Raw genomic sequence first — 56,955 nt, forward strand, 5'->3', positions numbered from 1 at the left:
CGATCAGCACGGAGCTGCTCCCGCTCGCCGAGGCGGGCAACGGCGTGTACTACACGGCGGAGGCGGAGCACCAGCAGTACCTGGAGCGGAACCCGGGCGGCTACTGCAACCACGGGTTCAACGGGGTCGCCTGCTCGCTGTGAGCCCGCACCCTGCGAGGGTGGTGCTCAGATCTCGCGGTGGGTCGCCTCGGGGTCCCTCGGACCTTCGGTCGCCGCAGTGCGCTCGGGGATCCACGGATCCTCGTCCTCGTCGACCGGTATGTCTCCGTTGACCAGCCGGGATTCGAGGGACTTGGAGTAGAGCGGGATCGGGTCGGAGGCGACCTCGATCGTCCCGTCGATGTCCTGCCACGGGCCGCCGGCTACCGAGAACTGACCGCTGAAGGTGGTCATGAGGGTCACGTCGTACCAGCCCTCGCCGCTGTAGGTCCCGCTGATGGTCTCCGCGGGGTACGGGTCCCCTGGGTTCGTGGTCGAGATGGTGTTGCCGTCCCCGAGGTCCCATTCGTACAGGACGGGCACCGCCCTGACCTCGACCGGAGTGCCGAGCAGCTCCATCGGCAGGGTCTGTGTCTGCTGCTCGGCGTAGAGCACGTTGACCATTTTCACCGGGAGCCAGCCCCGCTCCGGACCTGCGCTCGCCACCAGCGGCTTCACCGGCATCGAGGCGAAGTCCTCACGGGTCACGGTGATGACGACGGGCTCGGCCGCATCGACGAGGACTCCCCCGCGCTGCTGGCACTCGAACCCGAGCAGCTCTTCGGACGCCGTACCGGATCTCGTGTCGACGCGCACCGTCTCCGAGGCGAGATAGCCCTCCCCATCCGCCGAGACCGCATCGGCCGCCACGCAGATCCGGTTCGCACCCCCGCAGTGGAGCAATCCGCCCAGGTCGCTGCTGCTGTCATGAAGATCGCCGCAGGTGAACTGGCTGTCGACGCCGAGCTCGCGGGAGGTCACGTAGACCGGGGGCGGTTCATCGTGGATGTGCTTCTCTGATGAACTCGGCGAGCCCTGCGGGTCGTCAACGACATCCTCTGCAGAGGAGTTCCCACCGTTGAGCGCACCATTCTTGGCATCGAAGGTTGGCGCAGCCCACGTCGGCGCCGCTGCGCACGAAAGCACGAACACCGCTCCCCAAGCAGCGATGATCCGTAGTCCGCGAGGCATCAGCCCTCAACGCCCTCCGAGTAATCGGCGCTGAAGTCGACGACCTTCCAAGCGCCGGACTCCCATACCAGTCCACCTGTGGACTCATAGGTGATCTCGTCCCATTCCGATGGTTCTGCGCCCTTGTCCGAAGGCTCTGTGTGGGCCGGGATGATGAAGGTGTACGTGACGATGTAGTCGAAGTCTCCATCGTCCGGCTTGGAGACGAGATCGACCTCCGTGGTCACCAGAGGGGACCAGTGCTCATTCCGCTCATCTAGATCCTGCATCTGCTTGATCAGCTCATCGCAGTTCTCGCAACGCTCCGCGCCCAGCACCTCAAGCTGCGCATAGTCGCCGCCCTGGAAACCTGCGATCGCTACATCCCAGAAATACGAGAATGCCTGCTCCGCCCCCTCCGGCGTCTCCTCATCCATCCCCGGATAGTCCGCCGGATCCGGTGCCGGCACGGACGACGCCGCATCGGTCGTCCCCTCGGACTCGCCGCCCCCATCGCTGGCCTCGCCCTCGCCCTCGCCACCGCCACCGCCATCGCTCGGCTCATCCCCGCTGCCATCGCTCGACCCGGCACCGATCGTCGGAGGTGGCGTCGTCACCGGTCCTTCCGACTCCTCCCCACAGGCGGCGAGAGCGAAGGTCAGGACCAGAGCGGCCGCGACGGAGAGAGTGCGCTGAGACATGCAGAGGCCCTTCGGGTGTGCAACGGATCACCGCGACTTTACCGAGCCACCGCGCCGCTCACCACCGGACTCGAGAAGTTGTGGACAACTGCCGCCGACACCGCTCCGTGCCGCGCGGACCAAGATCTACTCCGGCAGCCCGTCCCCGTGGTCCCCGCCCATCAGGTTGCGGCGACCGCCGATCTCCGGGCCTCCGGCGGGCCGGGCCGGTGCGGGGGCGACGCCCATGAGCTGCGCCGCGAAGCCTCCAGCCTCACGCGGCATCGGCGCTCCGCCGGTCGGGGTGCCGCTCGGTCCGCAGGCCGCCGCCGCGGCCGACGTCGGCACGCGGGCCTCCCCGCCAGCGCGGGCGAAGCGTGTCATCTGCTCCGTGGTCGGATAGGCCGAGGTGACCACGATGTCCAGGCCCAGCAGCGTGATGGGCAGGGCGCTCTCCCCCGCGGAGTCGAGCAGCGCACGCACCGGCTCGCACTCCTCGAAGGCCCAGGCGTCCTCGTCCTGCAGGTAGACGGTGATGGGCTGGCCCGCCATGGCGAGCTCGGCGGCCGCGTCGAGGAAGGCCTCCTGCTGGTCGTGGTCCGGCGGCGGGGAGGGCAGGAAGATGTCCAGGGCCGCCAGCGGGGCGGTCTCGTCGGCGTCGCTCATGGCACCACGGTAGTCCTGTCGCTCAGCTCAGCACGGCTCAGCTCAGCACGGCCCGCGCGGTGCGCAGCCATGCCTCACCCTCATCGCGCCACCCGAGGCGGTGGAGGTGGACGCCGGTGGTGACTCGTTCGAGGTGCGCCCAGGCCGCGACCCGTTCCTCCTCCAGCCCGAGCTGGTCGGCGGTGCTCGCCACCAGCTGGGCATGTCGGCGCCGCCCGGCACCGGGGCCGTCGCTGCGCTCGAGCACGTCGATCATCTGCTGGTGGTCGCGCAGGGCGACGCCCGCGTCGTACTCCCGCTCGCCGAGGAAGCCGTCGGGGTCGATGAGCACGTGCTCCTCACCGCGTCGCAGCGCATTGCCGGCGTGAGGATCCCCGTGCACGAGCACCAGCTCGGCCGCCGGCTCCTCGATCAGCGCGAGCGCGAGCTCCCGTGCCCGCTCGAGCACATCGCGATGACGGGTGCCGAGTCCGGGACGCTCTCCCCCCGACTCCGCGGGTTCGGACTCCACTGCGAGCGCACCGTCGACGAGGACGAGGAGCCCTCGGGCCTTCGCTCCGGGTTCCAGGATCTCGGCACATTCCGTCGGGAGAGCCCACGCCGCCGGGAGCAGCGCCGCGAGATGGGCGGCCTGTTCGACCGGGTCCGGCACGGTCCGGAACAACGTGGGCCCGAGCTTCTCGAGCAGCACCGCGTCCTGCTCCTCGTCGTGCTCGAGGACGCGCACGAATCCTCGTCCGTCGGCCGCCTGCAGCACCCTGACCTGCTGGGAGAGGTCGGCGCCGTGACCGCCGAGCTTGAGGACGGCCGGGCCCGACGCCCTCCCCACCACCTCCAGCACCGGGAGCCCCGCCCCCTCGGCGAAGGCGCGGACCACGGTGAGATCCCAGCGCTCGAGAACGGTGCGCAGCCGGTCAGGGAAGGCCCGGACCAGCTCGCGCGCCCCGGAGTGATCGGCCCAGGGCCGCGCCCGGACCAGAGCCTCCACCTCCTCGGGCCGCATCGCCTCAGGCGCCCGCGGACGTTCCGGCTCCGGCCGAGAGCACGCCGTCCGCGTCGGCATGGCCGGCCGCGTCCAGCACCCGTCCGAGCGGCCGGTAGTGCTCGACGACCGCGGCGCGATATGCCTGCGCGTCTCCGGCCTCGAGCGCGAGCAGCATCGCCCGGTGCGCCTCGACGGTGTCGAGGATGTCCTCCGCCGGCGGCAGACTGAACAGCGGCACGGCGGTGGTGTGGATCTCCCAGAACGCCTGGGCGAGCTGGCGGAGCAGGCCGTTGTCCAGCCGGGAGAACAGGGCGGTGTGGAAGGCCGCGTCGGCCTCGGGGAAGGGGCGGCCGGCGGAGGCGAGCTCGCGCATCTCCTCGACGTGCCCCTCGAGCTCGGGATTCTCGGTGTCGCGGTAGAGGTCCGCGAGCTGCTCCGCGACGGACAGGTCCAGTGCGATCCGCAGCTCGACCACCTCGCGCAGAGCGCGCAGGTCGTTGCCGTCATCGAGCCGGGCGCGGAACAGCAGGCCGTCCACCAGCGGGGACAGCGACAGCTGGCCCACGAAGGTGCCGTGGCCGTGCCGCACCTCCACGATGTCGAGCGAGGCCAGGGTGCGCATCGCCTCCCGCACGGAGGAGCGGGAGATCTCGAGCCGCTCGCACAGCGCGGTCTCGGTGGGCATCGGGTCCCCGGGGCGCAGCCCCTCGGCCAGGATCAGGTCCTGGATCCGCTCGACGGCGTCGTTCCCCCTGCGGTGGGTGCGCACCATGTCCATCCCCTCTCCCCTGCCGCAGGCTGCGGCAGGTCCATTGTCCCGTGCTCCGCGCATCGCGGTGGCGATCGCGGGGACCGTGATGTACTCTCCCAGTCATCAGACATCATACGTCTGATCTTCGCATCGTGGCGGCACCCCGTCACCATGGCGAGGACGGACCTCCTCCAGCTCGGCGGCACGGCCGTCGGGCCCCCAACGAAGGGATGGATCAACGGTGATCACCAACTCCACCGGCCCCCTCGGCCGTCGCGGCTTCCTCCGCGGCACCGCCGCCATCGCGGGCGCGGCCGGCATCGTCGCCGGCATCGGCGCCTGCGCCCCGAAGGGCTCCGGCAGCGGCGGGTCCGACGGCGGCGGCGCGCCCGCGGGCGAGGCGGACCCCGACGGTCACATCGACGCCGCCATCAGCTACGAGCTGGGCACCAACGGCTACGACCCGATGACCACCTCGGCCGCGCTCACGGTCGCGGTCAACTGGCACACGCTCGAGGGGCTCACCGAGCTGCACCCCGTGACCCGCGAGGTCTATGCGGCCCTCGCCACCGAGGTCCCCACCGCGGACTCGACCACGGTCGAGATCGCCCTGCGCGAGGGCGCCGTCTTCCACGACGGCAGCCCGGTCACCGCCGAGGACGTCGTCTTCTCCTTCGAGCGCGTCCAGGACCCGGCCAACGCCTCGCTGTACGCGCAGTTCATCCCCTTCCTCGACACCGTCGAGAAGAAGGACGACTCCACTCTCACCTTCACCCTGAAGCACCCCACCGGCGTGTTCGCCGAGCGGCTGTCCACGGTGAAGATCGTGCCGAAGGCCGCGGTGGAGGCCGATCCGAAGGCCTTCGACGCGAACCCCGTCGGCTCCGGCCCCTGGAAGATGACGGACAACTCCGCCTCCTCGAAGATCGTCGAGTTCGAGCGCCACGAGGAGTACTCGGGCCCGATGCCGGCGAAGGCGAAGACCATGAGCTGGCAGGTGATCCCCGATCCCTCGACCCGCACCAACGCCCTGCAGTCGCAGACCGTGCAGGCGATCGACTCGGTCCCCTACCTCTCCATCGACCAGCTGAAGGCCGCCTCCGACGTCGAGTCCGTGGGCGGGTTCGGACTGCTCTTCGCGATGTTCAACAACAGCGCGGACAACCCCTTCCACGACCTGAAGAACCGCCAGGCATTCCTCTACGCGATCGACATGGACAAGGTCATCGAGACCGGCCTGTCCGGCCAGGCGGAGGCGGCGAGCTGCTTCGTGCAGAAGGAGCACCCGAACTACAAGGAGGCCTCGACGGTCTACTCGCTGGACCTCGAGAAGGCGAAGTCCCTGTTCGCCGAGACGGGCCTGACCTCCTTCCGCCTGCTGTGCACCGACCACGACTGGGTCGCCCAGTGCACCCCGATCATCCAGGAGTCCCTCAGCGCCGCGGGCGTCGAGGTGAGCTTCGAGCAGAAGCAGTCCGCCGACGTCTACACGACGCTCGACGGCGGGGCCGACGTCTTCGACGTGGTGATCGCCCCCGGCGACCCGTCGGTCTTCGGCAACGACCCGGACCTGCTCATGCGCTGGTGGTACGGCGGCGACGTCTGGACCGAGAACCGGATGCACTGGAAGGGCCAGCCCTCCTACGAGGAGGTGCAGACGCTCCTCGCCGAGGGCCTGGAGTCCACCGACACCGCCGCGCAGGAGTCCACCTGGGGCGAGCTGTTCGACCTGCTCTCCAACGAGGTGCCCCTGTACCCGCTGTTCCACCGCAAGGCGCCCACCGCCTGGGACTCCTCCAGCCTGGTCGACTTCCAGCCGATCTCGCTGACGGGTCTCAGCTTCGTCGACGTCGCCTCGACGAAGGCCCCCTGATCCGGAGCGTCGGGGCCGGCCCGCCCCGCCGGCCCCGACGCCCCCTCCCCCGCATTCCCCGTCCCACCGCCAACTCACGGAGGACCTCGTGTCCCAACTCGTCCGACTGATCGGGCGGCGGCTGCTCGCGCTGCCCCTGATGATCCTCGGCGTCACGCTGCTGGTGTTCGTCATCATGTCGTTCTCGAAGGCAGACCCCGCACGCCTCGCCCTCGGCGAATCCGCCTCCGCGGAGGCGCTCGCGAACTATCGCGAGGCCAATCACCTGAACGACTCGCTCCTGCAGCGGTACCTCGGCTTCCTCGGCGGCCTGGTGCGCGGAGACCTCGGCACCAGCAGCGGCGGCGTCCCGGTCACCGAGATGGTCTCCAAGGCCTTCCCGATCACCCTGCAGCTCACCTTCCTGGGCCTCGCCATCGCCATCGTGCTCGCCGCGGTGCTCGGCGTGCTCGCCGCCCTGTACCGCGACCGCTGGGTCGACCAGGTGATCCGCGTGCTCACCATCGCGGCGCTCGCCACGCCGTCCTTCTGGCTCGCGATCCTCATGATCCAGTGGCTCGGCGAGATCCCCGGCGGCTGGGGGATCTTCCCCGCGCTGGTCTCCCGCTGGGTCGGCTTCTTCGACGACCCCGCCACCTACCTGCGCAACGTCGCCCTGCCGGCCCTGGCGCTCGCGATCCCCGTCGCCGGATCGCTCACCCGCGTGGTGCGCACCGCGATGGTCGAGGAGCTGGACCGCGACTACGTGCGCACCGCCGTCGGCGCCGGGATCCCCTACCCCGTGGTGGTCAGCCGCAACGTGCTGCGCAACGCCCTGATCACCCCGATCACCGTGCTCGGTCTCCGCGTCGGCTACCTGATGGGCGGCGCGGTGATCATCGAGATCATCTTCAACATCCAGGCCATGGGCCAGCTCATCCTCGACGGCGTGACCCGCAACGACGTCTTCCTCGTGCAGGGCGTGACCCTCGTGGTCGCGATCGCCTTCATCGTCGTCAACATCGCCGTGGACGTCCTCTACGTCGTCGTCAACCCCCGGATCAGGAGCATCTGACATGCGACCGAAGCTCGGATCCCGCCTGCAGTCCGTCAGCGGCAGGCCGCTGGCGCCCTTCACCGCCCTCCCCTGGACCAGCCGCCTGGCAGTCCTGTTCCTGGCCCTGCTCGCCGTGTTGGCCGTCTTCGCGCCGCTGGTCAGCCCGCACGGCCCCCTCACCACCGGCACCCCGGTGCAGCCGCCCAGCGGCGAGCACTGGATGGGCACCGATGCGATCGGCCGCGACATCTTCTCCCGCGTCGCGCACGGCGCCCGCTCCTCGCTGCTGATCGGTCTGGCCGCCACCATCGGCGCCCTGCTGGCCGCCGCGGTGATCGGCTCGATCGCCGCGACCGGCGCGAAGATCGTCTCCGAGATCGTGATGCGCGTGCTGGACGTGGTGATGTCCTTCCCCGGCATCGCGCTGGCCGCGGTGTTCGTCGCCGTCTGGGGCACCTCGCTGCCCGTGCTCATCTTCGCAATCGGATTCCTCTACGTGCCGCAGCTGGCCCGCGTGGTGCGCGCCAATGTGCTCTCCCAGTTCGGCGAGGACTACGTCGCCGCCTCGCAGGTCATGGGGGCCTCCACTCCGTGGATCCTGATCAAGCACGTGGCGCGCAACTGCATCGCCCCGATCATGGTCTTCGCGACCGTGCTGGTGGCCGATGCGATCGTGCTCGAGGCCTCTCTGTCCTTCATCAACGCGGGAGTGCAGCCGCCGAGCCCCTCCTGGGGCAACATCCTGGCCGACGGCAAGCAGCTGCTGCTGTCCGGCTACTGGTGGCCCACCTTCTTCCCGGGCCTGATGATCCTGCTGACCACCCTCGCACTGAACATCCTCTCCGAGGGGCTCACGGACGCGATGGCCAGCCCGCGGGTGCGGGTCGACGTGGACGTCGAGGCCGACGAGCAGGCCCTCGCGGCCTCCGAGGGCGAAGCCACCGCCGACGAGAACTCCCCCGCCCCGAGCACCGAGGTGCTCGGCGCGACCGACGAGGAGACCTCGCGCCGCCTGCTGCACGACTCGCTGGCCGCCCTGCGCGCCGCCGAGCTCGCCCACCCCGCGCGAGAGGCGACCACCGACTCGGTCCCGCCGCTGCTGGACGTGCAGGACCTCCGGGTCTCCTTCCCCGAGGCGCACGGCGCGGTGGACATCCTCGACGGCATCTCCTTCCAGGTCCGTCCCGGCGAGACCATGGGCCTGGTCGGCGAGTCCGGCTCGGGCAAGTCCGTGGCGAGCCTCGCGGTCATGGGCCTGCTGCCCCGCACCGCACGGATCAGCGGGAGGGTGCTGCTGAACGGCAAGGATCTGCTGTCCCTGCCCGCGAAGCAGATGAACGCCCTGCGCGGCCACGAGATCGCGATGATCTACCAGGATGCGCTCAGCTCGCTGAACCCCTCGATGCTGATCCGCTCCCAGATGGCGCAGCTGACCCGTCGCGGCGGCACCCGCAGCGCCGAGGACCTGCTGGAGCTGGTGGGACTGGAGCCGAAGCGCACCCTGAGCTCGTACCCGCACGAGCTCTCCGGCGGCCAGCGCCAGCGGGTGCTGATCGCCATGGCCCTGACCCGTGATCCGAAGCTCGTGATCGCCGACGAGCCCACCACCGCGCTCGACGTCACCGTGCAGAAGCAGGTCGTGGACCTGTTGAACCGGCTGCGGGAGGAGCTCGGCTTCGCCATGGTGTTCGTCAGCCATGACCTGGCGCTCGTCTCCCAGCTGGCCGACCGCATCACCGTGATGTACGCCGGGCAGGTCATGGAGCAGGCCACCACCCACGAGCTGCTCATCGACCCCCGCCACGAGTACACCCGCGGGCTGCTCGGCTCGGTGCTGTCGATCGAAGCGGGCGCCGAGCGCCTGCATCAGGTCCCCGGCACCGTCCCCTCCCCGCGCGACTTCGCCCGCGGTGACCGGTTCGCCCCGCGCTCGTTGGATCCGTCGGCCGATCCGACGGCCCGTCCCCGGCTGCTCGAGGTCGGTGCCCCCGGGCACCGCGTCGCGAGCACCTCCGACGTCCCCGCCGCGCTCGAAGGAGATCCGCGATGACCCCCACCACCGAACCGCTGTTCTCCTCGGACCCCTCCGAGGGCCCCACGCCCACGATCGAGCTGCGCGACGTGCACGTCGTCCACCGACTGCGCAGCGGCGGACTGCTGCGCCCCGACACGATCCGCGCCGTGGACGGCGTGAGCCTCTCGGTGCGCCGCGGGGAGGTGCTCGGCGTGGTCGGCGAATCCGGCTCCGGGAAGTCGACCCTGGCGCGGGTCATGACGGGCCTCCAGCCGGTCACCCGCGGCCAGGTGCTCTTCGAGGGAGAGTTCCTGGATCGTGGTCGGAGAGGGCGCCGCGAGCTGGGCCGGAAGGTCTCCGTCGTCTTCCAGGACCCCTCCACCGCGCTGAACCCGCGCCTGCCCGTGCGGGAGACGCTGATGGACCCGCTGCGGGTGCACGGCATCGGCACGGAGGCCGAGCGCCTGGCCCGGGTGAAGGACCTGCTGCACCTGGTGGGCCTTCCGCAGTCGGCGATAGCCGTGCTCCCCCGCCAGCTCTCCGGCGGGCAGCGTCAGCGCGTGGCGATAGCCCGCGCCCTGGCGCTCGAGCCGCAGATCATCGTGGCCGATGAGCCCACCAGCGCCCTGGACGTGTCCGTCCGCGCCCAGGTGCTGAACCTGCTCACCGACCTCAAGCGCGAGCTCGGGCTGGGGCTGGTGTTCATCTCCCATGACATGAGCACGGTCCGCTTCATCTCCGACACCATCGCCGTGATGAACCACGGGAAGGTCATCGAGCACGGCACCGTCGATCAGATCTTCACCGACCCCCAGGACGAGTACACCCGGTCCCTGCTGGCCGCCGCCCCGGCGCTGCTGTGACGTCACCCCACGAGCGCCCACACCCTTCCAGAACTTCGAGGAGCAAAGACATGACCACCCCCGCCACCGCCCTGACCGGCGTCGTCCCGCCGCTGCTGACCCCCCTGACCGCCGACGGCGAGATCGATCTGCCCTCGCTCGAGCGCCTGGTCGGCCATCTCCTGGAGGGCGGGGTCGACGGGATCTTCGCCCTGGGCTCCTCCGGCGAGGTCGCCTTCTGGGACGACGCCCGCCGCGCCGCCGTGCTCGAGGCCGTCACCGGCACCGTCGCCGGGCAGGTCCCGGTGATCGCCGGGGTCATCGACATGCAGACCGACCGGGTGATCCAGCACGTGCGGGCCGCAGAGCGCTTCGACCTGGCCGGCTACGTGGTCACCGCGCCGTTCTACGCGATCACCGGCCCCGAGGAGATCGACACCCACTTCCGGGAGGTCGCCGCGGTGACCGAGCGCCCGATCTGGGCGTACGACATCCCCGTGTGCGTCCACACGAAGCTCCCGGCCCCGCTCCTGCTGCGGCTCGGAGCGGACGGCGTGATCACCGGCGTGAAGGACTCCAGCGGCGATGACGTGGGCTTCCGCCGACTCGCCGCCGGCAACCGCGCCGCCGGCTCGCCGATGACACTGCTGACCGGCCACGAGGTGGTCGTGGACGGCGCCTACCTCGCCGGGGCCGACGGCTCCGTGCCGGGGCTCGGCAACGTGGATCCTGCCGGCTATGTGCGCATGCACCGGGCCGCACAGGCCGGGGACTGGGAGCAGGTGCGCACCGAGCAGGACCGCCTCGCCCAGCTGTTCGAGATCGTCTTCCAGCCCACCGGCAAGGTGGGGCCGGCCGCTGGCGTCGGCGCCTTCAAGACCGCGCTGCGCGAGCTCGGTATCTTCTCCACCAACACCATGGCCCGCCCGATGTCCCCGATCGAGGGGGACGCCGTGGGCCGTATCCGCGAGATCCTCGGGCAGACGGGGCTTCTCGCCGCCTCGCAGGGGGCCGGCGCGCATGCCTGATCCGGTCCTCGCCCTCGACCTCGGGGGCACGAAGATCCGTGCCGCCCTGGTCCACGGGATCGGCGCCGGTGAGAGCAGTGCCGATGACAGCACGGAGGAGCCTCCGCGGCTCGAGCGGATCGCCGAGACGGCGACGCCCGCCACGGCCGGGCCCGCCGCGATCCTCGGGGCCGCCCTGGAGCTCGCCGAGCAGGTCCGCTCGGGTACCGCAGTGCGCGCGGTGGGGCTCTCCTCGGCCGGGGTGATCGACAGCGCCCGGGGCCGGGTCACCCACGCCACGGACTCGCTGACCGGCTGGGCGGGCACCGACCTCCTCACCCCCTTCCGGGAGCGCTTCGGCGTGGGGGTCAGCGCCCTGAACGACGTCCACGCCCACGGCCTGGGCGAGGCCCGCTTCGGTGCGGGCCGCCATCACGGCTCCCTGCTGCTGGTCGCGGTCGGCACCGGGATCGGGGGCTGTCACGTGCTGGGCGGCTCCGTGGTCGCCGGAGGTCGCGGAGCCGCCGGCCACATCGGCCACGTCCCGGTGCCCGAGGCCGCCGGGATCCCCTGCCCCTGCGGGAGGACCGGTCATCTCGAGGGCCTCGCGTCCGGCCCCGGGATCGTGCGGCTCGCGCACCGTCTGGGCGCCGGGACCGCGCTGCGGGACGGCCGGGCGCTCGCGGCGGCCGCGCAGGCCGGCGAGAGCGGGGCGCGCGAGGCCTACCGGATCGCGGGTGCGGTGACCGGACGGGTCCTCGGTGCGCTGCTGAACGTGCTGGATCCCGAGATCGTGACCGTGACCGGAGGGGTCGCCGAGGCGCCCGGGCCCTGGCGCGAGGCCCTGGCAGACGGGATCCGGCAGGAGGCGATGGACGTCGTCGCGGACACTCCGGTGCTGTCGGCGACCGCGGGGTCCCACGCCGCCCTGCTCGGGGCCGCCGCCCGCTGTCTCGACGACCTCGCCGCGCCCGTCGCCGCTCGGCCGTGAACGCTCCGTCCCTTCCCACCCCCTGCACCGCTGAGAGGACCCCCATGCATCCCCTGGTCTCCGCCCTCGAGGGCTCTCTGATCGTCTCCTGCCAGGCCTACCCCGGGGAGGCCATGCGCGATCCGCGGACGATGGCGCAGGTCGCCGCCGCCGTCGTGGAGGGCGGCGCGGCGGCGGTGCGCGCGCAGGGCCTCGAGGACATCCGTCAGGTCGCAGCCGCGGTCGAGGTCCCGGTGATCGGCATCTGGAAGGACGGGACCGAGGGAGTGTTCATCACCCCCACCCTCGAGCACTGCCTCGCGGTGATCGAGGCCGGGGCGGACATCCTCGCACTGGACGGCACCGCCCGTCCCCGCCCCGACGGGCGCAGCTTCGCCGAGACCGTCGCCGCCGTCCGGGAGCATTTCGACGGTCCCCTGATGGCGGACTGCGACAGCGTCGAGTCCGCGCTGCTCGCGGGCGAGCTCGGCGTCGAGATCATCGGCACCACGCTCGCCGGCTACACCGACGCCCGCCCGCGGACCGTCGGCCCGGACCTGGAGCTGCTCGAGGCGCTCGCCGGTCGCCTGCCCGCCACCAGCGCACTGGTGGCCGAGGGCCGCATCCACAGCCCCGCCCAGGCCGCGGCGGCCCGGGCGACCGGGGCGCATGCGGTGGTCGTCGGCACCGCGATCACCCATCCCACCTCCCTCACCCGCTGGTTCCGCGAGGCGGTCACCGACCGCTGACCTCAGCGTCCCCTGAGCAGGCCCCACCGGTTCACCGTCGAACGGAGTGTCCATGTCCCGCAGTCCTCGCCCCACCGACCCCGAGCGCGCCGTCTCCGAGCGCATCCCCCGCGGCGCCGTGCTCGCGGGGCTCGGCGCCGCCGGCGTGGGCCTCGCCGCCGCCCTCTCCCCCACCGGGGCGGCCCAGGCGGCACCGCCCGCCCGCGGACTGCCGGTGCTGCGCCCGCAGGACGACATGGCCGCCGTGCTCGCCGAGACCCCGCAGGTGCAGCTCGTCCCCGGGGAGCAGTACGTGCTGGCGGCACCCGTCGCCCTGCCCAGCGGCACCCTCATCGAGGGCAACGGGGCGGTGATCGTGCCCTCCTCCACGACGCACGGAGCGTTCGTGCTCGACCGCGCCGTCGACGTCACCCTGCGCGGCGTGCGCCTGCACGGAGTGCCGGGTCTCGGCGGCGGCGCCGCCGGGTCACCGCCGCCGATCGACGTGCCGCTCGAGACGGCGCATACCGCGATCCGCGCCCACCGGGCGCGGAACCTGCGGGTCCTGGACTGCGACCTGGTCGGATGGCGCGGCGCGGGCCTGGCCGCCACCGGCGACCGGGCCGACGACTACTTCTCCTGCGGTCTCCAGATCATCGGGTGCCGCGTCGAGGCCTGCCACATCGGACTCTCCGCCGCCGACCGGTGCGAGTACTCGCTGCTGGCTTCGAGCGTGTTCACGAGCTGTCGGCTCGCGGTGTGGAACTCCTCCGGCAACTGGAACCTCTCCGGCAACGTCATCGTCGGATGCTACGGCGCCTACTATTCGATCGCGGCGACCAGCCCCTTCGGCGAGCTGGCCGGGGACAACTGGTCCCACGGGTCCATCACCGGCTGCACCCTGAACCACTCCAACGGCGGGAGCATGCGCTCCTGGACCCGGCATCTGGAGCTCCCGATCGGCGGAGCGCTCCGCGATCCGGGCCCCGGCGTGGTGCTCGAGGACGTGCTGCCGCCGACCTTCAGCGCCAACACTCTCTGGTACACCGATGTCACGGCCCGCAGGCTGCCCGCGAGCGTCTGGAACCTCACCGGCTGCGCCCTCTCCGACCTCCGCATCACGCAGGACGGCGGCGCGGCGGTGTCCCTGATCGGTCACCAGGCCAACGCCGGTGACGCCCATGCCCCGGTGCTCGACGGCCAGGTGCGAGATGCTCTCGCGCCCTGAGCCGCCGACCCCGAGGACCCCTGAAGGAACCCCCGATGAAGGAGAACACCCGATGGATGCACGACTGACCCGACGCGGCCTGCTCGGCACGGCCGCTGCGCTGACCGCCCTCGGCACCGGCACCGCCGCCGCGACCGCCGCCGGCGCAGCGGCGCTCCCCCTGATCAAGGACCAGGGCCGCCGACAGGGCAGCTACGAGGAGCAGGTCCTCGCCGCGCCCGGTGATTGGGGAGTGCTGAACTTCCGCATCCCGGCCCTGGCCGTCGCCCCGAACGGGGATCTGCTCGCGGCCTTCGACAAGCGGCCCGTGCACGGCGACTCCCCTGCTCCGAACTCGATCTGGCAGCGACGCTCCACCGACGGAGGGCTCACCTGGGGCGAGCCGACGGTGATCCGTCAGGGCCTCGAGTCCGACGTCCCCGGGGAGAAGCTCGGCTACTCCGACCCCTCCTATGTGGTCGACGTCGAGACCGGGACGATCTTCCTGTTCTGCGTGTTCTCCAAGGACGTCGGCGTGTGGGACGGCGAGTACGGCAACGACGACGCGGACCGTCGGATCATGAGCGCGAACCTCAGCATCAGCCACGACTCCGGCGCGACCTGGGAGCACCGCTCCCTCACCGAGGTCGTCAAGCCTGCGGACTGCCGCGCCATGTTCGCCTCCTCCGGCGCCGGCATCCAGCTGCGCTACGGGAAGCACAGGGGCCGACTGATCCAGCAGTACGCCGGCTGGTTCCGGAGCGGGTCCGGCGGCGAGGTCGTCTCGGCGTACTCCGTCTACTCCGACGACCACGGCGAGACCTGGACGATGGGCACCCCGGTGGGTGCCGAGATGGACGAGAACAAGGTCGTCGAGCTCTCCGACGGCACCGTCATGCTCAACTCCCGCGAGCACGTGCGCACCGGCCGGCGCTGGGTGGCGCTCAGCCATGACGGGGGTGAGACCTGGGAGGATCTCCATCGTGATCCCACCCTCGTCGACCCCGGCAACAACGCCCAGATCAGCCGCGCATACCCGGACGCGCCGCAGGGCTCCGCGGCAGCGAGGGTGCTGCTCTTCTCCCACGCCGACCACGTGCCCACCGACCGCGTGAACGGCACCGTCGAGATCTCGACCGACGATGGCGCGACCTGGGAGCGCAAGCGGGTCTTCGCCCCCGGCGCGTGCCAGTACTCGGTGATCATCCCCGTGGGCCGGGACGAATTCCTCCTCGCCTACGAGGGCGAGCAGGAGACGCTCATGATCGCGCGCCTGGACATGAACTGGATCCTCTCGCGATGATCTCCCTCGGCTCCTCCCCGGCACCGGTGCCCGAGCGCTCGGTGCCCCACACCGTGCTCGCCCGCGCCGGGGAGGGGCCGTGGCCCCGGTACCGGATCGTGGCCCTGATCTCCCTCGGCCAGGGGCAGCTGCTCGCCGCCTTCGACGGCCGGGACACCGGCCAGGACGTCCCGGACCCGACGGGGCTGGTGCAGCGACGCTCGCTCGACGGCGGTCGCACCTGGGGCCCGTTCGAGGTGCTGCGGGAAGCGGACCGCGAGCGCGGGCAGTGGTACTGCGACCCCAGCTACCTCCACGACCCGGTCTCGGGCCGGCTGATCGTCTTCCACACCCATGCCAAGGATCGAGGCGTGTGGGACGCGGTGGCCGGCGTCGACGACGCGGACCGCGACGTGATGGGCTCGGTCGTCGGGATCTCCGAGGATGCCGGGCACAGCTGGCAGTTCCGCTCCGTCACCGCGGTCGCCGCTCCCCCGGAGCAGATCCGCACCGCCTTCCCCACCTCGGGCGCCGGGATCGTGCTGCGTCGCGGACCGCATGCGGGCCGGATGCTGCAGCCGTACTGCGGATGGTTCACGGCGCCCGACGGAGAGGTGGTGCGCTCCTTCGTGCTGTTCTCCGACGACCACGGCGAGACCTGGCGACGCGGGGCTCCGGTCGGCGAGGACATGGACGAGACCACGGTCGTGGAGCTCTCCGACGGTCGGGTGCTGCTGAACTCGCGCGACCACGCCCGTGGCGGGCATCGCCGGATCGCGGTCTCCGCGGACGGCGGGGAGAGCTGGGAGGATCGCGGCATCGACCCGCAGTTCGTGGATCCCGGGAACAACGCACAGCTCGCAGCCCTGCACCCGGAGGCCCCGGCAGGGGACCCCGGAGCACAGCAGCTGCTGTTCACGGGCGCCCGTGATCGCTTCGCTCGGGTCCGGGGCACCCTGAGCGTCTCCCACGACGACGGCGAGCACTGGCACGAGGCGCTGGTGTTCGAGCCGGGTCCGCTGGACTATTCGGTGGTCCAGGCCCTGGGCGACGGAGCGATCGGGGTCCTGTGGGAGGTGGAGGCGCGCGAGATCCGCTTCGCCCGGATCGAGGAGGCCGAGCTGCCGACGGCGTGACGGCGGCACGCACGACGGCGGGGGGCGGCATCCGTGTGGATGCCGCCCCCGCCGTGCGCTGTGCCGCTCGGGCTCAGTGCGCCCCGGGCTTGCCGGGGTTCGGGTTGTCGATCGTGAACTGCGGGGAGGTGAAGGTCTCCCAGTGGTCCGGGTTCTCCGGATCTCCGAGGGGCTTCAGCACCCGCAGCTCGAGGACGTAGTCCCCGTTCTTCACGGTCTTGGTCTTCTGGTTCTTCAGCGCGTAGCTGCCGTCCCAGGCCCAGACCTCGGGCTCGGACGAACGACCCAGGTGGTCACCCGCGTCGATCAGGCCGACGGAGGGGTTGACGACCTTCTTCTTCCCGGCCGGGTTGATGGAGTAGGCCGTGATCTCGAGGCGATCCACGGGGTAGCCGAAGTAGTACGCGAGGTAGGGGACGTCGCCGTCCTGCATCGTGTACGTGTGGCCGCCCTCGGGGTCCAGCAGCACGCTGCCGGCGCCGTCGCTCACGCCAAGGGAGGGTAGGCCCATCCCCTGGTCGTCGAGCACGGGCAGGGCCTGGTAGTCGCCGGAGAGCCCGGCGAAGGGGACCACGATGTCGTCCTCCGCGCCGGTCAGGGTGATCCAGCCGCCGTAGATGATGCCGTCCTCGCCGAAGTCCTCGCCGAGGGTGACGGTGAGCTCGCTGCTGCTGCCGGCCGGCACCGTGACCGTGTCGGCGCCGAGCTCGCTCGTGGCCGGGGCGTCGTAGAACGCCGGGTCGTACGTGGGATGGCCGGTGGCGATGCCGTCACGGACGCCGACGTCGTACGTCTGCTCCGTGTCGGAGTCGTTGCGGACGGTCAGCGTGACGGTCTGCGGGCCGTTCTCGCCCTCGCCGAGGGAGATCGACGGATCGTCCACGCGGGTGGTGCTGTGCACCGCGCCGACCATGTCCAGCAGTCCGGCACCCTGGCGGTGGACCGGCTCGAGGTAGCCCGCGTCCGGGACCAGCGACCAGGTCAGCGGATCGGCGGAGTTCATCATCGCGGCCTTGACGTCGGCCGGGGCGAGATCGGGCTTCGCCTCCAGCAGCAGCGCCGCGGCGCCGGCCACGTGCGGGGCCGCCATCGAGGTGCCGGACTTGGCGCCGTATCCGCCCTGCTCGAGCGGGATGGTGGACCAGATCGACCCGCCGGGTGCGGCGATGTCGGGCTTGAGCTCCAGCTCGGCAGTCAGGCCGTAGGAGGAGAAGTCGGAGACCAGTCCTGCGGTGGGGTTCTCCGAGGTCACGGTCCCCTCCTGCCAGGCCCAGGTCACCTCCCCGGCGGCGAGCGCCTCCTGCAGGGCGAGACCGTCCTCCTGGCTGATCATCACCACGGGGACGGTGATCGCCGGATCGCCCTCGACCGTGGGGTTCACGGCGCCGGGGGCGTTGTTGTAGAGGATCACGGCGTCATAGCCGGCCTGCTGACCGGCGAGGGCCTTCTCGTAGAAGGAGCAGGTGCCGCGCTCCACGAGCAGGGCCTGGCCGGCGCCGGCGGCCGGCATGACCGCGGCCGGATCGCAGGCCTGGGCGGCGGCGCTGCCCGCGGCGCCGGCGGAGACCAGGGCGAGCTCACCGGAGGTCGGGACCTCCGGACCGCCGGTGGCGGCGGCGTACGCGATCTCCTCGTCCCCCGCCGTGGCGTAGGGCGAGCGGAGGTGTGTGTTGTCCACGGAGGCCACGGTGATCGCTCCGGCGGAGACGCCGGGCGCGCCGCTGGAGAAGGTGCCGGCGGTGCCCTCGTTGCCCGCGGAGATCACCATGGTGACGCCGTTGGCGGTGAGCGCATCGGACATCTGCGCGGTCGGGTAGTCCTGCCAGGTCACGAAGCTCGCACCGAGGGACATGTTCACCACGTCGGCGCCGTCCTCCATGGCGAGCTCCATCGCCTCGAGGATGACCTCGGTGCTGCTGGAGCCCTCGCAGCCGAAGACGCGGTACGAGAGCAGGTCCACGCCCGGGGCGACGCCGAGCACGCCGCCGGTCTCGGGGTCGCCGTTCGCGCCGATGATGCCCGCGACGTGGGAGCCATGGCCGCCGCAGTCGTCGGGGTAGTCGTCCGGGACGGGCGCCTCGCCGGTGCGGGAGTCGTAGGCGTCGCCGACGAGGTCGGTCCCGCCCACCACGCGCTCGCCCGGGAAGTCTGCGGTCTCGTCGTTGACGCCGGAGCCGCCGAAGTCGGGATGGTTGTAGTCGATGCCGGAGTCGATGACCGCGACGGTGACGCCCTCGCCGGTGAGGCCGTCGACCGACTGGAGCTGGTCGACGCCTGTCATGGCGTTGCCGTAGACGTCCTCCGGGGCGGCATCGGCCGGATCGGGCCGCTCGACCTCGAGCACGGGGTAGACACCGGTCACGCCCGGGACCTCGCGGAGCTTGGCGACGTCGGCGTCGGACATGGTCACCGACATGCCGTTCCACCCCGCCACGAAGGTCTCTGCGACCTCCATCGGGATCTGGGCCTCCGCCGCCCGCTGCTCGACCCTCTCCTGCGCGCGGGAGTTCGAGGAGCCGCTGCCGCCGCGAAGCACGGGCTGGCCCTCGACCTGGACGAGCCAGCGGCCGGGGATCGCGGCCTCGGCGGAGTCCAGCACATCGGTCGGGGTGGGCACCTCGACGCCGAGATCGGAGGCGGAGCCGAGGAACTCGGGGTCGCCGCCGTCGGCGAGCGCGGGCGGGGCGACCAGCAGGCCGGCCACGAGGGCGGCGCCGGCGCCGGCCGCGAGCACTCCGCGGGGTCTGGGCAGTGGTGGTCGGGTGAGGGGCATCGTCGCGAACCTCCGGAAAGGGATGGAGTGGGTGTGCTGCGCGTCGTCGCGCCCGGGATCACCGGCGCGCACCAGCACTGGGCATCTCATCACGAACCGGTGCCCGAGGTGAGCCCGATCACCGAAGAGCCAGGCCACGATTGTGCAACGACGAGGCGCCACGGCTGCGCCGACCGTGCAAGGGCCCGTGCAGGCCCCGGTGACAGCTCGCCGTCACGGGAGTGCGCCCGACGGCTCCTCGCTCTCGCTCTCATGGTGCAGGGTGATCGCCTGAGGCGTCGGCAGCTCGTATCCGGGACGGTCGAGGAACTCCAGGGCCTCGTCCGCACGCTCGTCCTCGTCCAGCACCATCACGCTGAGCATCCCGAGCCGGCCATCATCGATCTGCAGCTCCAGCGAGAAGCAGAAGCCGCCCTGATCGAAGCGGCCGGTGACCGGCCAGGTCTGATTCCACGGCACGGCGAGGTGCTCCGCCCGCTCGACGACGAGCATCACGTCGCTGCTCCCGCTGTCGACCTCGACGATGCGAGTGGAGTCCAGCTGCGTGCGCAGCGCAGGGGCGCCGGCGTGGTCGCCGCCGTCGACCGGAGGCTCGAGCAGCGCCGCGATCAACGCTCTGACCTGCTCGGGCATCTCCACCGTCGCCTGGCCGTCCTCGGACGGAGCAAGCTCGCCACCGCGTTCGGTCCAGGTCGGCGTCTGCACCAGGTAGAGCACCGCCGCGCCAGCCGCCCCGATCCCGGCCAGCAGCAGCCGCGGCCGCGACACTCCGAGACGATGGAGCCCGCCCACGATCCTGTGATCCAGGTGCTCGGACAGGTCCATGAGGCCCAGGGTGACGCCTCCGCCGAGGAGCCCGTCGAGCGTCGGATCCAGCAGCGCTCCCTCTTCGGTCGTGGTATCCGCGACGAGCAGACCGCTCACCGCAGCCGTGCCCACCCGGTAGGCGGCACGGGTCCAGGGTCCGAGCCGTCGGGGCTCGATGAGGCTGAGGGCCCCCACTGCGCCTGCCGCGACAGTGAGGCGGAGCAGGCGGCCGGAAGAGATCGAGGTCATGAGCCGATTCTATGGTCAGCACAGGATTCGCCGGCAGGGCGCTCACGTGACGGAGCAGAGCCCCCGCCCCCACCCCTGCGATCCGGCCGCGCGTGCGGGCCCGGTACCCTGCTCACCGTGAACCGCACCGCCGACGCTCCCTCGCCCCGGCAGGACGCCCCGCCGTCCACCGACCGAGCCGCGCGGCGGGGATGGCACCTGGTGCCCCCGTTGCTCGCCGTGCTCGCGACCGTCGCCTATGGGGTGCAGGGCACGCTGCAGTTCCGGAACCTCACGGCACGGTCCTGGGACCTGGGGATCTTCACGCAGCTCGCGCGGGCCTACGGTGAGCTGCGGGCGCCGATCGTCCCGATCAAGGGCGACGACGTGAACCTGCTCGGTGACCACTTCCATCCGATCCTGGCGCTGCTCGCCCCCGTGTGGTGGGTGTGGCCCTCGGGCGAGGCGCTGCTGTGGACCCAGGCGCTGCTGCTGGGGATCTCCGCGATCCCGTTGACCCGGATCGCGATCGATCGCCTCGGCCCCTGGCTGGGCTCCGTCGCGGGCGGGGCGTACGTGTTCTCCTTCGGGCTGCAATCCGCGGCGTCCGTGCAGTTCCACGAGATCGCGTTCGCGGTGCCGCTGCTGGCGATGGCCCTGACCGCCCTGCTGCGTGACCGGGTGCCCGCCGCTGTGCTGTGGGCGGCGCCCCTGGTGCTGGTCAAGGAGGATCTCGGTCTCACCGTCGCGCTGCTGGGAGGGATCATCGCGCTGCGGCACCGGGACGATCGCGAGCATCGCCTGCTGGGATACGCCCTCGCGTGCTGGGGCGCGGGCTGGTTCATCCTGTCGACCTTCGTGATCCTGCCGGCGCTGAACACCGCCGGGCAGTACGACTACACCGACAACCTGGGCTCGCCGCTGGAGGTGTTCTGGCCGCCGGTGAAGTGGCTGACGGTGCTCATGCTGCTGCTGGCGGCGGGCCTGATCGGCGGCCGCTCCCCGCTGATCTGGCTGATGCTCCCCACCCTCGCCTGGCGCTTCACGGGCACGGTCGAGTTCTACTGGGACTGGTACTGGCACTACAACGCCGTGCTGATGCCGATCGCGCTGGCCGCGATGCTCGACGCCCTCGGGGATCGGCGCACCGGACGGGCGACCGTCTGGTGGCGGGAGCGGTCCGAGCGGCCCGCCCGATGGATGCGCGTGAGCGCGGTCGCGCTCTCCGCGGCCGTGACCCTTGCGCTCGGTCCCGCGATGCCCGTGCTCGACGTGGTACGGCCCGAGAGGTGGGAGCCGACCTGGAGGGCGCCGATCGCCGCCGAGGCGCTGGCCGCGGTGCCGGACGACACGGTGCTCGCCGTCGACATCACCCTCATGGCCCAGGCCGTCCCCGATCACGACGTGCAGTGGCTCCACGGCCCGAACCGGCGCGTGCCCGACTGCGTGCTCAGCGACCAGTACGCCTTCTCCTGGGCCGGCACCCCGCCGCCGAGCACCGCTGTCTGGGCCGAGCAGGAGTGGAACGAGACCTACCGGGAGGTCTTCTCCGACGGCGGCTTCACCGTGGTGTGCCGTCCGGAGGTCGGCGCGCATCCGGCCCCCGCCGCGGGCTGAGTCCCGAGGCCGGGCCCCGGAGGCGGGTCGTCAGGCGTCGACCTGCCCCTGCTCCGTGCCGTCGGCCGGGGTCTCGACGGTCCCGGCGCTCCCGGGCTCCTCGCCCGTGCCCTCACCCTCGGCAGGGGCCGACGTCCCGGGCCCCGCCGGGGAGGACGGAGACGCCTCCGGCTCCGTCGGCGCTGGCCTCGTCGGCTCGGGGTCCGTGGGAGCTGGAGTGGTCGGCTCCGGGTCCGTCTGGGCCGGAGTCGTCGGTTCGGGAGTCGTCGGCTCGGGAGTCGTCGGAGCGGGCGTCGAGGGCCCGGGATCCGCGGAGCCGCCGCCGGGACGGTTCCCTCCCGACGAGCTCCCGCCGCCGCTGCCGCGACCGCCGGAGGAACCGCCCTGGGAGGAGCCTCGCTGCCCGTCCTCGGTCCCCGGCTCGGCGGTCGCGGGCTCCTGCCGCTCGGTGATCGCGGCGGTCGTCTCCTCGGGGGCGGCCGTCTCCTCCGGGGTCGTGGTCTCCTCCGGCGTCGTCGACGGCTCGGGCTCCTCCTCCGGCGTGCTCTGCACGGGCGCGATCGTCGGGCTCGGGCTCTGCGCGGGGGTCTCCTCGCCGCCGCCGTCGGAGGCCGCAGGGTCCTGTGCGGTCGTCCCCGCGGGATCCTCGGCCGGCCGCTCGTGCGGGTCCCCTGCGAGCGCCGCGAGAGGGCCGAGCCCGGCCGCCCCGAGGCCGGTCACCGTGCCCACGGCGAGGATGCTCGCCGCGGCCAGGCCGCGCAGCAGCCTCTGCTGCGAGACCAGCGGGACCGTGCTGCGGATCCCCGTGGCCCTCCGTCGCGTGCTGCTGCCCCTCATCTGCGCCCCTTCGGCCCGATCCCTGCCCTCATCCTCGGAGGTCAGCGTACTGTTCCGCGGGCGTCTCCCCCACCGCTCAGGAGCGGCTCACACCGGGTCGGCGCGATCGATGCCGCTGCGGCGTCCCCGATGCGGTCGCGGGTCGATCTGCGCCTTGGCGAGCTGGCTCCGCTCGCGCTCGGCCCGGGCCGAGGCGAGACGGAGCCGCCAGGGCGAGAGGCGCTCCGCGGCGAGCGCGATCTGCAGGCCGCGGGAGAGAGCGAGATCCGCCGCCGAGGCCGGCAGGGCGGCGAGCTCCTCGGCGCGTGCGGGCAGCTCGTGCGCCGTCCCGCAGGCGCTCCAGCGGGCCGCGACCTGGAGGATCCGGCTGCGGGTGTCGAGGATCGAATGGCGCGCCCCGGGGACCTCGAGCAGGCGCGCCGACGGGATCCGGGCGGCGAGCTCGCGGGCGATCCTCGGCGGCGAGACGAGGTCCTGGGTGCCGGTGATCACGAGCGTCGGCGCGGTGATCGCGGGCGCGACCGAGCGCAGATCGACCGGTTCGCCCCGGAAGGGCGGCACCGCGCGGGCCTGGTCCGCGGCATGCAGCAGCGGATCCAGCGGACCGCCGTCGCCGTGATGGCCGCCCCCGAGCTCGGTGTGGGTGATCCGGGCGGTGAGGTCGTGCTCGACCACATAGGGCGTGGACTGCAGCCAGGCCTGGTTCAGCACCTGGCGCACGCTGGTCCAGGTCAGTCGCCCGCGGCCCACGGCCAGCAGGTCCACGAGCTCCCGTACGGCGTGCGGGCCGCCGTGCTCGTGGACCGCGAGCACCACGGGACCGGCCCGCCGCGCGTCCACCACGCCCTCCTCCGCCAGGCGGCGGAGGGTGCGGGCGGTGGTGGCGGTCGCCGGATCCGTCCCCTCCCAGTACGCCTCCCGCAGGGCCTGCTGGGCCACGGCCTCGTCGGCCGCGCCGGTCAGCGGGGAGTCCAGCACCAGGGAGTGCACCCGCTCGGGATGGAGGACGGCGAGCAGCTGGGCGAGATACGCGCCGTAGCCGGTGCCCACCACCGCCGCCTGCTCGACCCGGGCGTGGTCGAGCACGGCGACCAGGTCGCCGATCACCTCGCGCACGCCCATCGCCTGCGCCGGCAGGTCCTCCCCCGTGGAGTCGAGCCGGGAGAGCCCCACCCCGCGGTGCTCCATCATGAGCACGTCCAGGCCGCGCCCCGCCAGGCTGCGCCGCAGCACGTCGTAGGGCAGCACGGAGGCGCGCGCCGGGCCGTCGGGCACGATCAGCACCGGGACCTGCGGCTCGGCGATCCCCGACGGCTGGGTGGCCGTCGCCGGGCGGCCGGTGGAGCGACCGCCGGGCCGCGGCCGCGGATCCCGGATCGAGGACGGCCGACGCGGGAGGGTGCGCGCATAGCGCAGCGGGAACAGCCGGGGGTCCTCGGCGGAGAACTCCCGGTAGACCGTCATCAGGTCGTTGCGCAGCTGGAGCAGGTCGTCCTGGGACGAGCGGTCGAACAGCTCGGAGGTCAACGACCGTGCGGCGACGGGCGGCACGACGGCGGGCGGCACGGCGGAGGGGCTCACACGCCCCTCCGGCCGTCCGGCCGCCCGTCGGGCCGCTGCCGCCAGGTCACGTGCGGTCTCCGATGGTGGCCCAGAGGAAGGTGTAGAGCAGGGCGTTCATGCGGGCGGCCTGCTCGTTGGTGGCCGCCCCGCCGTGGCCGCCCTCGATGTTCTCCCAGGAGCGCACGTCGGCCCCCAGCGACTCCATCGCGGCGGTGAACTTCCGGGCGTGCCCCGGGTGGACCCGGTCGTCGCGGGTGGAGGTCAGCACGAAGGTCGGCGGGTACTCCACGCCCTCGGCGAGCAGGTGGTACGGGCTGAAGGTGCGCACGAACTCCCAGTCCTCGGTGTCCGGGTCGCCGTACTCGGCCATCCAGGACGCCCCGGCCAGCAGGTGGCTGTAGCGCTTCATGTCCAGCAGCGGCACCTGGATGATCACGGCGCCGAACAGCTCGGGGTGCTGGGTGACCATGTTGCCGGTGAGCAGACCGCCGTTGGAGCCGCCGCGGACGGCGAGGTGGTCGCGATCGGTGACCCCGCGCTCGAGGAGGTCCTTCGCGACCGAGGAGAAGTCCTCGTAGGCGCGGTGGCGCTGGTCCCGGAGCGCGGCCTGGTGCCAGCGGGGACCGTACTCGCCGCCGCCGCGGATGTTGGCCAGCACGTAGGTGCCCCCGCGCTCGAGCCAGGCCTTGCCGATCCCGCCGAGGTAGGACGGGGTCAGGGAGATCTCGAAGCCGCCGTAGCCGTAGAGGAGGGTGGGCCGCGGCCCCGCCTCGCCGTCCTCGCCCTCGCCGAGCCGGGAGATCTCGAAGTAGGGGATGCGGGTGCCGTCGTCGCTGATCGCGAAGTGCTGGCTGACGTCGAGGCCCTCGACGTCGAAGCGGGCGGGGGCGGACTTCACCAGCACCGGCTCCCCGGCCTCTCCGTCCTCCGCGACCTCCGAGAGGTCGCCCAGGAGCAGGCGGGTGGGCTCGATGAAGTCGGTGACCGTCACCCAGACCTCGTCGCTCTCGTCGGCGTCCACCGCGGCGACCCCGATCGCACCGCGGAGCTCGGGGTAGAGGTCGCGCCGCACCCACCGGCCCTCCGCGTCGCGGGTGTGGACCTCGAGGCGGTGCACGACGTCCTCGAGGATCGACAGCACCACGGTGGTGCGGGTGATGGTCATGTCGGCCAGCGAGGTGGTCTCGGTGGGCTCGAAGAGCATGTGCAGCTCGGGCTCGCCGGCCTGGAAGCGCTCGAAGTCGCCGACCACCAGGGAGCCGGCCGGGTAGACGTCCTCCCCCACCTCCCAGTCGCTGCGCGGGGAGAAGATGCCGAGGTCACGGTGCGCGGTGGCCTCCAGGTCCCGGGGGACCTCCACCGTCCGCAGCTCCGGCGGCTGCTGCGTGCGGTCCACGACATGGACCGTCTGGTCGTAGAACGCATGCGCCTCGATCACCCAGTCCCGCTCCCACCCGGGGGTCGAGTCATGGGCGGCGAAGACCGCCATGTCCGACTCGGTGACCTCGTGGACCAGCTCCGCCTCGGCGAGCGGCGTGCCGCGATGCCAGATCCTCGCCTGGCGGGCGTAGCCCGAGCTGGTCATGGTGCCCTCGCCGAAGTCGGTGGAGACCCAGACGGTGTCGGCATCGATCCAGCTCAACGAGCCCTTGGCCTCGGGGCGCTCGAAGCCGCCCTCGGCGGCGGGCACGAACTGCCGCGTCTCGAGGTCGAACTCCCGGGTGACGTCCGCATCGGAGCCGCCGTGGGAGAGGTCCACCAGGGCGTGGCGGTGGACCTCTCCCTCCGCGGGGCGCAGCAGGCGCGCACCGTGCCACACCCAGTCCTCCCCCTCGGCCTCGTTCAGCGCGTCGACGTCCAGCAGCACGTCCCACTCGGGCTCCTCCGTGCGGTAGGAGTCCAGGGTGGTGCGCCGCCACAGCCCGCGCTCGTGCTCGGCGTCGGTCCAGAAGTTGTAGAGCAGGTCGCCGCGCTTGGTGACGCCGGGGATGCGGTCCTTCGCATCGAGGATCTCGAGGAGCTCCGCCTGCAGGGTCCGGGCGAGCGGGGCCCCTTCCGGGTCCGCCGGATCGACGACCGCGTCGAGCTCCGACTCCGCCGCACGGTTGCGCTCGCGCACCCAGGCCAGGGCGTCCTCGCCGGTGACCTCCTCGAGCCACAGGTGGGGATCGGAGCTGCCGTCCGGGGCGGGCAGCTGCGGGGTGAGCGGGGTGGCGGCGTCGGTCATCGGGTCTCCTGGTCGCTGGCGGCGGATGCGGTGAAATCTGTCAGGGTGCGCTTCCAGGCGGTCTTCCAGACCTCCCGGCCCTCGGCGGTCTCGATGCCCTTGTGATCGATCCCGAGGGTGCTGCGTCCCTCGTCCTTGGCGGTGATGTTCACGGAGAGCCGGGTCCCGTCCTGGACCGCCGCGCGCCAGTAGCGCCAGGCGGTGGTGTCGGTCAGGCGCGGCTCCTCGAGGCCGAGCTCCTCACGGCGCTCCGGCGTCATGAAGGCGTCCCAGCTCTCGCGCACGGCGTCGGGATCACCGGGCACGGTGCGGGAGGCGGAGGCGGAGAAGTCCCCCTCGCAGCTCTGCCCCACGACGCGACGACCGATGACCTGCTCGTAGGCCACGGTCACGCCCTGCGCCCACCAGCCGGAGACCTCCCACCGCTCTCCCAGCAGGCGGGCGATCGCCGTGTGGTCGAGCTCGCGGGCACCGGCCTCGTCCAGCCGACGGGTCCACTCCTCGAGGGGCACGGAGGTGCCCGCCTCGATCCGCGCGGCGTGGCGGTGCTCCTGCGGAGGGATGCTCATGGCCCCACCCTACGGTGGCGGCGAGGCGCGGATCACCCTCGCGCCCACGTCGCCCCACCCCGCCCCGCCGTGGAAGACTCGGAGCATGAGACGTCGTCACCTGCTGGCCCTGGCCCCGGTCGCGGCGCTCGCCGCCTGCACGGCCGATGATCCGAGCACGGGGACTCCCGACGGCGGCTCGAGCGACGGCGGCAGCGACGGCGGGAGCTCCGGCCCCTCCGCGGAGCCGACGAGCGAGGACCCCACGACGGAGCCCACCCCCGACCCGCCCACCGCCGCGGAGCTGCTGCTCGAGGACCTCACCCCGCGCGAGCTCGCCGGCCAGCTGGTGCTGGTCGGGATCCCGGCGGGCGGCGAGATCCCCGAGGAGGTGCTCGGCGACCACCATGCCGGCGGGATCTTCCTGCTGCAGGTCTGGGAGAGCGCCGAGGCGGTCGAGTCCACCGTCGCCACCGCCCGCGAGCGCTCCCGCGCCGATCTCCCGCCGCTGATCGCGGTCGACCAGGAGGGCGGCCAGGTGCGGATGCTCCGCGGGGACGCCGCCCGACGCACCCCGTCGGCCGAGACGCTCGGCGCCGAGGGCCCCGACGCGGTGACCGAGGCCTACACCAGCATCGGCGAGGACCTCGCCGCCCGCGGCATCCAGGTGGCCCTCGCCCCGGTGGCCGATGTGGTCGACCCCGATCTCGGCGACGCCAACGGCCCCGTCGGCGCCCTGGGCCGCGGCTTCGGCACCGAGCCGGAGGCCGTGGGCGAGTGCGTCGCCGCGGCCACGGAGGCGCTCGCCGCGCAGGGGGTCGGGGCGAGCCTGAAGCACTTCCCGGGCCTCGGTCGGGTCGAGGAGAACACGGACTTCTCCGCCGAGGGCATCGAGGACCCGGTCACCGGATCCGGCGACCCGTTCCTGGAGTCCTTCCGGGCGGGGATCGAGGCGGGCGCGGGCATGGTCATGATGTCCTCGGCGATCTACCCTCGCCTCGAGCCCGAGGTGCCCGCGATGTTCTCCTCCGCCGCGATCGAGGACCTGCTGCGCGGCGAGCTGGGCTTCACCGGGCTGGTGATCACCGATGACATCGGCGCCGCGAAGGCCGTCGCCGCGGTGCCCGTGCCCGATCGCGCCACCCGGCTGCTCGCCGCCGGCGGCGACGTGGTCCTCACCGCCGACGCCTCGCTCACCGGCGAACTGGTCGACGCGATCGAGGCCTGGGCCGAGGAGAGCGAGGAGCAGGCGCGGAGGGTGGAGGAGTCCGCCGGACGCATGCTCGCGCTCAAGGAGCAGCTGGGGCTGCTCGAGGGGTGACGACCCCGACCCTGCCGCCCGAGGAGCTCAGGTGTCCAGGGTGATCAGGTGGTTCAGCGGACCGTGACCGCCGTCCGTCCGCGAGAGCGCCCAGTCCTGGGCGTTCTCGGTGGCGCTCGCGACGAACTCGCGGGCCGAGGCGACGATGGTGACCATGTCGTCGTCGGTCCCGGCCTCGCCGATCTCCCCCAGCTCCCCCGCCCGATCGAAGCCGGCGATGCGGGCCAGCTGCGCCGCGATCGCGGCGGAGAGCGTGGTGCCCGCGCCGCGGACCCGTCGGCCCGCCACCCGGCGACCGCGCAGCAGGTCCGTGCCACCCTCGTGGACCAGCACGTCCACGACGTCCTCGCCCTCGAGGCCGCCGCCGGTGATCAGCACCGAGCCCGGCCCCCGTGCCTGCAGGGCCAGGGCCTGGTCCCGCATCTCCTCGATCGAGGTGGCCAGCGGGCGTCCCAGCAGCTGCGCCGCCTCCGCCATCGTCGGGGTGAGCACGTCCACGAGCGGCAGCAGCGCCGTGCCGAGCGCGGCCGCCCCCTCGGCAGAGATCAGCGGGGTGCCGTGGGCGCTGACCATGACCGGGTCCAGGACGATCCGCCCCAGCCGGTCGCGATGGGCCCGCACCGCACCGGCGACCGCCTCGACCACGGCCGCGCTGCCGAGCGCACCGATCTTGGTGACGTCCAGTCGGAGATCCTCCGCGACGGCATCGATCTGCCCGCGCACGACCTCCGCGGGCAGCGGATGGGTGCCGTGGACCTTCTGGGCGGTGACGGTGGTGACCATGGTGACGGCGCTGGCGCCATAGGCACCCAGCGCCGTGAACGTCTTCAGATCCGCCTGGACGCCACCGGCCCCGTCGGACTCCGAGGCGGCGATCGTCAGGACGAGGGGCGGGCGCATGCAGTCTCCATTTCTCGGGCGGGTCGCGGCGCCGAGCCGGCTCCGTCTGCGGAGGGTACCAAGGGGGTCTGGCCGATTCCGGTGGTCGCAGCGCATCCCTTCCCCTCGTCCGCACTATCCTGACCCTCGATGTACGGGCCGGGCATGCGAGAATCTCCCGGGGCGCAGGCACGGGTGGTGCCGGAGCACGACGCTCCGGGTCGGGGAGGTGAGGATGAGTCAGGACGCAGGCAGCGGGCAGCAGCCGGGAGGCGACGGCCTGCCCGATTTCTCCACCTCCGCCACGCCGTCCCAGGCGGGACTCGACGCTGGCCACGGCCCGTCCACCCTCGGCGCGCCGAGCGAGCGCGCCCTGCGCCGCTCCCGCACCACCATGCTGTCCGTCATCGGCGGCACGGTCGTGCTGCTGGCCGTCCTCGCCCTGGTGCTCTCCCAGACCGTCTTCCGCTCCGTCCTGGACGATCCGGACGAGACCGCCTACCCGACCGCCGGGCGCTCGGCGGAGGGGCAGTCCGAGTACGTGCCCGATCCGGAGGACCCGGACATCGCCCCTCCCCCGCCGATCTTCACCCAGTCACCGACGACCGACTGCACCATCCCCGAGTACACGCAGCCGGGGCCGACGACCGCCCCCGGCACCGTTCGCGGCGGCGGCCTGCAGTACACCTCCCCGGACAGCTGGGGCAGCGGATGGGCCTCCGACTCCCTGCCGTACATGACGGAGATCGGGGCCGACGCCCGCCTGGTCGAGGGCAACTGGTACAGCGTGGTGAACCTGGGCAGGGTCTCCTTCCCGGAGGACGAGGGCGGTTACCCCGGGCTCGAGAAGTCCGCCGTCGCGATCTTCCAGTGCTACGCCACCACGGCCGGCGTCGTCTCCTTCTTCGGGGAGGCTCCGGAGGTGACCGACTACCGCTCCGAGGCGACCACCGTGGACGGCACGGCAGCCTGGATCGTGCAGGCCACCTATCACTTCGAGGACCCCGATGTGCTGGAGTCCTCGAGCGCCTCGATCGTCACCTCGATCGTCGTGGACACCCCGGAGGGCCCCAGCGCGCTCGCGAGCGATGTCGCCGCCGATCAGCCCGAGCATGCCCAGGATCTCGAAGACATCATCGCCAGCCTCGACGTCGTCGAGTGAGCGCCGGACGAGACCCCGCCGAAGGAGCCCCCGTGCACACCGGACCGCAGTTCCCCACCTCCCCCCAGCAGGCGCCCGGCCCCGGCGGCCGCGGATCCACCCTGCTCATCGGAGGGATCGCCTTCGCCGTCGTGTTCCTGCTGGTGGTCGGCGTGACCGTGGGGTACCTGGTGTTCCGGCCCACCGGCGACCCGATCGCCGACCCTCCCACCTCCGCGAGCACCGAGTCCGGGGCCTCCGACGGGTCGGCCTCCGCGACACCCACCGAGGTCGAGGAGGAGCGCTGCTGGATCCCGGAGGCGGAGCGGGAGTCCCAGAACCCCTCGGGCAAGCTGCGCGGCGGCGGGTTGCAGTACATCCCGCCGTCGAGCTTCAAGGAGCGCGGCGCACCGTACTGGATCGCCTATGCGAACGATCTCCAGGGGGCGCAGGCCCTGGTCGAGGCGACGTGGTACTCCACCTCCTTCGTGGGCAAGATCGAGTGGCAGCCGGGCATCGAGTACCCCGGGGCGGAGGTTGCCTCCCAGAAGATCGTGGACTGCTTCTTCTACAAGGCGAACTGGGGAGACACCACGGGCAGGACCCTGGATGACAAGGTCACCGTCCCGGTGACGATCGCCGGGATGTCGGGCTATCGGACCACCGCCACCGTCAACTTCGCCACCGACCCCCTCGAGAAGACCGACGCCACCGCCCTGGACATCGTCGTGCTGGACACACCCGAGGGCCCGAGCCTCTTCGGCACCGAGACGGCCGTGGGCGTCACGGAGCACGAGAAGGCGGCCGAGGAGGCCTACGAGTCCCTCACCGGGATCGGCTGAGCGGCTCCGCAGCCCTCAGACGACGGCGCAGCCCTCAGACGACGGCGGAGGCCAGCCGGCAGAGGTTGTCGATGATCTGCATCCCGCGGGGCCGCTGCCGCCACTCCTCGAGGGTGAGCTCGCGGCTGCGGGAGCGATAGGTCGCCTCCACCTCGCGGATCTTCTCCATCGCATCGGTGCCCCCGATCATCAGCGAGCACTCCATCTGCAGCACGAACGAGCGGATGTCCATGTTCGAGGATCCGATGACGCTCACCGAGTCGTCGATGCTCACGTGCTTGGCATGGAGGATGGTCGGAGCCCGGTAGAGCCAGATCTTCACCCCCGCCTCCAGCAGCACGGAGTAGTAGGAGCGCTGGGCGTGGAAGACCAGGAACTGGTCCCCGATCTCGGAGACGAACAGCTCCACCGCCACTCCGCGCCGGGCGGCGGTGACCAGCGCCTCGAGCATCGACTCATCCGGCACGAAGTACGGCGAGACCGCGACGATGCGCTCGGTGGCCGAGTAGAAGAGCTGGTTGAACAGCGCCAGGTTGTTCTCCGCGACGAAGCCCGGGCCGCTGGGCACCAGCTGGCACTCGTAGGTGCCCGAGGTGTCCGGGGAGTGCCGCACCACGGTCTCCTCGGGGAGTGTCTGGTCGGACTCGTAGTACCAGTCGGTGGCGAACAGCAGGTTCAGCTCCGAGACGATCGGGCCGCGGAAGCGCGCCATCGTCTCCTGCCAGTGCAGACCGCGCCGGATGTTCGAGGGCTTGTCGTAGTGGGCGGCGATCATGTTCTGGCTGCCCATCCAGCCCACCTCGCCGTCGACGATCACCATCTTGCGGTGGTTGCGCAGGTCGGGTCGCTGGAAGGCGCCGTCGCGGATCGGCTGGATCGGGTTCATCGGGAAGTGTTCGATGCCGTGGTCGTCGAGCCGGCGCCGCATCGCCCGGTACTGCGCGCCGTGGCTGAGCGCGCCCCAGTGGTCGTAGAGGACGCGCACGGCGATGCCGGCGTCGGCCCGGTCGCAGAGGGCGGCGAAGAACTCCTCGGTGACCTCGTCGAGGCCCATGATGTAGAAGAGCACGTGCACGCTCTCCTGCGCGGCGCGCACGTCGGCGGCCATCGCCGAGATCGAGGTGTCGTAGTCGATCTCGAGATCCGCGGAGTTGTTGCCGGTCAGCGGGAAAGCGCCGAGCTCACGATTGAGCCGCACCGCGGACTGCAGCCAGCTGGGGGCGTCCTCGTCGAGCTCGCTGTCGGGGATGTCGTGGGCCCGCACGCGCATCAGGCGGTTGATGGCCTGCTGCTTCTCCCGGCGGCGGCGCGGGAGCTGGGCCTTGCCGAGCATCAGATACAGCGGGAACCCGACCAGCGGGAGAACCATGATCGCGAGCAGCCAGGCGATCGCGGACCCGGGCCGACGGTTGCGCGGCACCACCACGAGGCTCACCAGACGCAGCAGGACGTCGAGCGTCCAGTACACGTAGGGCAGCACGACCAGCCCCTCGTGCGTCACCCACTGCCACACCTCGGCCATCGACGGTCCTCTCACAGGGGGAAAGCAGAACGGCGGGCCCCGGAAGGGGCCCGCCGTCGAGCATACGGTCGCCGGCTGTGCCGGCGTCGGGATCAGTCGTTGCCGCGCAGGATCGCGAGGATTCGCAGGATCTCGACGTACAGCCACACCATGGTGACCGTGACCCCGAAGGCGAGGCGCCAGGCGTACTTGCGCGGCATCCCGGACTCGGCGGCGTGCTGGACGTCCTCGAAGTCCATCACCAGCGAGTAGGAGGCCATCACCACGGCGAGGCCGCCGATGGCCAGGCCCAGCACGCCGTCACGGAGGTTCTGGCCCGTGGCGAGCATGAGGCCGATGTTGACGAGGCCGAACAGCATGTACGCGATCATCGCGACCATGAAGATCTTGTTCAGCCGGGGCGAGGTGCGCAGGACGCCCACCCGGAAGAGCACCAGCACGGTGCCGGCCACGGCGAGGGTTCCCACCACGGCCTGCAGGGCGATGCCGGGGAAGTAGAACTCCATCGAACCGCTGATGCCGCCGAGGAACAGACCCTCGAAGAGGGCGTAGGCCAGCACGGCGATCGGCGAGGGCTGCTTCTTGAAGATGTTGACCAGCGCGGCGACGAGCCCGCCGAGGACGCCGATGATCGTCGCGGCACCGGCGATCAGCAGGCCCGCCTGGGCACCGGCGTCGCCGGCCACGAGCGCCAGGGCGTAGGGCAGGATCGCGATGGCGAAGCCCACCACGACGACCAGCCCGAGGGTCGCGGTGATGGCGTTCAGCGCGTCCTTGATGGTCATCCTGCCGGTGTCGTGACCGGTCGCGGAGGGACGGGCGTACATCGCCTCGAGCGAGTCCGCTCCCTGGGCGCTCCGGGCGCCCTGCTGGGCGAAGCCGGAGGACCACTGGGTGTCCTGGGCGGGGGCGGCCTGCGCGGAGCGGCCGAACTGGGGGGCGCTGTAGTTCGCATCGCCGCGGACGGCCTGGTCGCGGCCGAACACGATGTTGTGGCGTGCCATGAGACTCCTCAGATGGGATCGGGGGTCCGTGCCGGACGCCGTGGCGCTCCGCAGGACCGACCCGTTCATCGTACCGGCGGAGTCCGGGAACCCGCTGTGTGCCCTCTGCGCTCCGAGCGAACCCCGTCGCGACCGCGGTCGGAGATCAGCGCGCGGCCGCGGCAAGCGCCTGGTCGAGATCCTCGAGGAGGTCCGAGAGGTCCTCGATGCCCACGCTCAGGCGCAGCAGCTCCTCGGAGATCCCGGCGCTGCGCCGCGCCTCGTCGGTCATCGCCTCGTGCGTCATCGTCGCCGGACGGCAGATGAGGGACTCGACCCCGCCCAGGCTCACCGCATAGGCGGGGTAGCGCAGCGCCCGGAGGAAGGCGACCCGGTCCAGTCCCTCGGCCAGCTCGAAGGAGAGCACGGCCCCGGTGCCGGTGGCCTGCGAGGCGTGGATGCGGGCCTCCTCCTCGCTGTGGGAGCCGGGGTACCAGACCTGGGCGATGTCCTCGCGGCTCCGCAGATGCGCCACGATCGCCTCGGCGTTGGCCTGCTGGCGCTCGATCCGCAGCGGCAGGGTCTTGATGGCCTGGATGAGCCGGAAGCTGTCCTGCGGGGAGAGCACCCCGCCCTGCGCCTTCTGGGCGAGGGCGAAGGCCGCGGCGAGAGAATCGTCGTTCGTGGTCACGGCCCCGGCGAGCAGGTCCGAGTGCCCGGCGAGGTACTTGGTCGCGGACTGCACGACGATGTCGACGCCCAGCTCGAGGGGCCGCTGCAGCACCGGCGACATGAAGGTGTTGTCCACGATCACGAGGGCGTCATGGCGGTGTGCGAGCTCGACGATGCGTCGCAGGTCGGTGATGCGCAGCGTGGGGTTCGCCGGGGTCTCGACGAAGACCGCCCGGGTGCTCGGGGTGAAGTCCTCATCGCTCAGCGCGCCGAGGTCGTCCACGAAGCGACCGGTGATCCCGCGGCCGGGGAGGACCAGGTCCACGAAGCGGTAGGTGCCGCCGTAGACGCTCGCGGGCAGCAGCACCTCGTCGCCCACCACCAGGGTGGACAGGGACGCGGCGGTGGCCGCCATGCCGGAGGCGAAGGCGAAGCCGTGGGCGGCGCCGTCGAGCGCGGCCAGGACCGTCTCGAGCTGGGCGCGGGTGGGGTTCGCGCCGCGCTGGTAGGCGTACTCGCCGTCCTCGTCGGCCCGGTCGAGCTCGAAGGTCGAGGAGAGGTGCACCGGCGGGACCACGGCTCCGTGCTCGAAGTCCTTCAGGGTGTGGACGGCGGCGGTCTGGATGTGCACGGCAGCTCCTGGATCCTCGGTTCTCGGCTCGTGATCACCGTAGGACCGCACCTCGCCGCCGCACGGCTTCCGTGACCGACTGTGACGGCGGAGCGCTCAGGAGCCGCAGGTCGCCGGAACGGCCTCGTCGTCCGCCTCCAGCACCTCGGCCTCCAGCACCTCGGCCTCCTGCTCCCCGATCTCGATGACGGGCAGGGATCCGGTGTAGGTGTCCTCGTGCTCGCGCAGCACCGCCAGGGTGCGCCGCGAGCGCAGCTTCAGCGCCACCAGGGTGGCGGTGACCATCGCGAAGCCGATGCTCGCCAGCACGATCGCGACCACCATCGGGGCGCGGAAGCCCAGGCCGCCGGCGATCACGGCGCCGCCGAGGGCGGCACCGAGCGCGTTGGCGACGTTGAACGCGGCGTGGTTCAGGGAGGCGCCGAGCACCTCGGAGCGGTGCGCCACCCGGATCAGCCAGGTCTGCAGCGCCGGACCCAGGGCGGAGTTGGCGGCGTTGACCGCGAAGAACAGGACCAGCAGGCCCCACGGCGATCCCGGGGCCGCGAAGAACAGCCCCACCAGCGCGGCGATGTAGACGGGGAATCCCAGCAGCAGGGTGCCGCGCAGGGAGCGGTCGGTGGTGATCCCGCCGATGATGTTGCCGAGGGTCATGCCCAGTCCGGCCGCGGCGAGCACCCAGGGCACCATGGCGGTCGAGGCGCCGGAGACCTGCGTGGCGATGTCCGCGACGTAGCTGAAGACCGCGAACCCGCCGGCGAAGCCCACGGCCGCGATGCCCATGACGATCCACAGCTGCACGCGGCGCAGGGCCAGCAGCTCGTCCAGCGCCCGACGGCCCGGCACGGCGGGCTGCGCGGGCACGGCCGCCCGCAGGGCGAGCACGGTCGCGACGAAGATCCCGGTGATCACGAGGTAGACCACGCGCCAGCCCACGGCCTGGCCGAGGGCGGTCATGAGCGGAACGCCCACGAGGTTCGCGACCGTCAGCCCGGACAGCGCCACGGCCACGCCCTTGCCCTGGCTGCCCGGCCCCATCAGGGAGGCGGCGAGCAGGGAGGCCACGCCGAAGTAGGCGCCGTGCGGCAGCCCGGCGAGGAAGCGGGCGGCGAGGGTGAGCTCGTAGGTGGGCATCAGCGCGGAGAGCACGGTGCCGACGGCCAGCGCGACGGCCAGCGCGGTGATCATCGTGGTGCGGCTCCAGCGCACGGACAGCAGGGCGAGCACGGGCGCTCCGACGACCACGCCGAGGGCGTAGGCGGTGATCAGGTGACCGGCGCGGGCGATGCCGGCCGCGGGGTCCGCGGCCATGTGTGGCCCGAGCAGGCCGTGCGCGATCCCGGGGAGCAGGCCCATGGTGGCGAACTCGGAGGCCCCGATGCCGACGCCGCCGAGGGCGAGGGCGAGCAGGGCGAAGGTGCGGCGGCGGGCGGAGAGCTCGTGGGGCGCTGGGGTGACGGTGGGGGCCGGGGCGGGCCGCGTGTCGGCGGTGAGCGTCATGGGAGGTCCTCGACGATCGGAGGTGCAGGGTCAGGAGGGGCGTCGTCGACCGAGGACCCACCTTAAGCCAACGCTGTTGCGTTAAGTCAAGGGGGCGACGGACCGGATCCGCATCACACGGGATCCGCGCCGGCCGCCGTGCGAGGATGAGCGCCGTGAGACCGACCGGACCGCTGGACCGCGTGGCAGGCGCCCATGACGCCGCCGTGCTCGCCGTCGCGCGCCGCGGGGAGCCGGTCGCTCGGGCCGGTCTCGCCGACGCCCTGCAGGTCACACCCCAGGCGATCTCGAAGATCCTCACCCGGCTGATGGACCGCGGGCTGATGACGGAGAGCGGCTCCTACTCCTCCGGCCCCGGCAAGCCCACCACGCTGTACCGGATCGTGCCCGGGTCCCGCCGGGCGATCGGACTCCACCTGACGCGCTCGCGCCTGCACGGCGTCGTGGCGGACCTCACCGGGCAGGTCCTCGAGCGCCACGACGCCGGCATCGACCCCGATCTCGGCGCCGCCGCCCTGGTCGACGTCCTCGCCCGCGCCACCCGGGAGCTGGCGGGGAAGGGCGACGGCGAGCTGCTCGGCGTGGGCGTGGGGATGCCGGGGCCGGTGGACCCCGTCAGCGGCACCCACCTCGGATCCACCAGCTCCACCGAGGGTTGGCGCGGGGCCTCGATCCGGGACCTGCTGCTGGCCGAGCTCGGCATGCCCGTTCTCGTGGACCACGACTCCCGCGCCGCCCTGGTGGGCGAGAGCTGGTCACAGCCCGGGCTGCTCGACAACTCCGTGCTGGTGCTCGCCGAGGAGGGCCTCGGAGCGGCGCTGCGCCTGGACGGGACCATCGTGCACGGCGCCCACTCCCGCGCCGGCGAGGCGGGCCACATGGTGGTGCAGATGGGCGGGGAGCCCTGCCCGTGCGGCCGCCGCGGCTGCGCCCAGGTCGAGTACCTCTCCGCCCTGCAGGACGGCGACCCGGGGCGGGCCGCCGAGGTGCTCGCGACCGTGGTACTGAACCTGGTGCGCCTGGTGGACGTGGACCGGGTGGTCCTCGGCGGCCGCTCCGTCCACGAGCACCACCGGGCCACCATGGAGGCGATCCGGGGCGCGCTGGAGCAGGGACTGCACGAGGGCGAGGCCCTGCACGTGGAGGTGCTGCTCTCCACCCGCGGGGCGGATCTCATCGCGGCCGGCGCCGCGTGCCAGGTGCTCGAGCACGAGTACGGCCTGCCGACGACGCTCGTCGGCCCCGACTCCCGCTGACCGGCCGCCTTCCGCTGACCGGCTCCCGCCTCAGGCGGGGCGGGCCCCGAAGATCGCCGAGCCGACGCGGACGATCGTCGCGCCCTCCTCGACCGCGATCTCGAGATCGCCGCTCATGCCCATCGACAGCTCGACGAGCTCCTCGGCGCCGAGCTGCTCGCGCAGCTCGTCGCGCAGGGTGCGCAGCCGATGCAGCGAGGCGCGGACGTCCTCGTCGTCGCTGGTGTTCGCCCCGATCGTCATGAGCCCCACCGGGCGCAGGGCGCGGCTGGCTCGCAGGCGCTCCACCATCGGCGCGATCGCCTCCACAGTGGGCTCGAACCCGCCCTTGGAATCCTCGCCCGAGGTGTTGACCTGCACCAGCACATCGCGCCGCACGCCCGCGGCCTCGGCGCGCCGCTCGAGCGCCTCGGCGATGCCCTCGCGGTCCACGCTGTGGATCATCTCGGCGAAGGCCACCACGTCCCGGGCCTTGTTGGTCTGCAGTCGGCCGATGAAGTGGCGGGTCACGCCGTTGTCCGCGAGCAGCGGGTCGGCGTGCTTGGCGATCTCCTGGGCCCGGTTCTCCCCCACCGCGATCCGTCGGCCCCGCTCCCGCAGCAGGTCCACCGCGGCGGCGATCTCCGCCGGGGTGCGGGTCTTGGTGGCCAGCAGCACGGTGATCTCCGTGCTGTCGCGGCCGGCTCGCTCGGCGGCGGCGTCGAGCCGCGCGAGCACCTCGTCCAGGCGCGCGGCGAGCAGCTCGCGATGATCGGCGGGCAGGGAGGGGTCGGCGGAGGCGGTCATGACTCCATTGTGGCCGAGTTCGCCGCGCAGTGCCCCCACCGGGACTCGAACCCGGACTGTGCCGCTTTTAAGGCGGCCGCCTCTGCCGATTGGGCTATGGGGGCGCACCCCGCGGTGCGCGCGGAGCCGCCGTCACCCTATGCTGGAACGCATCATGACCGCTGTGATCCGGTCCCTCGCGGACTCCCTGCGACGGTTCGGCGACGAGCGCCTCGAGGCGCTGCTCGTGGCCCGACCGGATCTCGCCTCGCCCCTTCCGCGCGGGATCGGTCCGCTCGCCGCCCGAGCCGGCGGAGCCACCTCCGCCCGCCGCGCCCTGGATGCGCTGACGCTTCCGGAGCTGCATCTCGTGGAGGCCCTGGCCGTGCTCGAGGACGGCAGCTCCCCCGCAGATCTCGCCGCCGCCGTCTCCTCGGACCCGGCCACCATCGCCCCGGCGCTCGAACGGCTGATCACCCTCGCCGTGGTCTGGGGCGAGGACGAGCTCTCCCTGATCCGGCCGCTGCGAGACGGGCTGCGGACCCCGGCAGGGCTCGCGGCGCCCGCACCGGAGGACCCGTCGGCCGAGGACTCCGCACGCCGGGTGGCCCGCGCCCGCGAGGCGCACCCCGAGGCGCTCGAGGCCCTGGCCTGGGGTCCCAGCGCCGTCACCGGGCACGGCCGGCTCGCCCGGGACCTGCTGGCCGCCGGGATCGTGGTCGCCGACGGCGAGGAGCTCCACATCCCGCGCCCCGTCCATCTCGCCCTGCGCGACGGGCGGGTGCGCCGCACCCACACCGCTCAGCGACCTGCACCCTCCGGCCCCGAGCGCACCGAGCGGATCCCCGGCTCCCGCGCCGCCCAGGCCGTCGAGCGAGCCTTCGAGTCCCTGCGCCTGCTGGGCATCGTCCGCGGCTTCGACGAGGACCCGCCCGGGGTCCTGCGCCGCGGCGGGCTGCCGCAGCGCGATCTGCGCCGCCTCGCCGACCGCGCCGGGACCAGCGTCGCGGCGCTCGCGACCGTGCTGCAGACCGCCTGGCAGGCCGGGCTGATCGGGCACGACGGGCAGGAGTGGCACCCCACGCAGGACTGGGACGCCCACCGGATGCTCGGCGCCGAGCAGCGCTGGGCCGAGCTGGTGCTGGCCTGGGCCCGCGGCCACCACCTCGCGGCGGTCGTGGGCACCCCGGACTCCTCCGGCACCGGGCGCTCCCTGCTCTCGGACCTGACCCGTCGGGACGGGGTGCGCACCCGGCGCGGCAGCCTGCTGCGCGTGCTGCGCACGTCCCCCGCCGTCGAGGCGAGCGAGGAATCCCTGGCCGCCGCTCTCGCCTGGGCCTTCCCCCTGGTCCCCGCCGAGGTGATCCAGGAGGAGACCGCGGCGCTGCTGGTGGAGGGCGAGGTGCTCGGCGTGCTCGACGGCGGCGCCCTCACCGATCTCGGCCAGGAGCTCGTCCTCGCCCTGGACGAGGAGATCTCCAGTGCCGACGAGCGGCTCGCCGCCGCCCTCCGACAGGCCGCCCCGCCGCCGGTCGACGAGGTGCTGCTGGACGCCGATCTCACCGCAGTGGTGCCCGGGCGGCCCGCGGAGAGACTGCTGCCGCTGCTGGACTGGACGGAGATGGTCTCCCGCGGCGGGGCCCTGACCCTGCGCTTCACCACCGCCTCCGTGCGCCGCGCCCTCGCCGACGGCCGCGACGGCGAGGCGCTGCTGGCGCTGCTCGCGGAGGTCTCCCGCTCCCCCGTGCCGCAGGCGCTGACCTACCTGCTGCGTGACGAGCAGCGACGGCACGGCCGGGTCCAGGTCTCTCGGGCCAGCACCGTCCTGACCGCGGAGGCCGAGGTGCTCGACCTGCTGCAGGCAGCCCCCGAGTCCGCCGCGCTCGGACTGCACCGACTGGCCCCCACCGTCGCAGTGACGCTCTCGGACCCCGGCTTCGCGCTGCAGGTGGCCCGGAAGGCGGGACTGTCCCCGCAGGCCGTCGGGCCCGACGGCCGACCAGTGGCCGAGGAGCTCGCGCACTCGCTCCGCGGCGGACCGGTCGAACCGGACCTCGTCACCATCGAGGGCCCCGAGCTGACGGTCCCCGCCGCCGAGGCCGTCGCCCGGCTGCGGGCCGCGGAGGACGGCGAAGCCGATCTCTCGGTCACCGACCGGCTGCTGGACGCCATCGCCCGCGGCGACGAGATCCCGCTGGGGATCGTCGACGGCCGCGGCGGTGTGGTCGTCAAGCGCGCCCAGCCCCTGTCCCTCGAGGGCGGCAGGCTGCGGGCGCGCGAGGCCGGGCGCGACGAGGAGTTCACGGTGCTGGTCCATCGGATCACGCTGGGCTGACGCGGGATCCGCCGTCTCATGGGGAGTGCTCCCCATGGCGGGACCAGAGGTCTCTCAGGTTACGATCCTCCGTGCCAGGACCGGTCGCATGATCGGAGAGCCTGGGGCCGGTCACGACATGCCCGGTGCTCGATCATCCGGAGGAGACATCATGACGAACTACAACGCCCCTGCAGCTTCCACCACCACCGGCGCTCCGGTGTCCAAGACCAAGTGGATCGTCCAGCTCGTCGTGGGCGCCCTGGTCCTTGGCAACGTCATCACGCTGATCTTCGCGATCCTGGGCCTGGTCAAGGCGGACACCGATCTCGAGACCGCGAACAAGTACTACAAGTGGGGCTGGATCGCCTACATCATCTGCGCGGTCCTGTGGATCATCGGCATCATCGCCTACATCGTCTTCATCGCGTCGATGATGGCCAGCATGCCCACCGACTACTGAGACGCTCCCGGGCGCTCACCGCACCGCCCGAGCATCACGAAGGCCCCGGACCATCAGGTCCGGGGCCTTCGTCGTGCTCACCGCAGCACGTCGATCAGTCCTGCGTCAGTCCTGCTTCGACTCGCGACGGTCCTCGGACCACTCGACGTGGAAGGTGCCCTCGGCGTCGACGCGCTGGTAGGTGTGCGCACCGAAGTAGTCGCGCTGGGCCTGGACCAGGGCGGCCGGGAGGCGCTCGGCGCGGACCGCGTCGTAGTACGACAGGGTCGAGGAGAACACCGGGACCGGGTAGCCGGAGGCCGCGGCGAAGGCCACGATCCGACGCCAGGCCGGGATGCACTTGGCGATCTCGGTGGTGAAGTACTCGTCGGCCAGCAGCAGGGGCAGCTTCGCGTCGCGCTCGTACGCCTCGGTGATGCGGTTGAGGAAGCGGGCGCGGATGATGCAGCCGCCGCGCCAGATCCGTGCCATGGCGCCGAGGTCGATCTCCCAGCCGTACTCCTCCGCACCGGCGGCGATCTCGTCGAAGCCCTGCGAGTAGGAGACGAGCTTCGCGGCGTAGAGCGCCTTCTGCAGGTCGTCGATGAACTGGGCCGGGTCGGCGATCTCGAGGGTCTGGGCCTCGGCGGGCAGCACCTTGCGGCCGGCCTCGCGCTGCGGGGTCGAGCCGGAGGTGGAGCGGGCGAAGGTGGCCTCGGCGATGCCGGTGACCGGGACGCCGAGGTCCAGAGCGGTCTGCACGGTCCAGGCGCCGGTGCCCTTCTGGGCGGCGCGGTCGAGGATGACGTCCACGAACGGCTTGCCGGAGGTGGAGTCGGTGTGGTGGAGCACCTCGGCGGTGATCTCGATGAGGAAGGACTCGAGGTCGCCCTTGTTCCACTCGGCGAAGACGTCGCCGATCTCCGAGGCGCCCTTGCCGAGGGCCTTGGACATGAGGTCGTAGGCCTCGGAGATGACCTGCATGTCGGCGTACTCGATGCCGTTGTGGACCATCTTCACGAAGTGGCCGGCACCGTCGGCACCGACGTGGGTGCAGCAGGGGACGCCGTCGACGTGCGCGGAGATCTTCTCGAACATCGGGCCGAGGCGGTCGTAGGACTCCTTGGTGCCGCCGGGCATGATCGAGGGGCCGTTCAGGGCGCCCTCCTCACCGCCGGAGACGCCGGAGCCCACGAAGTGCAGACCCTTCTCGCGCAGCGCGGCCTCGCGGCGGCGGGTGTCGCCGAACAGGGCGTTGCCGGCGTCGACGATGATGTCGCCGGGCTCCATGAGCGCGGCGAGCTCATCGATGACGGCGTCGGTGGGCTTGCCGGCCTTGACCATGATCAGCGCGACGCGCGGCTTCTGCAGCGAGGCGACGAAGTCGGCCATCGACTCGGAGGGGTAGAACTCGCCGTCCGCACCGTGATCGGCGATGACCTTCTCGGTCTTGCCGACGGAGCGGTTGTGGATCGCGACCTTGAAGCCGTTGCGCGCGAAGTTGCGGGCCAGGTTGGAGCCCATCACCGCCATACCGGTGACACCGATGTCCGCGACATCGGCGGGGGACGGAGCGAAGCTAGCCATGGGTTCTCCTCAGATCAGGTGACTGTCGAGCCGGGCCGGACCGCTCTCGCCGAGGGCGTCGACGCGGTGCGGGGCCCGGTCCATCGCGGACCATCCTAATGAAGTGCGGCCCGGGGCGTCCGGCCGTGCCAGGGCTTGCCGAGGCGCAGGCCACACAGGGACCGTCGAACGTCGCGCCCGCCATCTCCCCGTGTCGGGTGCCGACGGCCCCGACCTCCCCGTACGGTGGGCATGCAGCCACGCCGCTACGCCCCACCTGGCCGGGCCACGACCGCGAGAGAGAACCGACACATGACCTACGCCCCACCCCCGCCGCAGCCGACCCTCCCGCAGGGCGGTCCGGCCCCGTTCCCGAAGCCTGCCCCCGGCACCGATCTCGGATCGGACCTCGGCGCGGCGCTGGGCTTCGCCTGGAACGCCCTGCTGCGCAACTGGGTCCCGTTCCTCGTCGCCGGGCTGATCTACTCCGTCATCGCCGGGGTGATCCTGTTCGGCGGGACGATCGGCGGGATGATCGCGATGTTCTCCGCGATCGACACCACCTCCACCGAGGCTCCTCCGCTCGGCACGATCGCGCTGTTCTACGGGATCATCCTCGGCGCGGGCCTGCTCAGCGCACCGTTCCTCTGGCTGTGGCAGTCGGGGACCGCTCGCGCCGCCGAGACCGTCCTCGACGGCGGCCGTCCCACGCTCGGTCAGGCGATGGCCGGCCCGTTCCGGATCATCCTCACCATGCTGCTCGTCGGCGTCATCACCGTCGTCGGCTTCCTGCTGCTGTACATCCCCGGGCTCATCGCCTCCGTGCTGCTCATGTTCGCGATCCCGGCCGCGGCCCGCGGCGCCTCGCCGGTCGAGGCGATCACACAGAGCATCTCCCTGGCCAGGAACAACCTCGGCACCACGATCGTCGCCTACCTGGTCCTCGGCGTCATCGGCTCGATCGGAGGGTCCCTGATCATCACCGTCATCGCCGTGGTCCCCTTCCTGGTCCTGTTCGAGATCGGGATGTTCGAGCGCTTGAACGGCCGCAACCTCCCGGAGCCCGCACGGTCCTGACCCCGCAGCACCACCGGCCGACGGGCCGACGGGGCGTGTCCCAGCGCACCCCTTCGGCCCGTCGGCCGTCCGCTGCCGCGGCGTAGCCTGATCCGATGACCGACGGCCCCCTCATCGTCCAGAGCGACAAGTCCCTCCTGCTCGAGGTCGACCATCCCGCCGCCCAGACCGCCCGCATCGCGATCGCGGCCTTCGCGGAGCTCGAGCGCGCCCCGGAGCACGTGCACACCTACCGGATCACCGATCTGGGGCTGTGGAACGCGCGCGCGGCCGGCTACGACGCCGAATCGGTGGTCGCCGCGCTCGTGGACCATTCCCGCTACCCCGTGCCCCATGCGCTGCTCATCGACGTCGCCGACACCATGGACCGCTACGGGCGGCTCCAGCTGCTGGCCGATCCCGTCCACGGCCTGGTGCTGCACGCCCTGGACCGACCGGTGCTCGAGGAGGTCTCCCGCGCCAAGCGCATCCAGGGCATGCTCGGGGCCCGGATCGACGAGTCCACCGTGGTGGTGCACCCCTCCGAGCGCGGCGCCCTCAAGCAGGCGCTGCTGAAGCTGGGCTGGCCGGCCGAGGACCACGCCGGCTACGTCGACGGCGAGGCGCACGCCATCACCCTCGCCGAGGACGGCTGGTCGCTGCGGCCGTACCAGCAGGAGGCGGTGGACGGCTTCCGCCACGGCGGCAGCGGCGTGGTGGTGCTGCCCTGCGGCGCAGGCAAGACGATCGTGGGCGCCGGCGCGATGGCGGCCATGCAGCGCACCACGCTGATCCTGGTCACCTCCACGGTCTCGGCCCGGCAGTGGAAGCAGGAGCTGCTGCGCCGCACCACCCTCACCGAGGAGGAGATCGGCGAGTACTCCGGCGCCTCGAAGGAGGTGCGTCCGGTGACGATCGCGACCTATCAGGTGCTCACCATGAAGCGGAAGGGCGTCCACCCGCATCTGGAGCTGATGAGCGCCCGCGACTGGGGCCTGATCATCTACGACGAGGTGCACCTGCTGCCCGCCCCCGTCTTCCGCATGACCGCGGATCTGCAGGCCCGTCGGCGCCTGGGCCTGACCGCGACGCTGGTGCGCGAGGACGGCCGCGAGGGCGAGGTCTTCTCCCTCATCGGCCCCAAGCGCTACGACGCCCCCTGGAAGGACATCGAGGCGCAGGGCTACATCGCCCCCGCGATCTGCACCGAGGTGCGGGTCGCGATGCCCGCCTCGGACCGCATGACCTACGCGATGGCGGAGGCTGCGGACCGGCCGCGGCTGGGCGCCGCCCACCCGGCGAAGATCGACGTGGTGGAGCGGATCCCGGCCCGTCATCCCGGGGAGCCGATGCTGGTCATCGGCCAGTACATCGATCAGCTCGAGGAGATCGCAGAGCGCCTCGGCGCGGATCTCATCACGGGCCAGACCCCGGTGCGGCGTCGGCAGGAGCTGTTCGACGCCTTCCGCGAGGGGCGCATCGACCGCCTGGTCGTCTCGAAGGTCGCGAACTTCTCGATCGACCTGCCCGAGGCCTCGGTCGCGGTGCAGGTCTCGGGCGCCTTCGGCTCCCGCCAGGAGGAGGCCCAGCGCCTGGGCCGCCTGCTGCGCCCCAAGGCCGACGGGCGCTCCGCGCACTTCTACACCGTGGTCATGCGCGATACGGCCGACCAGGACTACGCCGCCCACCGGCAGCGGTTCCTCGCCGAACAGGGCTACGCGTACTCGATCGTGGACTCCGAGGAGCTCGATCCCGCGGCCGACAGCCGCTGAGCGGATCCGGGCCGACACGGCGCGGCCGGGTGGACGACGGCGCCCTCCTGGCTAGAGTGAACCTGCCATCCCCATCCCACTGCCGGCCCGTGCGACCAGGCAGCACCCACCCAGGAGATCGACATGACCTCATCCGACGATCCCACCCGCAACGTCCGCCGCGACGATGCCGCACCCCTGGATCCGGCACCGTCGGAGCGCCCGGCCGCTGAGCGTCCGGCCGCTGATCATCCGGCCGACGAGCGCCGCGCCGGCTCCCCCGCCCCGACCGGGCGCCGCGCCGCGGAGCGCCCCGCCGAGGACCGCCCCGCGGAGGACCGCCGTCCCGTCGAGGAGGAGCCCGTCGCCACGGGCGGAGGCGGCAAGACCGCCGGCATGTGGATCGGCCTGATCCTCGGCGCGATCATCCTCGTGATGCTGCTGATCTTCGTGATCCAGAACAACGTCCCCGCCGGCTTCCAGTACTTCGGCGCGGAGTTCGACCTCCCGCTCGGCGTGGCGATGCTGCTCGCGGCGATCGCCGGTGCGCTGGTCATGGCCCTGGTCGGCTCGGTCCGCATGATCCAGATGAGCATGACCATCCGCCGGATGCGCAAGCAGCAGGAGAAGGTCCGCCGCGCCGCCCGCTGACCGCGCCCAGGCGACGTCCAGCCGATTCCCAAGCTCGAGGAGGACGGTGGCCCCATGACATCCCATGAGGACCAGGACTACGAGGCGAGGCTCCTCGTCGTCGACGACGAGCCGAACATCCGCGACCTGCTCGCGACCTCTCTCCGCTTCGCGGGCTTCGAGGTGTTCACCGCATCGACCGGCAACGAGGCGATCCGGGAGGCCACCGAGAACCAGCCCGATCTGGTGGTCCTCGACGTGATGCTGCCCGACATGGACGGCTTCACCGTCACCCGTCGGCTGCGGGACCGGGGAGAGACCTACCCGATCCTCTTCCTCACCGCGAAGGACGAGACGCAGGACAAGGTCGCCGGGCTCACCGTCGGCGGCGACGACTACGTCACCAAGCCCTTCAGCCTGGAGGAGGTCGTGGCCCGCATCCGTGCGGTGCTGCGCCGCACCCACGGCGGGACCGAGAGCACGGTGGACAGCGCCCTGGTGGTCGCCGACCTGCGCCTGGACGAGGACTCCCACGAAGTCCATCGTGCGGACGTCAACATCGAGCTCTCCCCCACCGAGTTCAAGCTCCTGCGCTACCTGATGCTGAACTCCGGCCGGGTCGTCTCCAAGACGCAGATCCTCGATCACGTCTGGGACTACGACTGGTCCGGCGAGGTGGGCATCGTGGAGTCCTACATCTCCTACCTGCGGCGCAAGATCGATGTGATCGGCGACCCGATGATCCACACCAAGCGCGGCATCGGCTACGTGCTGCGCGCCCCCGAAGGTTCCTGAGGTTGGCCCTGCCGAGCCTGCGCACGGAACGACCCGTCTCCCTGTGGACACGGATCGTCGCCCTGATCTCGCTGCTGCTGGTGCTCGGCACCGTCGTCACCGGGAGCCTGTCGCTGTTCCTGCTGAACCGCACGCTCATCCAGTCGGTCGACAACAACCTCCAGTCCGGGATGGGCGAGATGCTGGCGCTGGCCCAGCACGAGCTCTCCGGGGACGACAAGGAGGTGCAGAACAGCGCCTATACGCCGGTGGAGTACGCGGTCGAGATCCGCGATGACGAGGGACGCTCGATCGAGCGGGCCGTGATCCACTACGGGACCGGCAAGGTCACCCTGCCCTTCCCGCGCCTCACCGACGAGCAGATCCTGCAGCGCGGCGGCCGACCCTTCACGGTGCTGGACTCCTCGGAGAACCGCTGGCGCGTGGTCGCGATGCTGAACTCCGCTCCGGAGGGCGGCAGCGTCTACGTGGCCCTGCCCCTGACCGGGGTGGATCGCACGATGCACGAGATGGCGCTGATCATCGTGCTGGTCGGGACCCTCGTGGTGCTGGTGGGCATGGGGCTCGGCGGCTACGTGACCCATCGTGCGCTCGAGCCGCTGCGCGATGTCGAGTCCACCGCCTCCCAGATCGCCGGCGGCGACCTCTCCCAGCGCGTCCCGGTGACCTCCACCAGCCTCGAGGTGCACGACCTGGCACTGTCGCTCAACGAGATGCTGGTGCGCATCGAGCAGTCCTTCGCGGCGCAGTCCGCCTCGGAGGAGCGCGCGACGATGTCCGAGGCGAAGATGCGCCGCTTCGTCGGCGACGCCTCCCATGAGCTGCGCACGCCGCTCGCCGCGATCCGCGGCTTCGGCGAGCTGTACCGGATGGGGGCGCTCCCGGGGAACGACGAGGTCGCCTCGGCGATGCGCCGCATCGAGGACGAGGCCCGACGGATGGGCTCCCTCGTGGAGAACCTGCTGCGCCTGGCGCGCCTGGACGAGAAGCCCCAGCTGGACCTCGAGCCGGTGGACTTCACCGACGCCCTCTTCGACGCCGCCCAGGACCTGCGCGCCCTGGACCCGGGCCGGCAGGTGATGGTGACCTCGCTGTCGGGGACCCCGCTCTCGGTCCAGCCGCATCTGTCGATCGGCGTGCTGGGCGACGAGGCCTCCCTCCGCCAGGTGATCCTGAACCTGGTCGGGAACGCCAACCGGCACACCCCCAAGGGCTCCCCCGTCGAGATCGCGGTGGGCTACCTCTCGCCGGAGCAGGTGCGCATCGAGGTGCGCGACCACGGGGAGGGCATCGACGACGACCAGCGCGAGAAGGTCTTCGAGCGCTTCTACCGCACCGACTCCTCGCGGGTGCGCTCGGCGACCCAGGGCGGCGGCGCGGGGCTGGGCCTGTCGATCGCCGCCTCGATCGTCCAGCAGCACCGCGGGACCATCGGGGTCACGGAGACGGCGGGCGGCGGCGCGACCTTCTGGGTCGAGCTGCAGGGCACCGAGATCGCTCCGGAGCTGCAGGTCGAGCCCGATCAGCGCCGCGCGCTCGGCGCCCCGGCGGAGTCACCGCAGTCGCCGTCGGCAGGACAGTCGCCGTCGGCTGGGCAGTCCCCGTCGGCAGGGGATCCCGGGTCCACGGCCTGATCAGATGCCCGGCGTCGGCGCGTCCATCACCTGTCCTACGAAGCCGCTCCCGGTGCGGGCGCGGGAGAGGGCGTCGAGTCGGTCGAGCATCGCCGCGGCCGCTCGGTGACCTGCGCGATCGTGCGCCTCGATCCGCGCCTCGCCCGCGGGGACGTCCCGGGTGAGGCGGAAGGCGCCGGGCTCCTCGGGCAGCGGATCCACGTGACCGCGCAGCCCGACGAGGAGATCGCGGGGCACCGGCTCGAGGCCGAGCTCGGCGGCGTGCTCGGCGCTGCGCCGTGCACGGGCCGCGGGGCGGTCCCGGAGCTTGATCCGGAGACCGGAGCCGATGAGCAGCCGCGTCAGCTCCCCGTCGCTCACGAAGTGCACGCCCGCCTGTTCCAGGGACTCCCGCGCCGCGGTGGGCCAGTCGTAGTGGTCCAGGTCGAAGGAGCGCGGCGGCAGGCCTGCGCGGGCGGCGACCTCGTGGAGCTCCTCGAGCGAGGTGTCGGAGATCAGGTGTCCCCACAGCATCCCGTGGCGAGGCCAGCGCGGGGTGTCGGCGTGGACGGTCATGGTCGTGCCTCCTTCGGGGCGGCGGAGCCGGCGAGACGGCGCAACAGGTGTTCGAGCGGCCCGCGTCGGCCGCGACGGTGCAGCGCGAGGGCGAGCGGGATCATCCCGAGCCAGCCCAGCACCACGATGCCCGCGGTGGCGGCGCTGCCGAGCCGCGCCCCGAGATCGAGGGCGTACGGCGGGAAGAGCGCCAGGTACAGCACCGACTGGGCGATGTAGGCGCTGAGGGAGACGGCGCCGAGCGCTGCGATCCCCCGCAGCATGACACCGGTGCTGCGATGCGCGACGAGCGCCGCGGCGGCGGCGAGGCCGAGCGCCCCGGCGAGCCCGGTGATCTGGTGGAGGATCCCCAGCACGCCGAGCACCACGGCGTTGTCGAGATGGGCATGGCCCGGGTCCACGAGCAGCACCGCGGTCAGCGGCATCGCGCCGAGCAGACCGACCAGCAGTCCCCAGCGCGCCATCGGCACCAGCAGGTCGCGGTTCGGCACCACGCGCTCGAGGAGGTGGATCCGGGCCGCGACGGTCCCCATCGCCATCGGCGTGAGCAGCGCGATGTCGGTGATCAGCCCGGTCGCCAGCTCGCGCACTGCTCCCTCGGCACGGATCTGCACGGAGGCGAGGTAGGTGGGCGCGGAGGCCGCGGCGTAGCCGCTCTGGCCGCTGAGCCCGATCGTGCCGTCCACCCAGCCCCACACCCCGAGGGCGGGCAGGGCGATGACCCCGGCGAGCGGCAGCGCGAACCGGTTCCGCGGGATGAGCAGCACCACGAGCATGCCGATGAGCGCGTAGGCCACCAGGATGTCCCCGGAGAACAGCAGGATCGCGTGGGCGAGACCGATGCCCAGCAGCACCAGGTGACGCCGGCCCATGCGGGCGAGGAACCGCCTCGTCCCCTCGCCGCGCTCCACGGAGCGGCGGTGCAGCACCCCGATCCCGTAGCCGAACAGCAGCGCGAACAGCGGGAAGCCGCGGTTGTCGACCAGGAGCGCGATGAGCACGTCGGCCGTGCGATCCAGCCCGGTGCCGTCCTGCTGCTTGAGCAGCACCGTCCACTCCCGCCCGTGCAGCCAGCCCACCATGTTCGCCAGCGCGATGCCCAGCAGCGAGAGTCCGCGGGCCAGGTCGGGGCCTGCTGCGCGCCGGGCGAGGGGAAGGGAGGTCATCACCGGGCCGCTCGCCGCGGGATGCTCGCGGCGCGGCCGACGGGGGTGGTCCTCATGGGGTCATGGTCGCACAGGGGGTGCGGGGTCGCGGCGGACTGGTGCACGAGCGGCCGTCAGCAGTCCGATCAGCGCGGCCGCGACATCGATGAGCCCATTCTCCTCCACCATTCCTCACCGGACTCGAAAAGGAGTGCGCAGCAGGATATCTGGTGAATTGCAGACTCTTCTCGCAAATACTCGGGCCCTGGCTTCAGGACCTCTCCTTCCAGAACCATTCCTGCCCATCGACGCCTGTCCGTGGTCGCACGACAGGACCGGCACGACACAAGGAAGATGCCATCCTTTCCTCCACAGAACCCACTCTTCCACATTTCTGTCCACACTCCCACTAGTTATCCACAGATTTCGACGCAGGGGTGGCTCCGCATTCCCTGACCAAATATCATGAGGGCATGAACAAGGCATCGACGAGCAGCGACGGGGACCGCCCCGGTGGGATCACTCCCCGCCGGGATCCCGCCGCGCCGTCGGCCGATGTCCTCGAGGACGTGCTGGGCCGGTTCGCCGAGGTCGAGGCGGGGGCGTCGGCCCGCACCCTGCTCGCGCAGGTGCTCGCGGCGACGCTGATCGCGTTCACGCGGACCAGCTCGGTGCGGGATCCGCTCACCGAGACCGCTCCGGGAAGCGCTGAGGAGGCCCTGGCCGCCCTCGCCGGCATCGGCCACCTGCGCGCCTCGCTCGCCGCCGTCGACGCGACCTGGCAGGTCGAGGCAGAGCAGCGGATCCGTCAGGACGACGCCGCCGAGGGCATGACCCCAGAGAGTCAGGGCCGGGGCGCGGGCCACGAGATCGCGCTCGCCCGCCGGATCTCCCCGGCCGCGTCCTCGTTCTCGCAGGCCAAGGCACGGCGCCTGATCCGCGACATGCCCGGGACTGTGGACCGGCTCTGGTCCGGGATGGTCACGGATCAGCAGGCCTCCACCGTCGCCGGGGCCCTCGACGGGGCAGATCCCGAGACCTGTCGGAGCATCGACGAGCGGATCCGTGAGCATCCCGAGATGCTGCACGGCAAGGGGCAGCGGCGCCTCCACGCCGAGATCCGTGACCTGGTCCAGAAGCTGGAGCCCGAGCGGTCCCGCGAGCGCGCCGACCGTGCAGCACGGGCACGGCACGTGAGCATGACGCCCCTGGACGACGGGATGGCCCGTGTGAGCGCGACCCTGCGCGCCATCGACGCCGTCGCCCTGATGTACTCCCTCCGGACCCGCGCCGAGTCCCTGCGCGCCGCCGGGGCGAAGACCTCCGTCACCGCCCTCGAGGCGGACCTGCTCGTCGAGGACGTCCAGCGGAGCACCCGTGACGCGGAGCAGGACTCCGCCGGGCAGGCACCGCGCCATCCGCGGCCGCAGCCCGGGCTCGAGGTCGGCATCGTCATCACCGACACCGCGCTCCTGGACCGTGAGGATGACGCGGGCACGGCCCGCCTCGAGGGCTACGGCACGATCCCGGCCCACATCGTGCGCGACACCCTGCTCGGGCGCCCGCCGGGGCACCTGCGCCACGACGAGGGCGATCACCCCGACCTCGAGGTCACCGCCTTCTTCCGCCGGCTCTACGCCGCCCCGAGCACAGGGGAACTGATCGCCATGGAGTCCCCCTCCCGGGCCTTCCCTGCCGGGCTCGCCCGGATGCTCCGCTGGCGCGACACCACCTGCCGCACCCCGTGGTGCAACGCGATGATCCGCCACAGCGACCACGCCATCCCCCACCATCGCGGCGGGCCGACGAGCTTCGCGAACGGCCAGGGGCTGTGCGCGCGCTGCAACCTGCTCAAGGAGCACGGTCTGTGGGTCCTGACCCCGCTGAGTCGCGGCGAGAGCGAGCCGGACACGGAGCGGGCGGCGTCACCGCCGGGAGTCTGGGTCTGGAGCAGCCCGCACGGTGCGACCGGAGCGTCCCCCACGCCACCGCTGATCATCACATGGCCGGACGGGCCCGGGGAGGACGACGAACCACCCGGCCCCTCGCCGTCGGGGTAGATCCGCCCCCGTCTCCTGCCGTCAGCGCTCGGCGCCGACCACCGTGCCCTGGTGATGACGCAGCAGCCAGCGACCGTTCTCCTGCACCCACAGGGAGCTGCGGTGAACGGTGCCCCGCCGCTCGTGCGTCGTGTACTGCAGCAGCACCGCACCGGGCGAGACCTCGTCGGCGATGAACTCCTCGGCGTCCACGTCGCCCAGCGGTGCGAGATCGGCGAGGATCTGGTCACGGTCGAAGCGGCGGCCGCTGGCCCCGATCTCCGTGAAATCCGGGTGCAGGAGCTCGGCGGCGCTCGGCGGGTCGGCGCGCAGACGGTCCCCGAGCAGCGCCTGCTCCCGGGCCGTGATCTGCTCGAAGTCGGTGGCGCCGGGAGCGTCGGCGACCAGCACCGTCTCCTCGATCGCGGTCGAGCAGCTCGCCGCCGGCTCCGCGGGAGCCTGGTCGAAGAGGCTGAAGAGATCGTCGCCCGGCCCAGCAGCGATCGGCGCAGCCGTCGTCGGGGCCGCGGTCGACGGCGCGGGACCGCTCCCCCCATACCCGGGCCCGACGTCCGGATCCTGCTTCTTCGAGAAGGCGGTCGCGGCGCCGTTCGCCCGCTTGTCCGCCGCCTCGTTCAGGGCGTGGCCGGAATGGCCCTTGACCCACTCGAACTCGACGCTGCGACCGGCGAGCGCGCGGTCGATGTCCTTCAGCAGCTCGACGTTCAGCACCGGCTTGCCGTCCTTCTTGCGCCAGCCCTTGCGCTTCCAGCCCGGCATCCACTTGGTGACCGAGTTGATGACGTACTGGCTGTCGCACAGGATGTGCAGGTGCTGGTCGGCGTCCACCGCAGTGGCCTCGAGCAGGTCCAGGACGGCCTTCAGCTCGCCCATGTTGTTGGTGCCGTGCGGCCAGCCGCCGGCACGCCACGTCTGGTCGTCGATGTACCAGGCCCAGCCGGCCGGTCCAGGATTGCCGAGGGCGGAGCCGTCGGCGGCAGCGGTGATCGTCATGCGGTCAATGCTTCCACAGCGGCGGGACACCCGAGCACAGCCTTCACACCCAGCGGGCGACCGTCATCCCCGCGCTCGTGGGCGGCTGGTCCATCGCGAGCATCGCCGCGGGCAGCTCGGTCGCGTCGAGCACGCGGCCGACGGTGCCCGCCAGGTCGAGTCGCCCCGACGCGACATCGGCCAGGAGCTCCGCGTACTCCGCGACGGCGAGGCCGTGGCTGCCGAGGATCTGCAGCTCCTGGCCGATCACGCGACCCATCGGCACCGAGGGATCCGCATCCTCGCCGAGCAGCAGCCCCACCTGCACGTGGCGGCCCCGCGGGCGCAGCGCCTCGATCGCGGAGCGGGCGGTGGCGGCGGAGCCGAGCGCGTCGAGGGTGACGTGCGCGCCTCCCCCGGTGCTCTCCCGCACCCGGTCGACGATGTCCGGCCCCACCGGGAGGGCGGTCGCCCCGAGCGCCTCGGCGGCGGCGAGAGCGGCCGGCGAGACGTCGACCGCGACCACCTCGGCCCCGGCGGCGAGCGCGATCATCACGCAGGCGAGCCCGAGCCCGCCGCAGCCGAACACGGCCACGGCCTCCCCGGGATGCACCGCGGCCTGCGCGCGGACCGCGTGATGCGCGGTGCCCACACGGCAGCCGAGCCCGGCGGCGAGGGTCATGTCGATCTCGTCAGGCAGGGCGACGAGGTTGTGATCCGCCTCGATGACCAGGACCTGCTCGGCCCAGGAGCCCTGCAGGTCGAAGCCGGGCTGCTGCTGCTCGGGGCACACCTGGGGCGCCCCGGCGAGGCACTGCTCGCAGCGCCCGCAGGAGAGGATGAACGGCGCGGTGACCCGGTCGCCCACGGCAAAGCGCGTGACCTCCTCGCCGACCTCGCGCACCACGCCCGCGAACTCGTGCCCAGGCACGTGCGGCAGGTGCACGGAGTCGTCGTGACCCTGCCAGGCGTGCCAGTCGCTGCGGCACACCCCGGTCGCGTGCACCGTGACCACGGCGCCGCGGGGCGGGCAGACGGGAGCGGGGATCTCGACGAGCGCCGGCGGGGTGCGGAAGGCGTCGAAGCGGACCGCCCTCACCGCGTCTCCCCCGCCGGCGCCACCGGCTTCTCGTACGTCGCGTACACGTGCTCCTGCTCGAAGCCGAGGGCGTCGTAGAGCCGGGTGGCGCCGGTGAGGGACTCGGCGTCGACCTCGAGCTCGGCGCTCCCGAACCCGGCCACCGCCCCGGCGGCGAGGGTGCGGGCGATGACGGCGCGGGCGAGACCACGGCCGCGGGCCTCGGGCCGGGTCCCGACCAGCGTCACATGGAGCACGCCGGGGCGGTCCTCCGTGGTGAGGGCGTAGGCGAGCACCGTGCCGTCCGCGTCGAGCGCGACGGTGGACAGCTCTCGGCGCGCGGTGTGCAGGAACCAGAAGGTGCTCCACCGGTCCTCGGGGATCGGAGCGGAGCCCCAGTGGTCGGCGAAGGCGGCGAGGTGCGCCTCGCGCGTGGGTTCGCGGAGATCGTCCGACGGGGCGATGATCCGGACCCCGCCCGGCGCCGGGACGTCGATCGGAGCTCCCGGCAGCTCGCGCACCATGATGAGCCAGCTGCGCACCCGGCGGTAGCCGCGAGCATCCAGCAGCGGGCGCACGTCGGCGCCGCCGGTCAGAGGCGCGTCCGCTGCCGCGCCGGGCTCCGGATCGCGCCCGCCGGAGATGCGGAACACGGCCTCGCCGCGCTCCGGGTGGCGCTGCGCGGCGAGCTCGGCTGCACGCTCCTCGGACCAGGCGAGGAGCTCGGCGCCCAGGCCCTGCCGACGGTGATCGGGGTCGACGCCGCCCATGAGCTGGCAGCGCACCCGTCCGTCACGATCCACGCTGTCGTGCACGTCCACGACCACCGCGCCGATCAGGTCCTCGCCGCGCCGCACCGCGAGGGAGTCCAGCGCCAGATCGAGACCTGGCATGGTGAGCCGCTCCCGGGTGCTCGGCTCCTCCACCGGATCGCCGAGCTGGTCGGCGCTGTCGATGCGGTTCAGCAGCGCGGTGAGCGCCGGGACGTCGTCGAGGGTCAGCGGGCTGCGGGTCGTCGCCATATCGGTGGTGGTCACGGCTCCAGTCTAGGGAGCCGGTACACGCTGACGTGGCTGCGGGAGTCCGCGGTGAACTCCGAGCGGTCCCAGTCCGCCCAGCGGCTCTCTAGGGTGAAGCCGGCGAGCTGCGCCATCAGGTCCAGCTCGGACGGCCAGATGTAGCGGTGCGGGGTGCGCCCGATCCGTGCCCCGCGCGCCCCGTCGACGGCCGCCTCGAAGCGCACGTGGTGGGAGACGACCCGCTGGGCGAGGGTGTCGTAGGTGTCCACGAGCAGGTACCCCGGATCGGAGACCTCGACCGTGCCGCCGTGACCGGGTGCGAGGGAGCGCAGCTGCGGCACCCACAGCTCGATCACGAAGCACCCGCCGGGCGCGAGGTGCCGGGCGGCGTTGCGGAAGCAGGCCACCTGCTCCTCCTGCGTGAGCAGGTTCGCGATCGTGTTGAAGACCAGGAAGGCGAGGGAGAACCCCTCCCCCGCGCTCGCGGTCGTCATGTCGCCCTCGGTGACAGGGATCGACCCGGCCCCGACCTTCTCCCGCAGCCGGGAGATCATCGGGGCCGACAGCTCGATCCCCGCCACCTCGACACCCGCCTCGTGCAGCGGGATCGCGACCCGACCGGTCCCGATCGCGAGCTCGAGGGCCCGGCCGCCGCCTGCGAGCTCGGCGAGGCGCTGGACCGTCGGCCCCAGCACCTCGGGCGCGAAGGCCCCCTCGCCGGGGGTGTCGTACTCGGCGGCGGCCTGGGCGTCCCAGAGGCGTGACTGATCGATCATCGGCCCATCGTGGCCCTGTCCCGGCGGGAGGTCACGCGATTTACGCTCAGCCCTCGCCCTCGTAGGCGGCCGTGCGCTGCTGCACCTCCCGCAGCCGGGCGAGATCGAGCTTGCGCCCGCGATGGAAGTCGACGACGCCGTTCTTCTCCTGGAACACGTCGGTCATCTGGGTGTAGCAGTAGGCGAACATCAGCGGATCCTCGAGCAGCACCCGGGTCAGCCCCTCGAAGCGCTCGTAGAGCTCCTCCTCGCTGCGGATCCGCTGGCCGTAGCCCCAGGACTCCGCGGCGTTGTTGCCCGCACGGTCGGCCTCCTCCGCCTTCCGCGCCTCCTCCTCGTTCCACCAGATGCCGCCGTACTCCGAGACGAAGTAGGGCTGACCCGCATACGGCAGCGAGAACGCGCCGTCGGCGAAGGGGAAGTCGTCGGGCCCCAGATCCCGGCGGTTCGCGAAGGGCTGCCCGTCGGCGAGACCGGACTGCTCCTCGCGGAAGCGCTCCGGATCCTGTTCGTAGGAGTGGGAGTCGTAGATGTCGGCGCCGCGCACGCGATGGGAGTAGCCGGAGGCGTCGAGCACCGGGCGGGTCGGATCGGCGAGCTTGGTCGCGTCGTACATCGCCTGGGTCACCGCGTCGAGCTGGGTGATGCGGTCGTGCATCAGCTGGTGGGTCTCGTTCAGCGGGCACCAGCCGATGATCGAGGGGTGGTTCAGGTCGCGCTGG

Annotated in this window: 49 protein-coding genes and 1 tRNA gene (2 of these 50 only partly in view); 24 read left to right on the forward strand and 26 right to left on the reverse strand. The window is 72.2% G+C overall.

Annotation, left to right across the window (positions count from 1 at the left end; translation table 11 throughout):
- Positions 1–143, forward strand: partial view of a peptide-methionine (S)-S-oxide reductase MsrA gene (gene msrA, locus CFK41_RS12735; protein ID WP_096800001.1) — the 3' portion only. 550 nt of this gene lie to the left of the window's left edge; the window shows 143 of its 693 coding nt (coding positions 551–693); the start codon falls outside the window, past its left edge; the stop codon is at positions 141–143.
- Positions 144–167: 24 nt separating this feature from the next.
- Here msrA and CFK41_RS18175 read toward each other — a convergent pair whose 3' ends face one another.
- The 5 genes from CFK41_RS18175 to CFK41_RS12760 all read right to left on the reverse strand — a co-directional run bounded on the left by CFK41_RS18175 (position 168) and on the right by CFK41_RS12760 (position 4,254).
- Positions 168–1,133: a hypothetical protein gene (locus CFK41_RS18175; protein ID WP_227873072.1), complete on the reverse strand. Its 966-nt coding sequence runs from the start codon at positions 1,131–1,133 to the stop codon at positions 168–170.
- Positions 1,134–1,171: 38 nt separating this feature from the next.
- Positions 1,172–1,852 carry a DUF6318 family protein gene (locus tag CFK41_RS12745; protein ID WP_096800002.1) on the reverse strand — a complete coding sequence of 227 codons (681 nt, stop codon included), beginning with the start codon at positions 1,850–1,852 and terminating at the stop codon, positions 1,172–1,174.
- Positions 1,853–1,978: 126 nt separating this feature from the next.
- Positions 1,979–2,497, reverse strand: a complete 519-nt coding sequence (locus CFK41_RS12750; RefSeq protein ID WP_096800003.1) for an arsenic metallochaperone ArsD family protein — start codon at positions 2,495–2,497, stop codon at positions 1,979–1,981.
- Between the two features lie 37 nt (positions 2,498–2,534).
- Complete coding sequence (locus CFK41_RS12755; protein WP_169928817.1) at positions 2,535–3,500, reverse strand: aminoglycoside phosphotransferase family protein; 966 nt, start codon at positions 3,498–3,500, stop codon at positions 2,535–2,537.
- Between the two features lie 4 nt (positions 3,501–3,504).
- Positions 3,505–4,254, reverse strand: a complete 750-nt coding sequence (locus CFK41_RS12760) for a FadR/GntR family transcriptional regulator (RefSeq protein WP_096801077.1) — start codon at positions 4,252–4,254, stop codon at positions 3,505–3,507.
- Positions 4,255–4,474: 220 nt separating this feature from the next.
- Between CFK41_RS12760 and CFK41_RS12765 the strand changes: the two genes are divergently transcribed.
- The 10 genes from CFK41_RS12765 to CFK41_RS12810 all read left to right on the forward strand — a co-directional run bounded on the left by CFK41_RS12765 (position 4,475) and on the right by CFK41_RS12810 (position 16,328).
- Positions 4,475–6,106: an ABC transporter substrate-binding protein gene (locus tag CFK41_RS12765; protein ID WP_096800005.1), complete on the forward strand. Its 1,632-nt coding sequence runs from the start codon at positions 4,475–4,477 to the stop codon at positions 6,104–6,106.
- Positions 6,107–6,194: 88 nt separating this feature from the next.
- Positions 6,195–7,160 carry an ABC transporter permease gene (locus CFK41_RS12770; RefSeq protein ID WP_096800006.1) on the forward strand — a complete coding sequence of 322 codons (966 nt, stop codon included), beginning with the start codon at positions 6,195–6,197 and terminating at the stop codon, positions 7,158–7,160.
- A gap of 1 nt (position 7,161) precedes the next feature.
- A complete protein-coding gene (locus CFK41_RS12775) occupies positions 7,162–9,192 on the forward strand; it encodes a dipeptide/oligopeptide/nickel ABC transporter permease/ATP-binding protein (protein WP_096800007.1) in 2,031 nt (676 codons plus the stop codon).
- Positions 9,189–10,019, forward strand: coding sequence for an ABC transporter ATP-binding protein (locus CFK41_RS12780; protein WP_096800008.1), 831 nt, complete (start codon positions 9,189–9,191; stop codon positions 10,017–10,019). The genes CFK41_RS12775 and CFK41_RS12780 overlap by 4 nt, the downstream gene beginning before the upstream one ends.
- A gap of 50 nt (positions 10,020–10,069) precedes the next feature.
- A complete protein-coding gene (locus CFK41_RS12785; RefSeq protein WP_096800009.1) occupies positions 10,070–11,026 on the forward strand; it encodes a dihydrodipicolinate synthase family protein in 957 nt (318 codons plus the stop codon).
- The gene (locus tag CFK41_RS12790; RefSeq protein WP_096800010.1) at positions 11,019–11,996 is read left to right on the forward strand and encodes an ROK family protein; all 978 of its coding nucleotides are present in this window, start codon (positions 11,019–11,021) and stop codon (positions 11,994–11,996) included. The genes CFK41_RS12785 and CFK41_RS12790 overlap by 8 nt, the downstream gene beginning before the upstream one ends.
- Positions 11,997–12,040: 44 nt before the next feature.
- Positions 12,041–12,724, forward strand: coding sequence for an N-acetylmannosamine-6-phosphate 2-epimerase (locus tag CFK41_RS12795; RefSeq protein ID WP_096800011.1), 684 nt, complete (start codon positions 12,041–12,043; stop codon positions 12,722–12,724).
- A gap of 52 nt (positions 12,725–12,776) precedes the next feature.
- Positions 12,777–13,931 (forward strand): hypothetical protein, encoded by a 1,155-nt coding sequence (locus tag CFK41_RS12800; protein ID WP_096800012.1) that lies wholly within the window; start codon positions 12,777–12,779, stop codon positions 13,929–13,931.
- Positions 13,932–13,983: 52 nt separating this feature from the next.
- On the forward strand, positions 13,984–15,213 hold the full coding sequence (locus CFK41_RS12805) for a sialidase family protein (protein WP_096800013.1): 1,230 nt from the start codon (positions 13,984–13,986) through the stop codon (positions 15,211–15,213).
- Positions 15,210–16,328 carry a sialidase family protein gene (locus CFK41_RS12810; RefSeq protein WP_096800014.1) on the forward strand — a complete coding sequence of 373 codons (1,119 nt, stop codon included), beginning with the start codon at positions 15,210–15,212 and terminating at the stop codon, positions 16,326–16,328. The genes CFK41_RS12805 and CFK41_RS12810 overlap by 4 nt, the downstream gene beginning before the upstream one ends.
- A 73-nt stretch (positions 16,329–16,401) precedes the next feature.
- Here the strand turns inward: CFK41_RS12810 and CFK41_RS18270 are convergent, their stop codons facing one another.
- Both CFK41_RS18270 and CFK41_RS12820 read right to left on the reverse strand, forming a co-directional pair.
- Entirely contained in the window at positions 16,402–19,101 is a 2,700-nt protein-coding gene (locus CFK41_RS18270) for a S8 family serine peptidase (protein WP_151904751.1), read from the reverse strand.
- Between the two features lie 213 nt (positions 19,102–19,314).
- Positions 19,315–20,157 carry a hypothetical protein gene (locus tag CFK41_RS12820; RefSeq protein ID WP_096800016.1) on the reverse strand — a complete coding sequence of 281 codons (843 nt, stop codon included), beginning with the start codon at positions 20,155–20,157 and terminating at the stop codon, positions 19,315–19,317.
- 117 nt (positions 20,158–20,274) lie between these two features.
- On the opposite strand from CFK41_RS12820, the gene CFK41_RS12825 reads away from it, so the two are divergent.
- Entirely contained in the window at positions 20,275–21,753 is a 1,479-nt protein-coding gene (locus tag CFK41_RS12825) for a DUF2079 domain-containing protein (RefSeq protein ID WP_227873073.1), read from the forward strand.
- 30 nt (positions 21,754–21,783) lie between these two features.
- Here the strand turns inward: CFK41_RS12825 and CFK41_RS12830 are convergent, their stop codons facing one another.
- The 4 genes from CFK41_RS12830 to CFK41_RS12845 form a co-directional block, all read right to left on the reverse strand.
- Complete coding sequence (locus tag CFK41_RS12830) at positions 21,784–22,590, reverse strand: hypothetical protein (RefSeq protein WP_096800017.1); 807 nt, start codon at positions 22,588–22,590, stop codon at positions 21,784–21,786.
- A gap of 87 nt (positions 22,591–22,677) precedes the next feature.
- Positions 22,678–24,171 (reverse strand): alpha/beta fold hydrolase, encoded by a 1,494-nt coding sequence (locus CFK41_RS12835; RefSeq protein WP_227873074.1) that lies wholly within the window; start codon positions 24,169–24,171, stop codon positions 22,678–22,680.
- A 46-nt stretch (positions 24,172–24,217) separates the two neighbouring features.
- Positions 24,218–26,380 carry a prolyl oligopeptidase family serine peptidase gene (locus CFK41_RS12840; RefSeq protein ID WP_096800018.1) on the reverse strand — a complete coding sequence of 721 codons (2,163 nt, stop codon included), beginning with the start codon at positions 26,378–26,380 and terminating at the stop codon, positions 24,218–24,220.
- Complete coding sequence (locus tag CFK41_RS12845) at positions 26,377–26,949, reverse strand: hypothetical protein (protein ID WP_096800019.1); 573 nt, start codon at positions 26,947–26,949, stop codon at positions 26,377–26,379. The genes CFK41_RS12840 and CFK41_RS12845 overlap by 4 nt, the downstream gene beginning before the upstream one ends.
- 85 nt (positions 26,950–27,034) lie before the next feature.
- Here CFK41_RS12845 and CFK41_RS12850 point away from each other — a divergent pair, with 85 nt between their 5' ends.
- On the forward strand, positions 27,035–28,249 hold the full coding sequence (locus CFK41_RS12850) for a glycoside hydrolase family 3 N-terminal domain-containing protein (RefSeq protein ID WP_096800020.1): 1,215 nt from the start codon (positions 27,035–27,037) through the stop codon (positions 28,247–28,249).
- Positions 28,250–28,276: 27 nt separating this feature from the next.
- On the opposite strand, the gene thiD is transcribed toward CFK41_RS12850, so the two are convergent.
- A complete protein-coding gene (thiD, locus tag CFK41_RS12855; protein WP_096800021.1) occupies positions 28,277–29,149 on the reverse strand; it encodes a bifunctional hydroxymethylpyrimidine kinase/phosphomethylpyrimidine kinase in 873 nt (290 codons plus the stop codon).
- 214 nt (positions 29,150–29,363) lie between these two features.
- On the opposite strand from thiD, the gene CFK41_RS12860 reads away from it, so the two are divergent.
- The gene (locus CFK41_RS12860) at positions 29,364–30,290 is read left to right on the forward strand and encodes a hypothetical protein (protein ID WP_096800022.1); all 927 of its coding nucleotides are present in this window, start codon (positions 29,364–29,366) and stop codon (positions 30,288–30,290) included.
- Between the two features lie 32 nt (positions 30,291–30,322).
- Positions 30,323–31,111, forward strand: coding sequence for a hypothetical protein (locus tag CFK41_RS12865; RefSeq protein ID WP_096800023.1), 789 nt, complete (start codon positions 30,323–30,325; stop codon positions 31,109–31,111).
- Positions 31,112–31,145: 34 nt separating this feature from the next.
- Here the strand turns inward: CFK41_RS12865 and cls are convergent, their stop codons facing one another.
- The 4 genes from cls to CFK41_RS12885 form a co-directional block, all read right to left on the reverse strand.
- The gene (gene cls, locus CFK41_RS12870) at positions 31,146–32,633 is read right to left on the reverse strand and encodes a cardiolipin synthase (protein ID WP_096800024.1); all 1,488 of its coding nucleotides are present in this window, start codon (positions 32,631–32,633) and stop codon (positions 31,146–31,148) included.
- Positions 32,634–32,725: 92 nt separating this feature from the next.
- Entirely contained in the window at positions 32,726–33,637 is a 912-nt protein-coding gene (locus tag CFK41_RS12875) for a Bax inhibitor-1/YccA family protein (protein WP_096800025.1), read from the reverse strand.
- A 145-nt stretch (positions 33,638–33,782) separates the two neighbouring features.
- The gene (locus CFK41_RS12880) at positions 33,783–34,919 is read right to left on the reverse strand and encodes a trans-sulfuration enzyme family protein (RefSeq protein WP_096800026.1); all 1,137 of its coding nucleotides are present in this window, start codon (positions 34,917–34,919) and stop codon (positions 33,783–33,785) included.
- Positions 34,920–35,015: 96 nt separating this feature from the next.
- Positions 35,016–36,419, reverse strand: coding sequence for an MFS transporter (locus CFK41_RS12885; RefSeq protein WP_096800027.1), 1,404 nt, complete (start codon positions 36,417–36,419; stop codon positions 35,016–35,018).
- Between the two features lie 146 nt (positions 36,420–36,565).
- Here CFK41_RS12885 and CFK41_RS12890 point away from each other — a divergent pair, with 146 nt between their 5' ends.
- Positions 36,566–37,675 (forward strand): ROK family transcriptional regulator, encoded by a 1,110-nt coding sequence (locus tag CFK41_RS12890; protein ID WP_096800028.1) that lies wholly within the window; start codon positions 36,566–36,568, stop codon positions 37,673–37,675.
- A gap of 30 nt (positions 37,676–37,705) precedes the next feature.
- Here the strand turns inward: CFK41_RS12890 and CFK41_RS12895 are convergent, their stop codons facing one another.
- Both CFK41_RS12895 and CFK41_RS12900 read right to left on the reverse strand, forming a co-directional pair.
- Entirely contained in the window at positions 37,706–38,461 is a 756-nt protein-coding gene (locus CFK41_RS12895) for a YggS family pyridoxal phosphate-dependent enzyme (protein ID WP_096800029.1), read from the reverse strand.
- A gap of 30 nt (positions 38,462–38,491) precedes the next feature.
- Positions 38,492–38,565 (reverse strand) — tRNA-Leu (locus tag CFK41_RS12900).
- A gap of 50 nt (positions 38,566–38,615) precedes the next feature.
- Here CFK41_RS12900 and CFK41_RS12905 point away from each other — a divergent pair.
- Both CFK41_RS12905 and CFK41_RS12910 read left to right on the forward strand, forming a co-directional pair.
- On the forward strand, positions 38,616–40,775 hold the full coding sequence (locus tag CFK41_RS12905) for a helicase-associated domain-containing protein (protein ID WP_096801080.1): 2,160 nt from the start codon (positions 38,616–38,618) through the stop codon (positions 40,773–40,775).
- A gap of 151 nt (positions 40,776–40,926) precedes the next feature.
- Entirely contained in the window at positions 40,927–41,217 is a 291-nt protein-coding gene (locus CFK41_RS12910) for a hypothetical protein (protein ID WP_096800030.1), read from the forward strand.
- Positions 41,218–41,322: 105 nt separating this feature from the next.
- On the opposite strand, the gene gndA is transcribed toward CFK41_RS12910, so the two are convergent.
- The gene (gndA, locus tag CFK41_RS12915; RefSeq protein ID WP_096800031.1) at positions 41,323–42,783 is read right to left on the reverse strand and encodes an NADP-dependent phosphogluconate dehydrogenase; all 1,461 of its coding nucleotides are present in this window, start codon (positions 42,781–42,783) and stop codon (positions 41,323–41,325) included.
- A 291-nt stretch (positions 42,784–43,074) separates the two neighbouring features.
- Here gndA and CFK41_RS12920 point away from each other — a divergent pair, with 291 nt between their 5' ends.
- The 5 genes from CFK41_RS12920 (at position 43,075) to CFK41_RS12940 (ending at position 48,628) form a co-directional block, all read left to right on the forward strand.
- Entirely contained in the window at positions 43,075–43,839 is a 765-nt protein-coding gene (locus tag CFK41_RS12920) for a hypothetical protein (RefSeq protein WP_174705972.1), read from the forward strand.
- A gap of 95 nt (positions 43,840–43,934) precedes the next feature.
- Positions 43,935–45,590 (forward strand): DNA repair helicase XPB, encoded by a 1,656-nt coding sequence (locus CFK41_RS12925; protein ID WP_096800032.1) that lies wholly within the window; start codon positions 43,935–43,937, stop codon positions 45,588–45,590.
- A 123-nt stretch (positions 45,591–45,713) separates the two neighbouring features.
- Entirely contained in the window at positions 45,714–46,220 is a 507-nt protein-coding gene (locus CFK41_RS12930; protein WP_096800033.1) for a LapA family protein, read from the forward strand.
- Between the two features lie 54 nt (positions 46,221–46,274).
- The gene (locus tag CFK41_RS12935) at positions 46,275–46,994 is read left to right on the forward strand and encodes a response regulator transcription factor (protein WP_096800034.1); all 720 of its coding nucleotides are present in this window, start codon (positions 46,275–46,277) and stop codon (positions 46,992–46,994) included.
- Positions 46,995–46,996: 2 nt separating this feature from the next.
- Complete coding sequence (locus CFK41_RS12940; RefSeq protein ID WP_227873075.1) at positions 46,997–48,628, forward strand: sensor histidine kinase; 1,632 nt, start codon at positions 46,997–46,999, stop codon at positions 48,626–48,628.
- Here CFK41_RS12940 and CFK41_RS12945 read toward each other — a convergent pair whose 3' ends face one another.
- Both CFK41_RS12945 and CFK41_RS12950 read right to left on the reverse strand, forming a co-directional pair.
- Positions 48,629–49,183, reverse strand: a complete 555-nt coding sequence (locus CFK41_RS12945; RefSeq protein ID WP_096800035.1) for a DUF4031 domain-containing protein — start codon at positions 49,181–49,183, stop codon at positions 48,629–48,631. It abuts the gene before it with no gap.
- On the reverse strand, positions 49,180–50,349 hold the full coding sequence (locus CFK41_RS12950) for a DUF418 domain-containing protein (protein ID WP_096800036.1): 1,170 nt from the start codon (positions 50,347–50,349) through the stop codon (positions 49,180–49,182). Before CFK41_RS12950 ends, CFK41_RS12945 begins: the two co-directional genes overlap by 4 nt.
- 452 nt (positions 50,350–50,801) lie before the next feature.
- Between CFK41_RS12950 and CFK41_RS12960 the strand changes: the two genes are divergently transcribed.
- Entirely contained in the window at positions 50,802–52,388 is a 1,587-nt protein-coding gene (locus tag CFK41_RS12960; RefSeq protein WP_096800038.1) for an HNH endonuclease, read from the forward strand.
- A gap of 21 nt (positions 52,389–52,409) precedes the next feature.
- On the opposite strand, the gene CFK41_RS12965 is transcribed toward CFK41_RS12960, so the two are convergent.
- The 5 genes in view from CFK41_RS12965 to CFK41_RS12985 are tightly spaced (at most 46 nt apart) and all read right to left on the reverse strand, a layout consistent with a single transcriptional unit that may run on beyond the window.
- A complete protein-coding gene (locus tag CFK41_RS12965) occupies positions 52,410–53,381 on the reverse strand; it encodes an RNase H family protein (RefSeq protein WP_096800039.1) in 972 nt (323 codons plus the stop codon).
- Between the two features lie 43 nt (positions 53,382–53,424).
- Positions 53,425–54,459, reverse strand: a complete 1,035-nt coding sequence (locus tag CFK41_RS12970; protein WP_096800040.1) for an alcohol dehydrogenase catalytic domain-containing protein — start codon at positions 54,457–54,459, stop codon at positions 53,425–53,427.
- Positions 54,456–55,475, reverse strand: a complete 1,020-nt coding sequence (locus CFK41_RS12975) for a GNAT family N-acetyltransferase (RefSeq protein ID WP_096800041.1) — start codon at positions 55,473–55,475, stop codon at positions 54,456–54,458. The genes CFK41_RS12970 and CFK41_RS12975 overlap by 4 nt, the downstream gene beginning before the upstream one ends.
- A complete protein-coding gene (locus tag CFK41_RS12980; protein WP_096800042.1) occupies positions 55,472–56,233 on the reverse strand; it encodes a class I SAM-dependent DNA methyltransferase in 762 nt (253 codons plus the stop codon). Before CFK41_RS12980 ends, CFK41_RS12975 begins: the two co-directional genes overlap by 4 nt.
- Before the next feature lie 46 nt (positions 56,234–56,279).
- A protein-coding gene (locus CFK41_RS12985; protein WP_096800043.1) for a glycoside hydrolase family 2 protein crosses the window boundary here: on the reverse strand, positions 56,280–56,955 show its end. Its footprint extends 1,280 nt past the window's final position; the window shows 676 of its 1,956 coding nt (coding positions 1,281–1,956); its start codon lies beyond the right edge, outside the window; the stop codon is at positions 56,280–56,282.

The sequence above is a fragment of the Brachybacterium ginsengisoli genome (assembly GCF_002407065.1).
Lineage (GTDB): Bacteria > Actinomycetota > Actinomycetes > Actinomycetales > Dermabacteraceae > Brachybacterium > Brachybacterium ginsengisoli.

Coding starts and splice junctions, on each gene's coding strand:
- gndA (WP_096800031.1), bottom strand. CDS start 42,783: ATGGCTAGCTTCGCTCCGTCCCCCGCCGATGTCGCGGACATCGGTGTC.
- CFK41_RS12785 (WP_096800009.1), top strand. CDS start 10,070: ATGACCACCCCCGCCACCGCCCTGACCGGCGTCGTCCCGCCGCTGCTG.
- thiD (WP_096800021.1), bottom strand. CDS start 29,149: ATGCGCCCGCCCCTCGTCCTGACGATCGCCGCCTCGGAGTCCGACGGG.
- CFK41_RS12760 (WP_096801077.1), bottom strand. CDS start 4,254: ATGGTGCGCACCCACCGCAGGGGGAACGACGCCGTCGAGCGGATCCAG.
- CFK41_RS12905 (WP_096801080.1), top strand. CDS start 38,616: ATGACCGCTGTGATCCGGTCCCTCGCGGACTCCCTGCGACGGTTCGGC.
- CFK41_RS12920 (WP_174705972.1), top strand. CDS start 43,075: ATGACCTACGCCCCACCCCCGCCGCAGCCGACCCTCCCGCAGGGCGGT.
- CFK41_RS12925 (WP_096800032.1), top strand. CDS start 43,935: ATGACCGACGGCCCCCTCATCGTCCAGAGCGACAAGTCCCTCCTGCTC.
- CFK41_RS12980 (WP_096800042.1), bottom strand. CDS start 56,233: ATGATCGATCAGTCACGCCTCTGGGACGCCCAGGCCGCCGCCGAGTAC.
- CFK41_RS12840 (WP_096800018.1), bottom strand. CDS start 26,380: ATGACCGACGCCGCCACCCCGCTCACCCCGCAGCTGCCCGCCCCGGAC.
- CFK41_RS12775 (WP_096800007.1), top strand. CDS start 7,162: ATGCGACCGAAGCTCGGATCCCGCCTGCAGTCCGTCAGCGGCAGGCCG.
- CFK41_RS12800 (WP_096800012.1), top strand. CDS start 12,777: ATGTCCCGCAGTCCTCGCCCCACCGACCCCGAGCGCGCCGTCTCCGAG.
- CFK41_RS12780 (WP_096800008.1), top strand. CDS start 9,189: ATGACCCCCACCACCGAACCGCTGTTCTCCTCGGACCCCTCCGAGGGC.
- CFK41_RS12950 (WP_096800036.1), bottom strand. CDS start 50,349: ATGACCTCCCTTCCCCTCGCCCGGCGCGCAGCAGGCCCCGACCTGGCC.
- CFK41_RS12960 (WP_096800038.1), top strand. CDS start 50,802: ATGAACAAGGCATCGACGAGCAGCGACGGGGACCGCCCCGGTGGGATC.
- CFK41_RS12895 (WP_096800029.1), bottom strand. CDS start 38,461: ATGACCGCCTCCGCCGACCCCTCCCTGCCCGCCGATCATCGCGAGCTG.
- CFK41_RS12745 (WP_096800002.1), bottom strand. CDS start 1,852: ATGTCTCAGCGCACTCTCTCCGTCGCGGCCGCTCTGGTCCTGACCTTC.
- CFK41_RS12885 (WP_096800027.1), bottom strand. CDS start 36,419: ATGACGCTCACCGCCGACACGCGGCCCGCCCCGGCCCCCACCGTCACC.
- CFK41_RS18270 (WP_151904751.1), bottom strand. CDS start 19,101: ATGCCCCTCACCCGACCACCACTGCCCAGACCCCGCGGAGTGCTCGCG.
- CFK41_RS12810 (WP_096800014.1), top strand. CDS start 15,210: ATGATCTCCCTCGGCTCCTCCCCGGCACCGGTGCCCGAGCGCTCGGTG.
- CFK41_RS12790 (WP_096800010.1), top strand. CDS start 11,019: ATGCCTGATCCGGTCCTCGCCCTCGACCTCGGGGGCACGAAGATCCGT.
- CFK41_RS12750 (WP_096800003.1), bottom strand. CDS start 2,497: ATGAGCGACGCCGACGAGACCGCCCCGCTGGCGGCCCTGGACATCTTC.
- CFK41_RS12890 (WP_096800028.1), top strand. CDS start 36,566: ATGAGCGCCGTGAGACCGACCGGACCGCTGGACCGCGTGGCAGGCGCC.
- CFK41_RS12935 (WP_096800034.1), top strand. CDS start 46,275: ATGACATCCCATGAGGACCAGGACTACGAGGCGAGGCTCCTCGTCGTC.
- CFK41_RS12875 (WP_096800025.1), bottom strand. CDS start 33,637: ATGGCACGCCACAACATCGTGTTCGGCCGCGACCAGGCCGTCCGCGGC.
- cls (WP_096800024.1), bottom strand. CDS start 32,633: ATGGCCGAGGTGTGGCAGTGGGTGACGCACGAGGGGCTGGTCGTGCTG.
- CFK41_RS12965 (WP_096800039.1), bottom strand. CDS start 53,381: ATGACGATCACCGCTGCCGCCGACGGCTCCGCCCTCGGCAATCCTGGA.
- CFK41_RS12830 (WP_096800017.1), bottom strand. CDS start 22,590: ATGAGGGGCAGCAGCACGCGACGGAGGGCCACGGGGATCCGCAGCACG.
- CFK41_RS12805 (WP_096800013.1), top strand. CDS start 13,984: ATGGATGCACGACTGACCCGACGCGGCCTGCTCGGCACGGCCGCTGCG.
- CFK41_RS12845 (WP_096800019.1), bottom strand. CDS start 26,949: ATGAGCATCCCTCCGCAGGAGCACCGCCACGCCGCGCGGATCGAGGCG.
- CFK41_RS12755 (WP_169928817.1), bottom strand. CDS start 3,500: ATGCGGCCCGAGGAGGTGGAGGCTCTGGTCCGGGCGCGGCCCTGGGCC.
- CFK41_RS12850 (WP_096800020.1), top strand. CDS start 27,035: ATGAGACGTCGTCACCTGCTGGCCCTGGCCCCGGTCGCGGCGCTCGCC.
- CFK41_RS12910 (WP_096800030.1), top strand. CDS start 40,927: ATGACGAACTACAACGCCCCTGCAGCTTCCACCACCACCGGCGCTCCG.
- CFK41_RS12945 (WP_096800035.1), bottom strand. CDS start 49,183: ATGACCGTCCACGCCGACACCCCGCGCTGGCCTCGCCACGGGATGCTG.
- CFK41_RS12860 (WP_096800022.1), top strand. CDS start 29,364: ATGAGTCAGGACGCAGGCAGCGGGCAGCAGCCGGGAGGCGACGGCCTG.
- CFK41_RS12820 (WP_096800016.1), bottom strand. CDS start 20,157: ATGACCTCGATCTCTTCCGGCCGCCTGCTCCGCCTCACTGTCGCGGCA.
- CFK41_RS12795 (WP_096800011.1), top strand. CDS start 12,041: ATGCATCCCCTGGTCTCCGCCCTCGAGGGCTCTCTGATCGTCTCCTGC.
- CFK41_RS12930 (WP_096800033.1), top strand. CDS start 45,714: ATGACCTCATCCGACGATCCCACCCGCAACGTCCGCCGCGACGATGCC.